Source organism: Streptomyces sp. NPDC043952, assembly GCF_056435325.1.
The window spans coordinates 1-56,327 of sequence record NZ_JBWKES010000018.1; the positions used below are offsets into that span (position 1 = coordinate 1).

The following is a 56,327-nucleotide window of genomic DNA, read 5'->3' on the forward strand; positions in this document are numbered from 1 at the left end:
GAGCCGTTCGCGTTCGTCCGCTCACCGATCGCCAGGTACGAGGTGTCCTGCCGGAACGGCACCGACTGGTACAGGGACGCCGCCCCCGGCTCCGGATGCGGGTCGCGCGCCGGCGGGATCAGGCCCCGGACACGCTCCACCACCTGACGCAGGTGCTCGGGGGTCGTACCGCAGCAGCCGCCGACCAGCGACAGGCCGTACTCGCGGACGAAGGTCTCCTGAGCGTCCGCCAGCTCGGGGGCGGTCAGCGGGTAGTGGGCGCCGTCCTTGCCGAGGACGGGCAGGCCCGCGTTGGGCATGCAGGACAGCGGGATGCGGGCGTTGCGGGCGAGGTAGCGCAGGTGCTCGCTCATCTCGGCCGGGCCGGTGGCGCAGTTCAGGCCGATCATGTCGATGCCCAGCGGCTCCAGCGCCGTCAGCGCCGCGCCGATCTCCGAGCCGAGGAGCATCGTGCCGGTGGTCTCGACGGTGACCGAGACGATCACCGGGAGGTCCAGGCCGAGGGCGTCCAGGGCGGTGCGGGCGCCGATGACGGAGGCCTTGGTCTGGAGGAGGTCCTGGGTGGTCTCCACCAGGAGGGCGTCGGCGCCGCCCTCGATCAGCCCCTCGGCGTTCGCCTGGTAGGCGTCGCGCAGGGTGCGGTAGGGGGCGTGGCCGAGGGTGGGCAGCTTGGTGCCGGGGCCCATGGAGCCGAGGACCCAGCGGGGGCGGCCGTCGCGGGCGGTGAACGCGTCGGCGCTCTCGCGGGCGACGCGGGCGCCGGCCTCGGAGAGTTCGTGGACGCGGTCGGAGATGTCGTACTCACCGAGGGCGGAGTGGTTGGCGCCGAAGGTGTTGGTCTCGACGCAGTCGACGCCGACGGCGAAGTAGGCCTCATGGACCGAGCGGACGATGTCGGGGCGGGTGAGATTGAGGATCTCGTTGCAGCCCTCGAGCTGCTGGAAGTCGTCCAGGGTCGGTTCCTGGGCCTGGAGCATGGTGCCCATGGCTCCGTCGGCGACCACCACGCGGGTGGCGAGCGCCTCTCGGAGCGCGGACGCACGGGCCCGGCTGTCGGCGGTAGGGGACGTTGGCAACGAGGCCATGTAAGGGCTCCCTGAAGGTGCGACGGCTGTCGGCTATGCGGTGCCCCCACGACGGGCGGAGGGCCGCACGGCGCCAGACTAGCCGGGAGTGGGCTTGGATGGGCACAGGCGTCCACGAGGCGGACGCGGATGGCCCCGGCGCCACGTGGGGGCCACGTGTGAGGTAACAGGTGTCGACCGACCATTAGCGGGAGGTCGGCATGGACCGGTAGTGTTCGACATTGCCGAACGGTGGTAGCGAAGCGCAGGAAGTCGGCGGCGCTCCGCCCACAGATGTGTTTCGGCAGTCGAAGGGGACGGAGGCAGGACGGCGATGGCACGGAACATCCAGTCGCTCGAACGCGCGGCCGCGATGCTGCGGCTGCTCGCTGGCGGCGAGCGACGGCTCGGGCTGTCGGACATCGCCTCCTCGCTCGGCCTCGCCAAGGGCACCGCGCACGGCATCCTGCGCACCCTCCAGCAGGAGGGGTTCGTGGAGCAGGACGACGCCTCGGGCCGCTATCAGCTGGGCGCGGAGCTGCTGCGCCTGGGCACCACCTATCTGGACGTCCACGAGCTGCGGGCGCGCGCCCTGGTGTGGACGGACGACCTGGCCCGCTCCAGCGGGGAGAGCGTGCACCTGGGGGTGCTGCACCAGCAGGGCGTGCTGATCGTCCACCACGTCTTCCGGCCCGACGACAGCCGGCAGGTGCTGGAGATCGGGGCGATGCAGCCGCTGCACTGCACGGCGCTGGGCAAGGTGCTGTCGGCGTACGACCCGGTGGCGCACAGCGAGGCGCTGGAGGCGGAGCGCAAGGCGTTCACGGACCGCACGGTGTGCGACGCGGGCGAGTTCGAGCAGATCCTCGACCTGACGCGCGCGCGGGGCTACGCGGCCGATGTGGAGGAGACGTGGGAGGGCGTGGCGTCGATCGCCGCGCCCGTCCACGACCGGCGCCGGATGCCCGTGGGCGCGGTGGGCATCACGGGGGCGGTGGAGCGGCTGTGCCGGGACGGCGAGCTGCGGCCCGAGCTGATCGCGGCGGTGCGCGACTGCGCTCGGGCGGTCTCCAGGGATCTGGGCGCCGGGCGGTTCTGAGGGTCCCTGAGGGATCACGCTCTGTCGTGGGTATGACCGGGACGCCGGGCGGCGTTCCGGCTCTCGGCCTACCCTGAAGTGGACAAAGTAGGGCTAAAACTGCATAGCGTGACGAAGAGTGATAGCCGGCAACGATCAATAACGATCCGGTTTTCGATAAGAGAACTCTTGACGCACGCGTAACACCGAAGCGAGACTCCCGTCCATCGGTCGGCATTGTCGAACACCTATCGGTAATACGCGTTAGAGTGTGACGACGCCAAGGGCCGGTATCGCTCTCACCCCCGAGGGCACCAGAACCCCCGGTGGGACCGGGGTTCGCTTACCCCTGGACGAAGGACAAAGGAGTCGCGGGTGTCCAGCTCCGACATCTTCATCGGCGAGACCCTCGGTACCGCCATACTCATCCTGCTCGGCGGCGGTGTGTGTGCCGCCGTCACGCTGAAGGCCTCCAAGGCCCGTAACGCCGGTTGGCTCGCCATCGCCTTCGGGTGGGGCTTCGCCGTCATGACGGCCGTCTACATCTCCGCACCGCTCTCAGGCGCGCAACTGAACCCGGCCGTCACCGTCGCCGTGGCCATCAAGAACAGCGACTGGAGCAACGTTCCGTACTACTTCGCCGGTCAGCTGCTCGGCGCCATGATCGGCGCGGCCCTGGTGTGGCTCGCCTACTACGGCCAGTTCCACGCGCACCTGACCGACAAGGAGATCGTCGGCGGTCCGGGTGCCCAGGCCACGTCGGCGAAGGCGGTCGAGGCCCAGGAGCAGGGCGCGGGGCCGGTCCTCGGCATCTTCTCCACCGGTCCGGAGATCCGGAACGTGGCACAGAACCTCGCCACGGAGATCATCGGCACCATGGTGCTGATCCTCGCGGTCCTCACGCAGGGCCTGAACAACAGTGGCAAGGGCCTCAGCGAGGTCGGCGGTCTGGTCACCGCGTTCGTGGTGGTGTCCATCGGCCTGTCCCTCGGCGGCCCGACGGGCTACGCGATCAACCCGGCCCGTGACCTCGGCCCGCGCATCGTGCACGCCCTGCTGCCGCTGCCCAACAAGGGCGGCTCCGACTGGAGCTACGCCTGGATCCCGGTGGTCGGCCCGCTGATCGGCGCGGCCATCGCGGCGGGTATCTACAACGTCGCCTTCTGACGAAACCCCCCACAAGGGTTCCGCGCACGCGCCGTACGTTCAGCCCCTCACACCACGGACCTTTCAGGAGCACACAGTGACCGACGCCCACACCGCAGGCCCCTTCATCGCGGCGATCGACCAGGGCACCACCTCCTCGCGCTGCATCATCTTCGACCGGGACGGCCGGATCGTCTCCGTCGACCAGAAGGAGCACGAGCAGATCTTCCCGAAGCCGGGCTGGGTCGAGCACAACGCCAACGAGATCTGGACCAACGTCCAGGAGGTCGTCGCCGGAGCCGTCGCCAAGGCCGGCATCTCCCGCGACGACATCAAGGCCATCGGCATCACCAACCAGCGCGAGACCACCGTGCTGTGGGACAAGAACACCGGTGAGCCCGTCCACAACGCCATCGTCTGGCAGGACACCCGCACCGACGCCCTGTGCCGGGAGCTGGGCCGCAACGTCGGCCAGGACCGCTTCCGCCGCGAGACCGGCCTGCCGCTGGCCTCCTACTTCGCCGGCCCCAAGGCCCGCTGGCTGCTCGACAACGTCGAGGGCCTCAAGGAGCGCGCCGCCGCCGGGGACATCCTCTTCGGCACCATGGACACCTGGGTCATCTGGAACCTGACCGGCGGTGTCAACGGCGGCAAGCACGTCACCGACGTCACCAACGCCTCGCGCACCATGCTCATGAACCTGCACACGATGCAGTGGGACGAGCGGATCGCCGAGTCGATCGGCGTGCCGCTGGGCATCCTGCCCGAGATCCGCTCCTCGGCCGAGGTCTACGGCGAGGTCACCGGCGGCAAGCTCGGCGACCTGCTGGGCGGCATCCCGGTCGCCTCCGCGCTCGGCGACCAGCAGGCGGCCCTGTTCGGCCAGACCTGTTTCTCCGAGGGCGAGACCAAGTCGACGTACGGCACCGGCACCTTCATGGTGATGAACACCGGCGACAAGATCATCAACTCGTACGCCGGTCTGCTGACCACCGTCGGCTACAAGATCGGCGACCAGCCCACGGTGTACGCGCTGGAGGGCTCGATCGCCGTCACCGGTTCGCTGGTGCAGTGGATGCGCGACCAGATGGGCCTCATCTCCACCGCCGCCGAGATCGAGACGCTCGCGCTCTCCGTCGAGGACAACGGCGGCGCCTACTTCGTGCCGGCCTTCTCCGGCCTGTTCGCCCCGCACTGGCGTTCCGACGCCCGCGGTGTGATCGCCGGCCTGACCCGGTACGTCACCAAGGCGCACCTCGCGCGCGCCGTCCTGGAGGCCACCGCCTGGCAGACCCGCGAGATCGCCGACGCCATGGTGAAGGACTCCGGCGACGAGCTGGTGGCCCTGAAGGTCGACGGCGGCATGACCTCCAACAACCTGCTGATGCAGACGCTCGCCGACGTCCTGGACGCGCCCGTGGTGCGCCCGATGGTCGCCGAGACCACCTGCCTCGGCGCCGCCTACGCCGCCGGCCTCGCCGTCGGCTTCTGGTCCAGCACCGACGAGCTGCGCGCCAACTGGCGCCGGGCCGCCGAGTGGACCCCCCAGATGGACGCGGAGACCCGCGACCGCGAGTACAAGAACTGGCTCAAGGCCGTCGACCGGACCATGGGCTGGATCGAGGACGAGAGCTGAGCGGCCTCTTTCGGCTCAAACGCTCTGACGAGGAGTAAGTACCCCACATGACCAGTCAGTCCACCCTGCAGTCCGTGCCTGCCCTGGGAACGCGCCCGGCCTCCGGCTCCAACCCGAGTCGCGCCGAGACCAGGGAGCAGCTCTCCAAGGCGTCGTACGACCTTCTTGTGATCGGCGGCGGCATCCTGGGCATCTCCACCGCCTGGCACGCCGCGCAGTCCGGGCTCAGGGTGGCGCTGGTCGACGCCGGCGACTTCGCCGGTGCCACGTCCTCCGCCTCCTCCAAGCTGCTCCACGGCGGTCTGCGCTACCTGCAGACCGGCGCGGTGAAGCTGGTGGCGGAGAACCACTTCGAGCGCCGTGCGGTGTCCCGTCAGGTGGCCCCCCACCTGGCGAACCCGCTGACCTTCTACCTCCCCGTGTACAAGGGCGGCCCGCACGGCGCGGCGAAGCTCGGCGCGGGCGTCTTCGCCTACTCGGCGCTGTCCGCGTTCGGCGACGGCGTCGGCCACCTGCTCTCCCCCGCCAAGGCGGCGCAGGACGTGCCGGAGCTGCGCACCGAGAACCTCAAGGCCGTGGCCGTGTACGGCGACGACCAGATGAACGACGCGCGCATGGCGCTGATGACGGTCCGCGCGGCCGTCGAGGCGGGCGCGGTCGTGCTGAACCACGCCGAGGTCACCGGCCTGCGCTTCACCCGTGGCCGGGTGACGGGCGCGGAGCTGAAGGACCGGATGTCCGGTGACGAGTTCGGGGTCGACGCCCGGCTGGTGCTGAACGCGACCGGCCCCTGGGTGGACCACCTGCGCACGATGGAGGACCCGAACGCGGCGCCGTCCATCCGGCTGTCCAAGGGCGCGCACCTGGTCCTGAAGCGGACCTCGCCCTGGAAGGCCGCGCTGGCCACCCCGATCGACAAGTACCGGATCACCTTCGCCCTCCCCTGGGAGGACATGCTGCTGCTCGGCACCACCGACGAGGAGTACGAGGGCGACCCGGCGGATGTTTCGGTCAACGACAAGGACATAGCGCAGATCCTGGACGAGGCGGCGTTCTCCGTCCGGGACCAGCAGCTGAAGAAGGACCTGATCACGTACGCGTTCGCCGGTCTGCGGGTGCTGCCGGGCGGTCCGGGTGACACCGCGAAGGCCAAGCGCGAGACGGTGGTGACCGAGGGCAAGGGCGGCATGCTGTCCGTCGCGGGCGGCAAGTGGACCACGTTCCGCCACATCGGTCGTACGATCATGAAGAAGCTGGAGGCGCTGCCGGGCCACCCGCTGGGCGACGACTTCGAGCCGATCTCCTCGCTGCCGAAGAAGCTGCCGCTGCCCGGTGTCGCCAACCCGCGCGCGGTCGCGCACCGGCTGCTGGTGGACGGCCCGGCGCCCGGCCCCCGGATGGGTGCCGACACCGCCAAGCACCTGGCCACCCACTACGGCTCGCTGGCGTTCGACATCGCCCGGCTGGCCAACGAGAACCCGGAGCTGGCGCGGCGGGTGCACCCGGACGCGCCGGAGATCTGGGCGCAGGTGGTGTGGGCCCGTGACCACGAGTGGGCCGAGACGGCGGACGACGTGCTGCGCCGCCGTACCACGCTGACCATCCGCGGCCTGGCCACGGACGAGATCCGCGCGCAGGTCCAGGGGCTGCTCGACGAGAAGTAGTACCGGCGGGAAGTAGGTCCGGCGGGAAGTAGGTCCGGCCGGGCACCGAGACCGGGGAAGGGGCGGCGCCGTGCGCACGGGCCGCCCCTTCCGCGCGCCCGCCGGTGCGGGCCCGGTCCGGGTTCGGGGTCCGGGGTTTATCAGGGGCGCGGGGGGTGTTCGAGCGGGGAGGGTGGGGCAGTGATCCGTTCACTGCCCCTGTACGGGGACTGCGGACGCCCTTGCCGGACGCCGTAAGGTTGGTGAGTCAAGCGAGGGCACGTCGGAAGGAGGCACTGGGTGATCGAGCTGGAGGGGGTTCCCGAGCTGATCGACCCAGTCATGGTGGCCGCGTTCGAGGGCTGGAACGATGCCGGTGACGCCGCCTCCACGGCGGTCGCGCATCTGGAACGCGAGTTCAAGGGCGAAGTGTTCGCGGCGCTGGACGCCGAGGACTACTACGACTTCCAGGTGAACCGGCCGACGGTGTTCATGGAGGGCGGGGTACGCAAGATCACCTGGCCGACGACCCGGCTCTCGGTGGTCCGCGTCGGCGGGGAGAAGCCGCGCGACCTGGTGCTGGTGCGGGGCATCGAGCCGTCCATGCGCTGGCGTTCGTTCTGCAACGAGCTGCTCGGTTTCGCGCACGAGCTGGGCGTGGAGCTGGTGGTCGTCATGGGCGCGCTGCTCGGGGACACCCCGCACACGCGTCCGGTACCGGTCAGCGGGGTCACCTCGGACACGGAGCTGGCCCAGCGGATGGACCTGGAGGAGACCAAGTACGAGGGCCCGACGGGCATCGTCGGCGTCCTCCAGGAGGCGTGCGCGCATGCCGGGGTGCCGGCGGTGTCGCTGTGGGCGGCTGTGCCGCACTACGTCTCCCAGCCGCCCAACCCCAAGGCCACGCTGGCGCTGCTCAACCGTCTGGAGGACCTGCTGGACCTGCGGATCCCGCAGGGCGAACTGCCGGAGGACGCGCGGGCCTGGCAGGTGGGCGTGGACCAGCTGGCCGCGGAGGACAGCGAAGTCGCGGAGTACGTCCAGACGCTGGAGGAGGCCCGCGACACCGCGGAGCTGCCGGAGGCGTCCGGGGAAGCGATCGCGCGGGAGTTCGAGCGGTATCTGCGACGGCGGGACACGCCGGGCGGCAAGGCCCGTCCGTCCAAGCCGGATGCGGATGCCTCCGGCGGTTCGGCCGGCGATGACGAGGGTGACGGGTCGGAGGACTGAGGTACGGCGAAGGGGCGGTCCCGGATCGGGGGCCGCCCCTTCTTCGTGTCGCCGAAGGCGCTACCGGCGGGCCGCTTGAGGTGGTCGGGCGGCTGCCGCGTCGTCGTGGGTTCTCGCGCGGTTCCCCGCGCCCCTCGTGGGGCGCGGGGGTCGGCGGTGCTTACAGGGCGACGCCCAGGAGGGCGTCCACCGCCCTGGTGACCAGGCCCGGAGCGCTCGTGTCCGGGCCGCCCTCGGTGTTCTGGCGGGCGGCCCAGCGGTCCACCGCGGCGAGCGCGGTGGGGGCGTCCAGGTCGTGGGAGAGGGCGTCGCGGATCTCCTCGACCAGGGCGTCGGCGGCGGGGCCGTCGGGGCGGGAGACCGCGGCGCGCCAGCGGTCGAGGCGGTCGAGGGCGTCCTGGAGGACCTGGTCGGTCCACTCCCAGTCGGCCCGGTAGTGGTGGGCGAGCAGGGCGAGGCGGATCGCGGCCGGGTCGACGCCGTCGCGGCGCAGCCGGGAGACGAAGACCAGGTTGCCCTTGGACTTGGACATCTTCTCGCCGTCGAGCGCGACCATGCCGGCGTGCACGAACGCCTTGGCCATCGGGAACTCGCCGGTGAGCACCTGGGCGTGCGAGGCGCCCATCTCATGGTGCGGGAAGGCCAGGTCGGAGCCGCCGCCCTGGACGTCGAAGCCCATGCCGAGGTGGTCGAGGGCGATGGCCACGCACTCGATGTGCCAGCCGGGCCGGCCGGGGCCGAGGGAGGCGCCGTCCCAGCTGGGCTCGCCCTCGCGGGCCGCCATCCACAGCATCGGGTCGACCGGGTTCTTCTTGCCCGGACGGTCCGGGTCGCCGCCGCGCTCGGCGGACAGCAGCCGCATGGCGGCCGCGTCGAGGTGCGAGACCGAGCCGAAGTGCGGGTCGGACTCGACGGAGAAGTAGATGTCGCCGTCCAGTTCGTAGGCCGCGCCGAGGTCGCGCAGCCGCTCCACGAGCGGGACGATGCCGGGTATCGCCTCGACGGCGCCTATGTAGTGCCGCGGCGGGAGCATCCGCAGGGCGGTCATGTCCTCGCGGAAGAGGGAGGTCTCCTTCTCGGCGAGGGCGACCCAGTCGACGCCGTCGCGCTCCGCGCGCTCCAGGAGCGGGTCGTCGACGTCGGTGACGTTCTGGACGTAGTGGACCTGCCGCTTGGTGTCGAGCCACACGCGCTGAACGAGGTCGAACGCGTTGTAGGTCGCCGCGTGACCCATGTGGGTCGCGTCGTACGGGGTGATGCCGCAGACGTAGATGCGGGCGACGGGACCGGGCTGGAGGGTGACCAGGCCGCCGGTCGCGGTGTCGTGGATCCTCAGGTCGCGGCCCTGACCAGGCAGGGCGGGGACCTCGGAAGCGGGCCAGGCATGCATGTACATGAGCCTAACCGGCCGCGCGTCGGGCACACGACCGGGATCGGGTCGGATGGCCGGTTGGGCGCTCTTGCAACTTCGGCCGGGTTGTGATCACACGGGCGGCCAGGGGATCGCCGGCCACTCCCCGCCGGGCTCCGGGTGGACTCCGGAGGTGAGGAGGGCGGCGACGCGGGCGCGGGTGGCGTCCAGTTCCGCGGCGGTGATCAGCGGGGCGAGGCGCCCGCCCAGGTCGCCGTCCAGGGCGTCGTGGAGCCGCTTGAGGACCTCGACGGCCTCGGCGGTGAGGGGTTCGCCGGCCCAGCCCCACAGCAGGGTGCGGAGCTTGTCCTCGATGTGGAAGGTGACGCCGTGGTCGATGCCGTAGAGCCGGCCGTCGGCGGTGGGCAGCAGGTGGCCGCCCTTGCGGTCGGCGTTGTTGAGCACGGCGTCGAGGACGGCGAGCCGGCGCAGCCGCTCGTCGTCGGCGTGCACGAGCAACGCGGTGCGGCCCTCGCCGACCTCGGCGAAGCCGATGGCCTTCCAGCCGGGCTCGGGCTCCTCGCCGTCGACCAGGGCGAGCAGTTCGGGCTCCGGGGACACCTCGATCCACAGCTGGCACATGCCCTCGCCGTAGGGGCCGTCGCGCAGCACGGTGGGCGGGACGAGGCCCCAGCCGGTGGCCTCGGAGACCTCGTAGGCGGCGACCTCGCGGGCGGCGAGGGTGCCGTCGGGAAAGTCCCACAGGGGGCGCTCGCCGGCCACCGGCTTGTAGACGCAGGCGGCTTCCCGGCCGTCGTGGGCGACGGTGCAGAACAGGGCGGCGTTCGAGGCGTCGCGGATGCGGCCGCGCACGGTCAGCTCACCGCGGGCGAGCAGTTCGGCGGCGCCCGGATCGGCGGCCGTCACGCCCCGCGGCGGTATCCGTTCTGGCGCGGGCATACGTGTCCTTCCGGATCGAGCGGGAGGCTGCACAGCGGGCACGGCGGCCGCCCGGCGTTGACGACGTCGAGGGCGCGCTTGGCGAAGGCACGGGCCTGCGCGCCGGTCAGCCGGACCCGCAGCATCGGGGGCCCGTTCTCCTCGTCCTGGAGCAGCCGTTCCTCGGCCTCGGCGAGGTCCTCCTCGGTGTCGGCGTCCAGCTCCACCAGGGCCTGCGCCTCCACGACCATGCGCTGTTCCTCGGCGTCCCAGGCCAGGGCCATGGTGCCGACCCGGAACTCCTCCTCGACGGGGGTCTCCAGCGGGGCGGTGTCGGCGATCTCGTTGGGCGCCATGGCCGGGACGGGGGCACTGCCGCCGCTGCGGCGCACGACTTCGTCCAGGAGTTCGTCCATGCGCTCGGCGAGCGCGGCGACCTGGGTCTTCTCCAGGACCACGCTGGTCACCCGTGGGCCGGCGATGGCCTGGAGGAAGAACGTACGGCGTCCGGGCAGTCCGACCGTGCCGGCCACGAAGCGGTCCGGCGGATCGTAGAGGAACACCTGACGGGACACGTCCTGTCTCCATGGGGTCGAGAGTTTCGGCGGTGCGGGTGCGGGCCGCTGCGGATACGCGACGGCGCGGATCGCTTCACCCTACTGCGGGCGACGATCACGGTGCGCCCGCACCACCACCGACCGGTGCGTCGCCGTCGGGGTGCTCCTCGCGAGGGGCGAGCGAGGCGAGATCGCCGGTGTCGCCGAGGCGGACGAGGAAGGGGCGCAGGCGGGTGTAGCGGATCGCGGTGATGGAACACGGCTCCACGGAGATCCGCTGGAAGAGGTCGAGATGGAGGCCGAGGGCGTCGGCGACCAGGGATTTGATGATGTCACCGTGCGAGCACATGAGGTAGACGGCGTCGGCGCCGTGGTCGCGTTCGACGCGCGCGTTCCACTCGCGTACGGCTTCGGCGGCGCGGGTCTGCATGGCGCGCATGGACTCCCCGCCGGGGAAGGCGGCGGCGGAGGGGTGGGCCTGGACGACCTCCATCAGCGGCTCGTCCTTGAGTTCGGCGAGCTTGCGGCCGGACCAGTCGCCATAGTGGCACTCCCCGATCCGGTCGTCGGTGTGCGCGGTCAGGCCGGGGCGGGCCGCGAGGAGGGGGGCCAGGGTCTCCTGGCAGCGCTGGAGCGGGCTGGTGACGACCTCGGCCAGGGGCAGGGCGGCGAGGCGGTCGGGCAGGGCGGCGGCCTGGGCGGTGCCCCGCTCGTCCAGGGAGACCCCCGGAGTCCAGCCGGCGAGCAGTCCGGAGGTGTTGGCGGTGGAACGTCCGTGCCTTACGAGGATCAGCGTGGGCATGCGGACCAGGGTAGGCGCATCAGGTGATGCGCCGGTGATCTGATGAGGGGAGAATGCGCTCCGTGATCGTCGACTGTGCCATCTACCGGCACGGACAGCGGACCGAGGGTCCGGAGGACCTGTCCGACGCGCTCGCCGAGGCGCGGGCGGCGGGCGGGTTCGTGTGGATCGGGCTGTACGAGCCGTCCGAGCGGGAGTTCGACCTGGTGACCCGCGAGTTCGGGCTGCACCCACTGGCGGTGGAGGACGCTCTCAAGGCGCATCAGCGTCCCAAACTCGAGGTGTACGAGGATTCGCTGTTCGTGGTGCTGAAACCGGTCGCCTACGAGGCGGAGAGCGACACGGTCTCGGCGGGCGAGCTGATGGTGTTCGTCGGTGACAGCTTCGTGGTGACGGTGCGGCACGGCGAGGCCTCGCCGCTCGCGGCGGTGCGGCACCGGCTCGAAGAGGAGCCGGAGATGCTCGACAAGGGGCCCACCTCGGTGCTGTACGCGATCGCCGACGCCATCGTGGACCGGTACCTGGAGGTGGCGACCGAGCTCCAGACGGATCTGGAGGAGGTGGAGGCGGAGGTGTTCCGGCCGGAGGTGGGCGGCGCGCGCAACACCGCCTCGCGGATCTACGGCTTCAAGCGGCAGATCGTGGAGTTCCGCCGGGCGACCGTGCCGCTGGCGGTGCCGCTGTCCCGGCTGGCGGGGACGGGGCCGCTCGGCTCGGGCGGCGGGGTGCCGTTCGTGCATGAGCGGGCGCGGCCGTTCTTCCGGGATGTGGGCGACCATCTGTCCCGTGTCAACGAGTCGGTGGAGGGCCTGGACCGGCTGGTGTCGGACGTGCTGTCGGCGCATCTCGCGCAGACGGGCGTGCGGCAGAACGACGACATGCGCAAGATCTCCGCCTGGGCGGCGATGGCGGCGGTGCCCACGATGATCGCCGGCATCTACGGCATGAACTTCGACCACATGCCCGAGTTGCACTGGTTGTGGTCGTACCCGGCGGTGATCCTGGTGATGGCGCTGCTGGAGGTGGTCCTGTACCGGATGTTCAAGCGGCGCGAGTGGCTGTGAGCCGCGTCGGCGGCCAGGGCGCCTTGGAAGAAGGCGCCGGGGAGTCGTAACCGCTCGTCGCCGGGCGCGTTGTTCCCGGTGACGGCCGTGGCGGGGAAGCCTCCCCCGAGCCCCCACCACGGCCGTGGAAGACCTCCCGGCTCAGGCGAGCCCGGCGCGCTCCAGGGCTTCGGTGCCGGCGCGCAGGGAGGCGAGCCGCTCCTCGAGGGTGAATCCGGCGGGGGCGAGGCTGAGGGTGGTGACACCGGCCTCGGCGTAGGCCTTCATCCGGTCGGCGATGCGGTCGACGGAGCCCAGCAGCGTGGTCTTGTCGATGAGGTCCTGCGGGATCGCGGCGGCCGCGCCCTGCTTGTCCCCGGACAGGTACTTCTGCTGGATCTCGGCGGCCTCCCGCTCGTAACCCATGCGCTGCGCGAGCTTGTTGTAGAAGTTCTGCTTGGCGCTGCCCATGCCGCCGACGTACAGCGCGGTGTAGGGGCGGAAGGTGTCGGCGAGCGCGGCCACGTCCTTGTCGTCGCCGACGGCGAGCGGCAGGGTCGGGCAGACGTCGAACCCGTCGAGGGTCTTGCCCGCCTTCTCCCGGCCCGCGCGCAGATGCGTGAGGGTGGTCTCCTCCAGGTGCTCGGCGGCGGGGAAGATCAGCAGGGCGCCGTCGGCGATCTCGCCGGTCTGCTCCAGGTTCTTCGGGCCGATCGCGGCGATGTAGAGCGGGATGTGCTCGCGCTGCGGGTGCACGGTCAGCTTGAGCGGCTTGCCCGGACCGCCCGGCAGCGGCAGCGTCCAGTGCTCGCCGTCGTACGACAGCCGCTCACGGGTCATCGCCTTGCGGACGATCTCCACGTACTCGCGGGTGCGGGCCAGCGGCTTGTCGAACGTGACGCCGTACCAGCCCTCGGAGACCTGCGGTCCGGAGACGCCGAGGCCGAGCCGGAAGCGGCCGCCGGAGAGGGTGTCCAGGGTGGCCGCGGTCATCGCGGTCATCGCGGGCTGGCGGGCCGGGATCTGGAAGATGGCGGAGCCCACGTCGATGCGCTCGGTCTGGGCGGCGACCCAGCTGAGCACGGTGGCCGCGTCGGAGCCGTACGCCTCGGCGGCCCAGCACACGGCATAGCCCAGCCGGTCGGCCTCCTGGGCCACGGCCAGATTGTCCCCGTCCATTCCGGCACCCCAGTAGCCGAGGTTGAGTCCGAGTTGCATGGCCGATTCCCCTTACCCGTGAGTAACGTCCCTGTGGCGCAGACCTTAGCGTGCGGGCGCGGGCGGTGCCCCGCGCGGGCCCGGACGAGTTGTCCACAGGCAACCCACCGCACTGGTTCCGGCCAGTAATCTCGCGGTCATGGAGCAGAGGCATCTCGGCCGCACCGGCCTGCGCGTGTCCCGGATCGGACTCGGCACCCTCACCTGGGGCCGGGACACCGAAGAACATGACGCCGCGGACATGCTCAAGGCGTTCTGGGAGGCCGGCGGCACCCTCGTGGACACCGCGGACGTGTACGGCGGTGGGGAGGCGGAGTATCTGCTCGGGCGGCTGATGGAGCGGCTCGTGCCCCGCCGTGACCTGGTCGTCTCCACGAAGGCGGGCAGCGTCCCGTACCCCGGCCGCCGCTTCGACGGCTCCCGCGGGCATCTGCTCGCCGCGCTGGACGCCTCCCTCGACCGCCTGGGCACGGACCATGTGGACCTCTGGCACATCCACGCGTGGGACGCCGAGACCCCGCTGGAGGAGACACTCCAGGCCCTGGACATAGCGGTGGCCAGCGGCCGGGCGCGGTACGCGGGGGTGTCCAACTTCTGCGGCTGGCAGCTCGCCAAGGCGGCCACCTGGCAGCTCGCGGCGCCGGGCACCCGCACCCGGCTGGCCAGCACGCAGATGGAGTACTCGCTGCTCCAGCGGGGCGTGGAGCGGGAGGTGCTGCCCGCCGCGCTGGACCTGGGCGTGGGCCTGCTGCCCTCCTCCCCGCTCGGGCGGGGGGTGCTGACCGGAAAGTACCGGCACGGCACGCCCGCCGACTCGCGCGGTGCCTCCGAGCAGCTGGCGCCCTTCGTGGAGCCGTATCTGGACGACACGGCGACGCGCATCGTGGACGCGGTGACGACGGCCGCCGACGGGCTCGCGGTCACCCCGCTCCAGGTGGCGCTCGCCTGGGTCCGCGACCGCCCCGGCGTCACCGCCCCGATCGTCGGCGCGCGCACCGCGCAGCAGCTCACGGCGGCGTTGTCAGTGGAGGCGCTTAGTCTTCCTGACGAGATCTGCCGGGCGCTGGACGATGTGTCGGCGCCCTTGCACCGCTATCCCGATCACGACTGGAGCACGCTGTGAGCACGGAACCGGAGACCACGGAGGACACCGCGCCGGGGACGCCGGAGATGCCGGAGGCGCCGGACGAGGTGGCCGGGAATGGTCTGACGGCGGACGGCGGTGACGGTGCGTCCGGGACGGCCGATGTGACGGACGACGACTCGGGCGAGGAGACGGCCGAGGGGGCTTCGGAGGTTTCGGGTCCGGAGCCGGCGGCCGATGGTGCCGCCGGGGGGCCGGAGCTGTCCGAGGCGGCGGCGGAGCTGGCGGCGCAGCGACTCGAGCGGGAGCGGATCGAGCGGCGCAAGGCGGAGCGGAAGGCGCCCGTCGAGAGCGGCGCCAAGCTGAGCGGGAAGGCGGCCGATCTGCTGGCCGCCGTGCGCGCGGTGGAGGGCGGCAAGAAGCCGGCGACCGCGGTGTTCGCCGAGCCCGCGCGGCCCGCGCCCGAGCGGGCGGCCCAGCCGGGCCCCGCGGCCGCTCCGGCGCGTCCGGCACCCGAGCCGGCGCGGGTGCGCCAGGAGCGCCCTGCGCCTGCCCCGGCCTCCGCCCCTGCCTCCGCGCCCGCCCCGGTCTCCGTCTCCGCGCCGGTCGGCCCGTCGCCGCAGGCGGTGGACGCGGTGCGCCGGGTGCTCGCGGAGGGCGGGGCGCCGGAGGCGCTGGGCGGGCAGGCGGCCGTGGCGCTCGGCGAAGGCGCCGGGGACGTGCTGCGGGAGGATCCCTGGCAGTTGCTGCGCGTGCCGGGGGTGCGGCCCGAGCAGGCGGACGGGTTCGCGCGGGCGCTGCTCGGTGCCGGATGCGGTCCGGGGGACGAGCGGCGTGGGCGGGCGGTGACGGTCTGGCTGCTGGAGCAGGCGGCCCTCGCCGGGCACACCGCCCTGGAGCTGCCCGCGCTCACCGCGGCCCTGGCCCAGCGGGGCGTGCCGGACCCGGACGAGGCCGTGCAGTCGGCCCTGGCCGAGGGTGAGGCGCTGGTGTTCGAGGACGCCCTGGAGGAGGCGGGCGCCCCGGCCGTGCGGGCGGCGGACGACGAGGAGGATGTGGAGCGCCCGGTGCGGGTGCTCATCGCCCTGGAGCGGTACGCGCTGGCCGAGGAGAGCCTGGCCGATGGCCTGGCCCGGTTGGTCAACTCCCCGGTCCAGGAGACCTCTCAGGCGTGGGCGCCGGTCGTCGCGGCGACGTCGGGCGGCGCCGCCGAGCTGGCCCGCGCGGTCGCCGGGCACGGCCTGGTCCTGCACACCGGCGGCGAGGCCGCCCGCGCCGAACCGGCGGCCCTGCTCGCCGCCGCCCTGGAGGCGGGCCTGCGGGCCCTCGCCGTGTGCCACACCCCGGACGGCCGCGACCGTCTCGCCGCGCTGTCGCCGGCGGGGGGCGTGGGCGTGGGCACCGTCGCCGGGCTGCTGGCCGGTGCCGAGGGGCCCGGCCGGGACGCGGACGGAGCGCTGGAGCTGGACCTGCTGATCGTGCTGGACGCGCCCCAGCTGGACGTGGAGGGCGCGGCGATGCTGGTGGAGTCGCTGCCCGACGGGGCGCGGCTGGTGCTCAGCGGGGATCCGGCACTGCTGTGGTCGGCCGGTCCGGGGCGGGTCTTCGCCGATCTGCTCGCGGCCCGCGCCTGCCCCCAGATCGCCTCCCGGCTGCCCGACCCCGGTCCGATCGGCGAGCTGGTCTCCGGGATCGGCATCGGCGAGCTGAACCAGGTCGAGGCGCCCGGCAAGGAGGTCGTGATCGTGCCGGTGCGGGACGCGGGCGAGGCCGTGCACCGGACGGTGCAGCTGGTCGCGGAGTCGGTGCCGCGGGCCTTCCAGGTCCCCGTTGAAGAGATCGTGGTGATCACGCCGGGCCATGGCGGCGCGGCCGGCACCCGAGCCCTGAACGCCGCCCTGAAGGAGCGCCTCAACCCCGGCCCCGGCCGGTTCGGCGGCTTCGACCCCGGCGACCGGATCGCCTACTCCCCCGCGCCAGGCCGGACGCTGCCGGGCACGGTGGTGGGGGCCGACACCGAGGGGCTGCACCTGTCCTGCGCGGGCGCCCCCGTGGTCGTACCGCGTGAGCGGGTGGAGGGATGTGTGCGGCACGGATGGGCGCTGACCGCGCACCAGGCGGTGGGCGGGCGCTGGCCCGCGGCGGTCGTGGTGCTGCCCGGCGATGCCGCGGGGGCGCTCAGCAGGCCGTGGGTGTACACGGCGTTCGGCCGGGGCGAGCGGCATCTGTCCGTGGTGCACGGGGTGGAGGGCGCGCTGCCGCGGGCGGTCGCGGAGGTCCCGGCCAAGCCGCGTACGACCCGGCTGGCGACGCTGCTGCGCCCGCAGACACCGACCGGCTGAGGCGCGGCGCCGCCGGGGTGGCGATCACCTGTGGCGGGCGCCACGCGGCGGGGGCGTACCGGCTTCGCACCGGTACGGCCCCGCCGCCGGGGTCACCTGCCGGGGCCCCGGACGCCCACGCCGCCGGTCTCGCCGCCGTCGTGATCGTTCCCGATCTCGTCGTCGTGCTCGTCGTGCTCGTCGTCGGTCTCGTCCAGGTCCTCGTCGTCCACGAACTCGATGTCGTCGTCCTCGGCGTCCGGGTCGGTGTCGTCGTGGTCGTCGTCCTCGTCGTCGAAGACCGCGCTGACGTCGAACCTGCACACCACCGCCTGCGGATCCATGTGCTCGAAGGGGGCCTCCAGCCATTCCCCGGCCTCCGGGGGCTCCTCGGCCGCGGTGACCCAGAGCGTGGAGTCGCCCTCCTCCAGGCCGAACTCCTTGTGGCGGGAGGCGATCTCGTCGGGTTCGAACTCGCCGAACAGCAGGCTGAGCGCGCCGGGGACGGTGCCCGCGGCGTCCTCGTCCAGGCCGGCGAGGTCCTCGAAGTCGTCCGCGGCCTCGACCCGCTCGGCCTGGGCCAGCAGCCGCTGGGGCTCCGCCACGGTGTAGTCGCGGCGGATCAGCACGCTGATCGCATGGGGTTCCTCGGGGCCCGCGTACGGGGGCAGTGTCTCCTCGGCGCCGGGGATCTCGAAGGGAGTGACCTCGTCGTAGCGGTCGTAGAGCAGCTCGTCGTACACCTCGGCGGCCGCGGCCAGCTGGTTGAACGCCTCGAAAACGGCCGGGTCGTCGTCTCCTGACCTGCGTTCGACCGCCGCCAGGTGACGGTCGAGCGCGGTCTTGATCGCCTCGGCGGCGGCACGTACCTCGGCAGCGGTGGGCTGCGCAGCATCAGACATAGTGCAGACGCTATCCGTACCGGGCACCAGCCCGCACAATAGATGCGATGCCGGAATACGAATTTGTCGACGTGTATGTGCCTCGCGGGGTGTCCCGCAAGGAGACCACACGTCTGCTGACGGACCATGCCGAGTACGGACACTGGGAGTTGGACCGCCTGAGCCTGCTGCGCGACGGCAGCCGCAAGGTTCGGCTGCGGCGGCGGATCATCCGCCAGGTGCGGGCCACCTGGTGAGACAGGACGCTGAGGGCGAAGGGGGCGCGAACGACGCGGAGCGGGCCCGCCGGTCTGGCCGGACCCGCTCCCCGTTCGCCGTCCGTCGCGGGGTGATCGCCCGCGGCTAGGCCTTGGCGCGTGCCTTGCGGTAGAGCACGGCGCCCGCGATCAGGGCGCCCGCGCCGGCCGGCAGTGCCAGGCCCAGCGGCAGGTCACTGCCGGTGTGCGCGAGCTGTCCCGTGGTCAGGGACGCCGAGGGGACCTGCGGAACGTGCACCTGGTGGGCGGGCGGGGTCGCCGGGGTGCCCGGCTGGTGCGGGGTGCCCGGCTTGCTCGGCGTACCCGGCTGGCTCGGCTTACCCGGCTGAGACGGCTTGCCCGGCTGGCTCGGGTGGCCAGGGTGACCGGGGTGGCTCGGGTGACCGGGGTGGCTCGGGTGGCCGGGGTTGCTCGGCGGGCTGGTGTGGCCGCCGCCCGGTGGACGGCCGTGCGTCCCGCCGCTGTTGGCGCAGTCGTTGCCCGTGGCGGGGTTGCCCACGCCGACGACGTCGACGCTGTTGCCGCACACGTTCACCGGGACGTCGATCGGCACCTGGACGGTGTTGCCCGATCCCACGCCCGGCGAGCCGGAGGTGTGGCCGCCGGCGGCCGAGCCTCCGGAGCCGCCGTGGCCCTGACCGCCGTGGCCGCCGCCGGAGTTGGCGCAGGCATTGCCCGCCGCCGGGTTGAGGAGCCCGACGACATTGACGGTGTTGCCGCACACGTTCACCGGCACGTGCACCGGCGCCTGGACGGTATTGCCCGACAGGACGCCGGGTGAGCCGGTGGCGGCACCGGACGCGCCCGCGTCCGCGTGTGCCATACCGGTCGCGGCGGCGAGTACCCCGGTCGCCGCCGCCATGGTCATCAGACCCTTACGGGTTCCTTGTCGCATTGCTGCGTACCCCCCTGCCTTCGCTTGCCTTCACTGTCTGGGAAAAGGCCGGTCGGCCTCGGAGCGCATGGCGCGCGCTCCGAGGCCGACGGCTGGTAGAAGACGCCCCTCGGGGTGGAAAGCCCCTACGGGGAACCGGCGTCAGCTGTTGACGCAGGTGTTGCCGAAGGCGGGGTTCAGGAGCCCGATCACGTTGATCGTGTCGCCGCACACGTTCACCGGAACGTGCACGGGCACCTGGATGACGTTGCCGGAGACGACACCCGGAGAGTGCAGGGCGGCACCCTGGGCACCGGAGTCGGCGACGGCCAGGCCCGCGCCCGCGAGAACCAGCCCACCGGTGGCAGCCGCGGCAGCGACGACCTTCTTGATCATTATTCCTCCTCGTTGGCAATGCGGCCCCAAGGTGCGGGGTCGCATCACCTGTAACGAGGAGGGAGTAATGGAGCTACGAGCTTATGGTCGCATTCACCCTTCTCAGTCGATCTCGAACGGGCGCCCGAAACCCCGGCGGTCCGGCTCGAACGCCCGGCAGCCGCTCAGGAGGCGTCGATGAACCGGTCGAGCACCCGCACGCCGAACTGGAGGCCGTCCACCGGCACCCGCTCGTCCACACCGTGGAACATGCCGGCGAAGTCCAGCTCCGGCGGCAGCTTCAGCGGGGCGAAGCCGAAGCCGCGGATGCCGAGATCGTCGAAGGACTTGGCGTCGGTGCCGCCGGAGAGCATGTACGGGACCGCCTTGGCGATGGGGTCCTCGGCGAGCAGCGCGGACTGCATGGCCTCGACCAGCGCCCCGTCGAAGCTGGTCTCCACGGCCTTGTCGGCGTGCACGTCCTCGCGGCGCACATGCGGGCCGAGCAGCCGGTCGAGGTCGCCGAGGAACTCCTCCTCGTATCCGGGCAGGAAGCGGCCGTCGATGTGCGCGGTGGCCTCGCCGGGGATGACGTTGACCTTGTAACCGGCGTTCAGCTGGGTCGGGTTGGCGGTGTTGCTCAGGGTCGCGCCGATCAGCTTGGCGATGCCGCCGAGCCTGGCGATGGTGGCCTCCATGTCCTCGGGGTCCAGCTCGGTGCCGAGCGCGTCGCCCAGCTCGTCGAGGAAGGCACGGGTGGTCTTGGTGACGCGTACCGGGAACTTATGCCGGCCGACGCGGGCGACCGCCTCGGACAGCTCGGTGATGGCGTTGTCCCGGTGGATCATGGAGCCGTGCCCGGCGGTGCCGGCCACGGTGAGCTTCATCCAGTGCATGCCCTTCTCGGCCGTCTGGATCAGGTAGAGCCGCCGCTGCTCGTTCACGGTGAAGGAGAAGCCGCCGACCTCGCTGATCGCCTCGGTGACGCCCTCGAACAGCTCGGGGTGGTGGTCGACCAGGTGGCGGGCGCCGAAGGTGCCGCCCGCCTCCTCGTCGGCGAGGAAGGCGACGACGATGTCGCGCGGGGGCCGCCGCCCGCTGCGCAGCCGGTCGCGCACCACCGCGAGGGTCATGGCGTCCATGTCCTTCATGTCGACCGCCCCGCGGCCCCATACGCATCCGTCGGCGATCTCGCCGGAGAAGGGGTGGTGGGTCCAGTCGTCGGCGTTGGCCGGTACGACGTCAAGGTGGCCGTGGATGAGCAGGGCGGGCCGGGAGGGGTCCTCCCCCTCGATGCGGGCCACGGTGGAGGCGCGGCCGGGGTGGGACTCGTAGATCTTCGGCTCCAGGCCGACCTCCGCCAGCTTCTCGGCGACCCACTCGGCGGCCTGGCGCTCGCCGGGTCCGGAGTGGTCGCCGTAGTTGCTGGTGTCGAACCGGATCAGGTCGCGGCAGAGGTCCACGACCTCGTCCTCACCGGTGACGCCCTGGGCCGTGTCCTTCTCGCTCACGCTGCTTCCTCCCGCTTACCTGCTGCTGGGTCCCCCTCATCCTCTCTCCGGGCCGGGTCCGGGCCCAAGACCGGTCCCGGCCCGTCACACGCCGTTCACGCCCGCCCGCCGCGGACCGGGGGGTGATCAGCCACCCCGGAAAGCCTGGTAATGTTTTCCCTGTCGCCGCGAGGGAAACCCCGCCGAGGGAACCGCGCACGACAGACACCTTGTCCGGGTGGCGGAATGGCAGACGCGCTAGCTTGAGGTGCTAGTGCCCTTTATCGGGCGTGGGGGTTCAAGTCCCCCCTCGGACACCAGCAGAGACCCCAGTTCACCTGGGGTTTTTCTGTTTCTCCGGCTGTGGCGCGACCAACCACGTGACCACCGGCCGAGGACAGCCGTCCTCAACCAGTCCGTCATCCTGACCGTGGTGCGGTCAGGCACCCACCTCGGAGTGCACCGGAACAGGCGGGCGCACTCCCGCCTCCGCTCGGGCAGCCAGGTGGAGTGCAAGATCGGGGTACCAGCCACGGGCTACGGCCTGCAGCATCTCCGCCAGGGCCGCGAGTTCCCCGATTCGGCCGGCGGGGGTGTCGAGGACCGCCGCGAACTCCTTGCGGATGCGGGCGGCTAGGTCGGGAACAAGCAGGCTGTTGGCGTGGAGGAGCCCCGCGTCATAGCCGAAGGGCACCTGTCCCCACCGCTCCCAGTCCAGCAGGCACAGGGGCGCGGCGGTGGGGTTGCCCCAGTGCAGGTCACCGTGACCGGTCACCCGCTCCACCTTGGCGGGGGCCGGGACGCCGAGGAACTGGGGGAAGGCCCGTTCGATCCAGCCGTCCCGGACCGTGACCTTCACCCCTTCCGCTTCAGCGAGCAAGGCAAGGGCTCGGCGAAGGTCCGCCCCCACTCGTCAGGCAAGCCGGGGTCGTGGTCGATGTCGGCTCGGTCCGGGGACACGATGGGTTGCGTGAGGTAGTCCAGGACTTCCGACTGGAAGGCCCACTCGCCGTCAGTCCAGTCATGCACCGCGTACAGGTGGGGGTGGGGCACGCCGTCAGGCACCAGCTCCGAGGCGCCGACGATGCCTTCCCCCGCCTTCCTGCCCGCGTTCCTCTTCGCCGTCCGGCTGACCCGCAGCCACCGGTCCCCCGCTCGGCGTCCGAGCGTGACACCGAGGAAGCCCCACGCCGGCGGCCCCGTGCAGGTGAGGGCCAGTGCCTTGGCCGCCCGGTCGTGGGCGGCCTCCATCAGAGCCTGTACCTCCTCATTCCCCGGCGAGTTCATCCGTCACCCTCCTGAGTTCCCGGGCCGTCAGCGGCGCAGCCAGAGCCTTGGCCACATCGTCCCAGTGCTCGCGGGTACTCGCGGAGGTGAGGACGACATCGAGGCCAGGGCACGAGCCAGCGGCCAGCAGGGCAGCGGCTGCGGCCGACAGGCCGGGGCGGATGAGGTTCACCAGTTCGGGTGTCATGGCGTCGAGGAGTTCGCCCCCTTGCAGGGGCGCAGAGCCGAACGTGATCAGCCCCGCGTCCTTCGCCTGTACCAGTGGTCCGCCGCCGTTCAGGGCTTGTGTGATCGGGGCGTCCATGATCAGGCTGACGGGCATCTGCAAGCCCGTGAAGTGATGCTCGGCGGAACCGGCCGCCTGCCGGGCGAGCGTGAGCAACTCGGGGACGCTGAGCGCTCCGGAGGTAAGGCCGGACCAGGTGGCGACGCCGTATCCGCCGACCCTGCCCGCGTGGGCGAACTCTTCCAGCGCCGTGAAGGCTTCCCGTACACGCCGGTGCAGAGCAGCACGGTCAAGGCCGTGCCCGTGGTGCTCCGGGTTGTGTACGAACACCAGGTCCACACGCCCGAGCGTGGCCAACGAGCGCTCCGTCTGCCATCGGACGAAGCCCCGTTCAAGGCTGTGCCTGCTGGCCGTCTCGTACCAGGTGAGCACGCCTTCGGCCAGGGCCGTGCGGCCTTGCTCCGCCGTGAAGAACCCCGTCTTCGTGGCTACCCGCACGGTCGGGTACTCCCCGAGAACCGGGCGCAACTCCTCATGCGCCCGACCATGGGCGTAGTTGGGTGCCGTGTCCACCCACGGGCTACCGGCAGCCAGGGCGGTGCGTGCCGCCTGACTGACGGCACGCACGCGGTATGTCCCCAGGCAGAGCGCGGCGGTCACAGCGCGGTCCCCACGACTGCGACGGCATGGCCTTCGATGAGGGCGGAGACCAGTTCGGCCACGTCCTTGACCTCCAGTCCGGCGGAGTCGGCAAGCTCCCCGAGCGTGGTCGGCTGGTTGGTCAGCAGCGTTCCGAGCACGGGCGCTGCGGACTCGGCGAAGTCCCACGCGGTACCGGCCGCCGAGAAAGTGACTGTGCCCTCTGCTCGGTTCGGGGTCAGGCGACCCCTCGGAGCGGTGAGCTTGACCGTGATCTCCCTCCGGGCGGGGAGCCCGTCCACGTACGGCAGCGAGGGAACCGCGTGGCCCAGGTCGGTCGTGTCGATCGACTCCGCCCACCGCTCCACAAGGCGGGAGTCCGCCATCATGCCGGCCACCTCACCACGCACGGCTTCGATGAAGTCCGACTGTTCCGCCAGCGAGCAGAACCGTGGAATGTCCTTACGGAAGGCAAGGGACGCTCGAAGCTGATCGACGACCCACAGCATGAGGTCAGCGCCGGTATGCGTGACCATGCCGAAAGTCAGGTGGAGGGATTCCGTCCCTTGGTCAGCGGTGACCGAATGCCACCAGCCGCGCGGCAGGTAGAGCACGTCCCCCGGGGACAGAACGAGGTCCGCCACCGGGTCGCCCTCCGGCTTCTCCGGCGACTCCACGTCCCGGAAGGTGGGCGCCTCACGGGTCATCCCCCACAGGCGCCACCGCTTCGAGCCGTGCAGTTGGACCACCACCACATCGTGGTCATCCCAGTGCCGGCCGAAGCCCTCCCGCTCGGTCCACGAGGCGTACACGTTGGCCTGCACGGAAGTCCCGAGGAAGCGTTCCAGTCCCTCAGCAGCCGCCCCCACGGCGGGGTGGATCTGCTCCACCGCGTCGAGGACCAGCGACGCCCCGTCCCTGAGCTGGGCGTGGAAGTCGGACGGCTGGATGCGGGACCACGTGACCGACCGGCGGTTCGTGGTCGGGATCGCGTAGCGGTGGATCGGAACCATCTCACCGTCGACCGACAGGCGGAGCCGGGGCGGCTCCAACCTCTGCGTGGCGATGATCCGGTTCAGGTCGTCCCAGGAGAACAGCTCCGCCGTGTCGGGGGCTCCGGGGAAGTGCGCGTAGGAGCGGTGGTACGTCCGGGCGAGGAACTTGTCCCCGCCCAGACGCCCCGCCCACGAGGCTGCGTCAACCAACATGGGCGCTCCCGTCAGTCGTTGCCGTCGGAACGGCCACCGCTGACGTCCGACTCCTGCTCGGCACGGGTACGCGCGGCCACGATCTTGCGCTTCGCGACGAGCAGGCCACCGCCCTCGGGGGCGGCCGACGTGGTGTTCTCTTCCACCATCGGACTTACCTCTCTCTTCTCGGGGACTCCCACCGGGATTCCGGCAGGAAGCGAAGAGACAGCGACGAGCGCGGCGGACGCCGACCTCGGCGACGACGGGCGCCCCGTGCACCGAGGGCACCCGCACGGCGAGTACTCGGTGGGCGAACTCAAGATCACCGCGTTGTTGGGGTCCACCTGCACCGTGCGCACCGGGCCGTACGTCCGGCCCCCTTCATAGGACACCCGGAGAGTCATGCGCCCGGTCGTCATGAGCGCACACCAGCGTCAGAGCCGAAACTCCGCCGATACCCCAGTCGCCACCCCACGCCGTAGCGGACCCACTTTTCGTTTCGCTCGGTCGCTGCCATGGGGAATATCATTGGCCTAGAAAGCGGCGGCTGTGTGGTTCTTTCCCGTCATGGACTAAAGATCATGAACGGCAGGCGGTGGCCCACTCCGTCAACAAGGCTCGCGCTTCGGCCCCGAACAGCGCGTACCCCTCCAGTGTCGAGAACAGTTCCACATGCATTTCGATGTCGCGTGGATCTCTCAGGATCACGACTCCGGTGGTGTTCTCCACAGTGGCCAGGGGCCGGTCAATCTGCATCGCCATCGCGGCCGGGGGCAGGAGTGGCCACCTCACGGCCTGTTCGGTGAGGATGAAGGTGAACCGCTTCTTCGTTTCGTAAAGAACCTCCTGCCGCTCCAGCTTCCTCGCGATCGTCTTAGTGACATCAGCCGGGGAATGGGCGAGGCTGGCCCGGATGTACTCAGGGGTGGACAGCAGTCCCGTAATCATCGAGAGCAGGAAGAAACGGAACTCGGTAGAGGAGGATTCGAGCGCGGCAAGTTCGGTCTGCTTCTTCTCCAGCCCCCTTCGCCGTAGCGAGCGCAGGTCTTGCGAGCGAGCCGGTCCCCAGTGAGGCCGGCTCGCTTGCGTAGTTCTTTCAACAGGGCGGCCAATTCTTGCTTCGGCTGCCCCAACTGTTCAGGGTCGAACGTCACCCGCTCACGTACTCCAGGAATGGAACCGACTCGGCAACGGCGATCCGCTTCCACTGCCGGTACGGCTCGGGATCACCCTCGTACAGTTCCCGGTTTATCTGAGTCCCGTCCGCCCGGTAGTTCATCAGGACCACCTTGGACTCATCGAACATCCAGAAATCCTGATCCGGAAGTCCCGGATTCTCCCGGTCCGTGAGGTCGAGGATGCGGATATCCTCGCCTGCCTTCACGTGGTGCCGGTAGTAGTACTCGAACTCGAACCGGAGATAGTCCGAGAGCGGGCGGGTCACGACGTGGACCCTGCCGACACTCTTTCCTTCCAAGCCCCATTGCCGGAGCTCGTCCATCCAGGCCGACGCGTAATCGTCGGGGGACTTCTCCCCGGCGAGGAAGCGCTTCAGCTTCTCCGCTTCCTGGGGCATGGTGTAGACGGGCAGCGTTTCCAGCCGCCACGCCTCACGCTCCATGGAATCGAAGCAGTCATTCCACGCGTCACCATCCAAGTGCACGAAACGCCTCCCTGAGAACCGACTCCGGGATTTCCACGAGCCCTTCCCCGGCGGCCGGGGTGAAGGCGTCGGACACGTCGCCCTGCACGACGAACGATCCCGTGGCCGTGCGGTACACGTTCGGGCAGTCCTTCTCTCCGCACTCGCCGTTGCCGTTGCCCGTGAGCCGGGTGAGTGCCGAACGTTCGGACATGCCAAACCCCCTTGCTCCAGCCCCGTCTGGGCCGCCTGGCCAACGACAGTAGAGAGGGGCGGCATCACGCGTCTACGCGTGAAAGCGACTATGCGCGTCCTTGCATAAACAGGGCCTGACCATGGCGGACCGCCTCGGAGGAGGCGTTTCTCTGGCTGTCGGGACGGTCGGCGCCCGGAATCTGAGGGACGCTTCACAAGCCCTCTCAGGTTCCGGGCGCCGTTGGTTTCAGGTGGTGGTCGCTGTGAGGCGCCACAGGGAGGTCACTTCCGCGCGGCGCGCGGCATGCAGTGGATCGTCGCGGTTGCCGGCGCGGGGGTGGCGTGGCCGGGTGTCGAGGCGGTCCAGCACGGTGAGGCCGGCCTCGGCGAAGAGGGTGGGCAGTTCCGTGCGGGGGCGCAGGCCGAGGTGTTCGGCGAGGTCGGAGATGATCAGCCAGCCCTCGCCGCCCGGCTCCAGGTGCGCCGGGAGTCCTTCGACGAAGCCGCGGAGCATACGGCTGCCGGGGTCGTAGACGGCGTGTTCGAGGGGGGTGCGGGCCCGGCCGGGGAGCCAGGGCGGGTTGCAGACGACGAGAAAGGCCCGGCCGGGCGGGAACAGGTCGGCCTGCCGGAGGTCCACGGTGGCGGACAGGCCGAGGCGGGCGATGTTCTCCCGTGCGCAGGCGAGGGCCCGCGCGTCGCAGTCCGTCGCCACCACCCGCCGGACACCGCGCCGGGCCAGCACGGCGGCGAGAACACCGGTGCCCGTGCCGATGTCGAAGGCCGTGGACCGCGCCGGCAGCGGCGCTTCGGCCACCAGGTCGACGTACTCGCCCCGCACCGGGGAGAACACGCCGTAGTGCGGGGTGATCGACTCGTCGAGCGCCGGGACGTGGACGCCCTTCCTGCGCCACTCCGCGGCCCCCATCACCCCGTGCAGCTCGCGCAGGGGCACGACATAGGGCTCGTCCGAGCCGCCGTACGCGCCCTCGCAAGCCAGTCGTACGTCGGGGGCCCTGCGCAGGGGGAGGACATGCCCGGCCCCGACCGGTACCAGCAGCATGCCGAGGATCCTCGCGCGACGTGACTGAGCCTGTCGGTAGAGGTGGAAGTCCTGCGTCGCGGAGGACCCCGGTCCCGGCCGTTTCCGGTCGGCGCGGCGGGCCATCGCGTCCAGTAACTGGCGCGCGTTGTGGAAGTCGCCCTGCCATAACAGCGCGGTGCCCTCGCACGCCAGGCGGAAGGCGCTGTCCGCCTTCGTGCCGTCATCGGCCACCACGACGCGTCCCGGCGGCGGCGCCCCGCTCACCGACCGCCACCGTGCGCGGCGCTCCTCCCCCGGACTCTCCAGCCAGCGAATGGTCTGTTCTGTACTCATCCTCCTCATCATCCCCGAGTTGGGGGACCGTCCGGCCGTTCACGGCGTTTGTGCGGGGCCGGTCGACGGGCCGGAGGCGTGGAAGGTGAGGTTCGTGAAGGTGTGCCCCTGGATCACCGGGCCGTGCTGTGTGCCGCCGGTGATGCTGTTGTGCACCGCGCCGGGCGGGCCGGCCTGCACGAGAGGGGCGAACTCCTCCACCAGGAGCCGGAGTTCCGCCGCCGCGTCGGGGTTCTGTTCCAGCAGGCGGCGCAGCCGGAGCCGTACCGACGCCGTCAGGTCGGAGGTGAGGTCCTGTTCGTCGGCGGTCCCGGCGGCCGTGGCCAGGGCGGTGCGGGACTCCTCCAGTTCCCCGGCCACCGCGTCGGCCTCGCCGCCGCGCGCGAAGATCCGCACCAGACGCCGCTTCGCCTGCTCCCACGCCTCGGTGGCCATGAGGCCGACCACCGTCGTCGCTCCGGTTCCGACCAGTGTCACCAGTTCCGCTTCCATGGAGCCCCCTCGTACGCGTCCTGTGGCCGGTTCGCCCAGGGTCGTCCACGATATGTCGCGGAGAACCGCGGCTGCCACGGGCGAGCGGCCTCGGAACAGCCGGTCAGGGGTAGTACGTTGACACTTCCGGCAGACGAGAAGGCGGAGGGCATCGGCGTGGACGACGAGCGCGAGGCGGGGGCGGCGGCGACCACGCACAACTCGGTCTCGGGGAATGCGGTGATCACCGGGCCGCTCGTGATGGCGGGCCGGGTGGAGTCACTGGTCATGGCGCCCGCCCCGCCGAGTGTGGCGCCGCGTCAGATTCCCCCGGCCACTTCGGCGTTCGTCAACCGGACGAAGGAGATCGACCGCCTGCGGTCGGTCGCGGACGCCCTGCGGGATTCGCGGGTGCCGGGGATCGTGGTCCTGTCCGGGCTCTCGGGGGTGGGCAAGACGCAGCTGGTGGCGCAGTGGGTGGCACGGGCACTCGAACCGTCGTACCCCGGCGGCCACCTCTACGTCGATCTGGATGAGGGCAGACGGGACGGTGCCGTCGACGTGAGCGGCGTGCTGGCCGGTTTCCTGCGCTCTCTCGGGGTGCACCCGGAGTTCGTCCCGGCGGGCCTGGGCGAGCGCACCGCCCTGTTCCGCAGTGTCACCTCCGAACGCCACACCCTCGTGGTCGTCGACAACGCCCGGCAGGCGGCGGAGGTCCGCCCGCTCGTTCCCGCTTCCGGTCTTCTCGTGGCCATCAGCCGCACCGGTCTGCCCGCGCTGACCATGGACGGCGCGGTGGCCATCGGGGTGGAACCGCTCGACGAACGGGCCGGGGTCGAGCTCGTGCACAGCTGGCGCGTCCCGGACGCGGACGACGCGGCGCGCACCCTGGTCCGACGCTGCAGCGGTCTGCCGCTGGCGCTTCGTGCCGTCGGTGAATGGCTGGCGCAGCGCCCGCAGTTGGGGCTGGCCGATGCGGTACGGGCCCTGGACACCACCGGATTACCGGCTCCACAGGACGGGACGGCATCGGTGACCACGGTCCTGGACATGACCTACGCGGGTCTTTCCGACCCCGCCAGGCAGCTCTACCTGCTTCTCGGCTGTCTGCCGGGTACGTCCGTCACGGCCGCTCTCGCGGCCGCCGCGGGCGTGCCGGCCGTCGAGGACGCGGTCGGTGAACTGCTCACGGGCCATCTGCTGGTCGTCGTCCGCTCCGCTGACAGGCCGCGCCGCTTCCGCCCGCACGAGGTCGTGCGGGCGCACGCCCGGCAGAAGGCGAGCGGCCTTCCCGTGGCGGAGCGCCGCGCCGTGCTGCGGTCCGCGGCCGAGTTCTACGTGGCGGCCGCGGCCCATGCCGACATTCTCGTGCTCGGTGCGGGGCGCTTCCGGCTCCAGGCGCCGCCGGCCCGTTCGCTGGCGGAACTCTCGCCTGGGGAGCGGCTGTTCACCGACAGCGCGGAGGCGCTGGAGTGGCTGGACGCCGAGCGCGGCAACCTGCTGGCCCTGCTGCGGGCCGCGGTGGACGAGCGGTGGGACGAGCCGGTGTGGCAGCTGTGCGAGTCCCTGTGGGCGCTGTACCACAGCCGCAAGCACCATCTGGACTCCATCGAGGCACATACGGCGGGGATCGAGGCGGCCCGGCGCTGCGGGCGGGTGGACGTCGAAGTCCGCATGCGCAACCAACTGGCGCGCGCTCACTACGAGTTGGGGGCGTACGAGGAGGCCGGCCGGGAACTGGACCGCGCGGCGGCGCTGCTCGACCGGGTCGAGGACGCCCGGCTGAGCGGCATGATCCATGAGACGCAGGGGCTCGTCGCCCTGGCCGCCGGACGGCCCGAGGACGCCCATGCCCTGTTCGGCCGGGCGCTGGAGGCCAACGCGTCCCGTGCCGACACGCACGGAGTCGTGGTGCAGTCGTACAACGTGGGCCAGGCGCTCGTCGCCGCCGGGCGCCCGCAGGACGCGCTCGATGTGCTGGACGAGGCCAGGGCGACGGCCGTCGGCAGCGGGGACGTCTCGATGCTGCCCCGCATCGACATCGTCCGGGCCAAGGCCCTGCGGGGGCTGAACCGGCTCGGGCCGGCGGCCGAAGCGGCGATGCGCGCGGCGGAGCAGGCGAGCGAGCGCAAGCAGTACGCCAAGCTGGACCAGGCGCTGGGGGTGCTGTCCCAACTGGCCGCCGACACCAGCGACCTGACGCTCCGCGCCGCCTGTGAGGCGAAGCTGCGTGAACTGCACAGGGGTGTGGGAGTGCCGTCCGAAGACGACTGAGCCGATCGAGGCGACTGAGCCGATCGACGCCACTGAGCCGATCGACGCGACCGAATCCGATCGACGCGACCGAGATGGCCGACCGGCCGGGCCATTCGTAGCGGCCGGGCCGTTCGTACCGGCCGGGGAGATCGACCGCCCTCGCGCACCCGTTCCGACCCCCATCATCTGAGCCCCGGAGGGACCGTTGCCCCTGATGCGTCGCTCGCGCAAGCCACGCGGCCACTCGCGTTGGAACACCTGGCCGCCGCCCAAGGCGGAGGTGCTGGGGGTCGCCCGCACCCTCACCTCGGCGACCCGTGTGCTCGACGTCATGGACCTGCTGCGCGTCGAGGACGGCATCGCCAAGTACTACACGGTCAATCCCGGTTCGGCCTTCGCCGACGGTCTGCACGAGTATCTGGCGTCCGTGGTGGGCCAGAACGTGCTGACCTGGGAGGAGGCCACGCGCCGCTCCTTCCATCTGGCGGTCGCCTGTGCCGTGCATCCGTCGATGCGCCGGCTGGACGCTCCCCTGATGGTGATGCCGCACGGCGCCGGCTACAACCGCCTGGTCAGCGAGTCCACCGGGGACGCCACCTCGCCCGCGGGCCTGTCCCGCAGGGAGCTGGTGCACCGCGGCAAGGTGGTGCCCGCCGCGATCGGCCTGTCGCACCACGACCAGCTCGCCAGGTTGTTCAGGACCTGCCCGGAGGCCGTGCCGCGGGCGGAGGTGATCGGCGACTGGTGCTTTCAGCGGATCAAGGACAGCGAGGGACAGCGCGACTGGTACCGCGCGCGGCTGGGGGTGGCCGACGGGCGCCGTCTGGTGGTGATCCACTCCACCTGGAGCGAGCACTCGCTGCTGGGGCGGCACCCGCGGCTGCCGCTCGACCTCGTCACCGCCCTGCCCGCCGACGAGTTCGCGGTGGCGGCCGTCTTCCACCCCAATGTGTGGGCCAGGCACTCCTGGTCGTCGGTGCTGGAGCGGCTGCGCGGGCCCATGGAGGCGGGGCTGATGGTGATACCCCCGCAGGAGGGGTGGCGGGCGGCGGTCGTGGCCAGCGACTGGGTCATCGGCGATCACGGAAGCACCACCTTCTACTCCGCCGCCGCCGAGCGTGTCACGCTCCTCGCCGCCGACGGGATGGAGGAACTCGACCCCGCCTCGCCCGCCGCCGCGTTCGGGCGGACCGCGCCCAGGCTCGATCCCGAGGGCGATCTGCACGCGCAGCTGCTGAAGGCCGAACGGGAGCACGACCCGGATGCGCTGCGGCCCGTCATCGACAGCCAGCTCGCGGACATCGACAAGTCCGGGGAACTGACCCAGCGCCGGATGTACGAGTTCCTGGCCCACCGCGGTGTACGGCTGCCCCGGCAGCCGCCCGAGCCGCGGCCGGTCCCGGACCCGGAGCCGGAGCGGCACCGCCCGCCCACCGCGTACGAGGCGACCGGGGCCGTGCGGCCCGACGGCTCGGTCGAGGTGCGGCGCTGGCCCCTGGTGGCGGGCGGCCAGGGGCAGGAGCGCGGGTTCTACGCCGTGGCCGCGGAGTCGCCCCACCCGCTGTGGTCGCAGAGCGCGGACGTGGTCGCGCGCACCGTCGCCGTCGCGGAGCCGGCACCGGCCGAGTGGTGCCTGCGCGAGGCGCCGAGGAGGCCCGGCGCCGCGGTGCTGGTCGCGCGGATCGACGAGACGTCCGCCGTCGTATGGCTGCGGGACATCCTGTTCGAGGCCCGCACGGTCCGTTCCTGGGGTGCGCCGCGACCGGAACTCGACCCCTTGCTGCTGGGCGCGGCCGTCAACCTGTGGCTGACGCAGGGCAGGAGCGGCGCGGAACTCGTCAACGGGCTGGTGGTGCGTACCGGCCGGCGCAGCATCCGGGTGGCCTTCACGAAGCCCGTCGCCGGAGAGTCCGGAATCTCCCCGAAGGGCGGTTCGTCCCTAGACTTGGAGGGTGGCCCGGATCAATGACGAGGTCGAGGCGGTGCTCAGGGAGTACGCCGATCTCATCGCGATCACCGGAGGCGACGCGTTCAAGGCGCGCGCCTACGAGAAGGCGGCGCGTGCCGTCGGGGGGTATCCGGCCGATGTCTCGAAGCTGGACGAACAGGGGCTGCGGGAGATCCCGAACGTGGGGCGGTCGATCGCCGAGAAGGTGATCGAGTACCTGCGCACCGGGAAGATGGCGGCCGTCGAGGAGCGGCGGGCCCGGATTCCCGCCGGGGTGCGGGAGTTGATCACCATCCCGACGCTCGGCCCGAAGAAGGCGCTGCGGCTGTACGAGGACCTGCACATCTCCTCGGTGAGCGAGCTTGCCGCGGCGATCGAGGCGGACCGGCTGGCCGATCTCAAGGGGTTCGGGGAGAAGACGCAGGGCAACATCCGGCACGGGATCGATCTGCTGCGGCAGGCGGGGGCGCGGGTGCCGCTGTCGCTCGCGCTGGACACCGCCGAGGAGATCGTGGGCGCGCTGGGCGGGGTGACCGGGTGCCGGCGGTGCGGGTACGCGGGGTCGCTGCGGCGGATGCGGGAGACCGTCGGGGATCTGGACATCCTGGTGGCGGCGGGGAAGTCGGCGCCGTTCATGGCGGCGCTGTGCGAGCTGCCGGGCACGGCCGAGGTGATCGCGCGGGGCACGAAGAAGACGTCGGTGCGCACCGGCAAGGGGCTCCAGGTGGATCTGCGGGTGCTGCCGCCGAAGTCGTGGGGCGCGGGGCTCCAGTACTTCACGGGTTCGAAGGCGCACAACATCCGTACCCGCACGATCGCCGTGCACCGGGGGCTGAAGCTGTCGGAGTACGGCGTGTTCGACACGGAGAGCGGGGAGTCGGTGGCGTCGCGCACCGAGGAGGAGGTGTACGCGCGGCTGGGGCTGCCGTGGATCCCGCCGACGCTGCGGGAGGACCGCGGGGAGATCGAGGCGGCGCTGCGCGGGGAGCTGCCGCGGATGGTGACCGAGCGGGACATCCGCGGTGACCTGCACACCCATACGGATCTCACGGACGGTCTCGCGTCGCTGGACGCCATGGTGGAGGCGGCGGCGGGGCGCGGGTACGCGTACTACGCGGTGACCGATCACGCGCCGGACATGTCCATGCAGCGGATGACGGACGAGAAGGTGCTCGCCCAGCGGGAGCGGCTGCGGGAGCTGGACGGGGCGCACCGCCGGATGCGGCTGCTGCACGGTACGGAGCTGAACATCGGGCCGGACGGCGGGCTTGACTGGCCGGACGCGTTCCTGGCCGGTTTCGATCTGTGCGTGGCCTCGCTGCACTCGCACTTCGACCTGGGGCGCAAGGCGATGACACGGCGGCTGGTGCGGGCGGTGGAGAACCCGTACGTGAACGTCCTCGGGCATCCCACCACCCGGCTGATCGGCCGCCGGCCGGGGGTGGACGCGGACTGGGACGAGGTGTTCGCGGCCTGCGCGCGCACGGGGACCGCGCTGGAGGTCAACGCCCAGCCGGACCGGCTGGACCTCGGGGACGAGGACATCCTGCGGGCGCGGGCGCACGGGGTGCGGTTCGCGGTGAGCACCGACGCGCATTCGGTCCCGCAGCTGGCGCAGCTGCGGTACGGCATCGGCACCGCCCAGCGCGGCTGGCTGACCCCGGACGAGGTGATCAACACCTGGCCGCTGACCCGGCTGCGGCGGTTTCTGCGCAAGGGCGGGCGCTGAGCCTCAGGGAGCGGTGCGTACGGCGAGGGTGCGGAGGACCCTAGACGTGCGTGGGTGCCAGGTGGTCCGTGAACCAGTCGCGGGCCAGGTCGGTCACCCGTTCCAGCGTGCCCGGTTCCTCGAAGAGGTGGGTGGCGCCGGGGACGGTCTCCAGGCGGTTCTCGCAGCGCAGCCGGGCCTGTGCCGCCCGGTTGAGGTCGAGGACCAGCGGGTCGGCGCCGCCGACGATGAGCAGGGTGGGCGCGGTGACCTCGGGCAGCCGGGGTCCGGCGAGGTCGGGGCGGCCGCCGCGGGAGACGACGGCGGCGGGGTGCCCCTCGGCCGCGGCCCACAGGGCGGCTGCCGCGCCGGTACTGGCGCCGAAGTAGCCGACGGCGAGGCCGGAGGTCTCAGGCTCCGCGCGCAGCCAGCGGGTGGCGGCGAGCAGCCGGCCGGCCAGCAGCGGGATGTCGAACACGTTGTCCCGCTCCTGTGCCTCCGCGTCGGTGAGCAGGTCGAACAGCAGGGTGCCGAGCCCGGCACGGTGCAGGCCCTCGGCGACGTGCCGGTTGCGGGGGCTGTGCCGGCTGCTGCCGCTGCCGTGCGCGAAGGCGACGACGCCGGTGGCGCCCTCGGGCACGGTCAGGCTGCCGCCCAGCCGTACGGCACCGGTCGGCACGGTCACCTCCCGTGCGGCGCCGGCGAGTACGGCGGCCTCCGGTGCGGGGTCCGTACGGCGCCGCCGTGCCCGGCGCAGACACGCCGTGACCTCCGCGTCCTCGGTCTGCGCGAAGTCGTCGTAGAACTGCCCGACGGCGGCGAAGTCCCAGGGTGTGTGCAGGCTGACCAGGTCGTCGGCGTCGCCGCCGAGGCGGTGGGCGAAGTCGCGGGGGGCGACGGGGACCGCGAGCACGACGCGGGCGGCGCCGCGGGCGCGGGCCACCTGGCAGGCGGCGCGGGCGGTGGAGCCGGTGGCCACCCCGTCGTCCACGACCACGGCGGTGCGGCCGGCGAGCGGGACGGAGGGGCATGCGCCCCGGTAGCGTTCGGCGCGCTCGGCGAGGACCCGGCGCTCGCGCTCCCCGACCCGCGCGAGTTCCTCGTCGCGCACGCCGGTGCCGCGCAGCACGTCCGCGTTGAGCACCCGTACGCCGTCCTCGCCGATCGCGCCCATCGCCAGTTCGGGCTGGTACGGCACCCCGAGCTTGCGCACGAGGCACACGTCCAGCGGGGCGTCCAGGGCGGCGGCGACCTCGGCGGCCACCGGTACTCCCCCGCGCGGCAGTCCCAGCACCACCACGTCCTGGCCGCGCAGGTGCGCCAGGCGGGCGCCGAGCCTGCGCCCCGCCTCCAGCCGGTCGGGGAACCGCACGACGGGCCTCACTCCCCCGGCAGCCAGAGCGGCGCGGGATTCTCGTCGTCGGCCGCGCCCAGCGCCCGCATGTCGCCGTTGGCGGCGCGCACCAGCAGCCGGCCCATGGCGATCAGGGCGCGTCCGGCGGCGAGTTCGTCGCCGATCTCGGGTATGTCGCGGTCGTCGGGGCTGCGGCGGGCCTCGGCGTGGCTCTCCAGGACGTTGTCCCCGGTGTCCAGGACGATCCGGGCCGTGGTGTCCGGGTCGTGCTCGGACAGGTACAGGTTCAGCCGCCACTCCTTGACGGCCGGCGGGTGGTGGCTGCTCACGGGTCGGGTCATGGTCCGTCCCTCCTCCCTCGCGGCACGGGCCTCGGGCGTGTCGGGCCGGGCGTCCGCCGTGGGCCCGCCCGTCTGCGCTGCGTGGGTCCGCCCGTTCTCCACTGTGCACCCGCCCGGCGGCGGACGCCTCCCCTGCCCCGGACCCGGCACAATGGGGCGCATGACCACGCGCGCCACCTGCCCCTGCGGACTGCCGCAGTCCTACGACGCCTGCTGCGGCCGCTTCCACTCGGGCGCCGCGAGCGCGCCGACCGCCGAGCTGCTGATGCGCTCGCGGTACTGCGCCTTCGTCAAGGGCGACACAGCGTATCTGCTGCGCACCTGGCATCCGCGGACCCGGCCCGAGCGGCTCGACCTCGATCCCCGGATGCGGTGGACCGGCCTGGAGATCCTCGACGGCACCGATGGTTCCGCCTTCCACCCCACCGGGACGGTGACCTTCCGCGCCTCCTACCGGGGCGGCTCCCTGCATGAACGCAGCCGCTTCGAGCGGGTGGCCGGGGCATGGATGTACGTGGACGGGGACTTCCTGGAGTAGGACCCGTGTGTCCCGGCTAGGGCGCCAGGATGTCCAGTTCCTGGAGGGCGCCCGTGGTGATCTGGCGGGTGAGTTCCTCGGCGCGGGCCGCGTCGCGGGCACGTACCGCCTCGGCCACCTGGACATGCAGGGTGACGGCGGCCGGGTCGGGGTCCTCGAACATGACCTCGTGCCGGGTGCGGCCGGTCAGCACCTCGGCCACGACGTCGCCGAGGCGGGCGAACATCTCGTTGCCGGAGGCGGTGAGGATGACCCGGTGGAAGGCGACGTCGTGGAACAGGTACTCGGCGAGCCGGTGGCCGCGGGAGTGGGCGACCATGCCGAGCGCGCACTCGGTGAGTTCGGCGCACTGCTCGGCGGTGGCGTGCCGGGCCGCGAGCGCGGCGGCGGCCGGTTCGATCGCGGAGCGCAGCACGGTGAGCGAGCGCAGCTGGTGGGGGCGGTCGGCGCCGGCCAGCCGCCAGCGGATGACCTGCGGATCGTAGACGTTCCACTCGCACCTGGGGCGGACGGTGACGCCCACCCGGCGGCGGGACTCGACCAGGTGCATGGATTCCAGGACCCGCACCGCCTCGCGCATCACGGAGCGTGACACCTCGAAGTGCTGGGCGAGTTCGTCGGTGCGCAGAATGCTGCCCGGCGGGTACTCGCCCGCCGTGATCGCGGGGCCGAGGGAGTCCAGTACGCGGCCGTGCAGCCCCCGGCCCGGTGTGCTCATGCACTCAGCGTACGGCGTGGGTCACGGAAACAAAAAGTCAGACTTATACGTCACAGACTCTTGAATTCGTCGTACCTAATGGGTTTCAGTGTGGCAACGCCGTCGTGGCGTCGGATGTCGAGGAAGACAGCGAGGCAGTACATGCGAACCCCCCAGGTCGTCGTCGTGATGGGCGTCGCGGGGACGGGCAAGACCACGATCGGTCCCCTGCTCGCCGCGCGGCTGGGCGTCCCGTACGCCGAGGGCGACGACTTCCACCCCAAGGCCAACATCGACAAGATGACGGCCGGTATCCCGCTGGACGACGGTGACCGCGGGCCCTGGCTGGACGCCATCGGCCACTGGGCGCACGGGCGGGCGGGGCTCGGCGGGGTGGTCAGCAGTTCGGCGCTGAAGCGGGCGTACCGCGACCGGCTGCGGGCGGTGGCGCCCGGAGTGGTCTTCGTGCACCTGACGGGCGACCGGAAGCTGATCGAGGACCGGATGGCGCGGCGGCAGGGCCACTTCATGCCGACCGCGCTGCTGGACTCGCAGTTCGCCACGCTGGAGCCTCTCGGGCCGGACGAGGCCGGCGTCGCCGTGGATGTCGGCGGCGAACCCGAGGAGATCGCCGAACGCGCCGTACGGGCGCTGGACCGGCTGTCCACCGCATCCGCGCAGCAGTAGCGTCCCTCCCCAACTCCCCGTAACCGCAAGGAACCCCCGTGACCAGACTCAGCGTCGAGATGCTGGCAGCGGACACTCCTCCGCCGATCTCCACCGCAGGACACGCCCAGTTGGGCATCGCCGTCCTGGTGGGCATCGCGGTGATCGTCCTGCTCATCACCAAGTTCAAGCTGCATGCCTTCCTGGCGCTGACCATCGGGTCGCTGGCGCTCGGCGCGGCTGCCGGAGCGCCCCTGGACAAGGTGCTCACGAGCTTCACCACCGGGCTCGGCGCCACGGTCGCGAGCGTCGGTGTGCTGATCGCGCTGGGTGCCACGCTCGGCAAACTGCTCGCCGACTCCGGGGGCGCGGACCAGATCGTGGACACGATCCTGGCCAGGGCCGGAGGCCGAGCGATGCCGTGGGCGATGGTGCTGATCGCCTCCGTGATCGGGCTGCCGATCTTCTTCGAGGTCGGCATCGTGCTGCTGATCCCGGTGGTGCTGATGGTCGCCAAGCGCGGCAACTACTCCCTGATGCGCATCGGCATCCCGGCGCTCGCCGGTCTGTCCGTGATGCACGGCCTGATCCCGCCGCACCCCGGCCCGCTGGTCGCGATCTCCGCGCTGCACGCCAACCTGGGCGTGACGCTGGCGTTCGGCATCCTGGTGGCCATCCCGACCGTGATCGTCGGCGGTCCGCTGTTCTCGAAGGTCGCGGCCCGCTGGGTGGACGTCCCGGCGCCGGAGCGGATGCTGCCGCAGCGGCCCTCGCAGGAGCTGACGCGCCGGCCGAGCTTCGCCGCGACACTGGTCACCATCCTGCTGCCGGTGGCGCTGATGCTGCTCAAGGCACTGGTGGACATCGTCGTCGACGATCCCGCGAACACCACCCAGCGCGCCTTCGACGTCATCGGCGCCCCGCTGATCGCCCTGCTCGCCGCCGTGATCGTCGGCTTCTTCACGCTGGGCCGGCCCGCCGGGTTCAGCAAGGAGCGGCTCCAGGCCACGGTGGAGAAGGGCCTGATGCCCATCGCGGGCATCCTGCTGATCGTGGGCGCGGGCGGCGGCTTCAAGCAGACGCTGATCGACTGCGGCGTGGGCCAGATGATCCTGGACGTGTCCAGGAGCTGGTCGATCCCGGCGGTGCTGCTGGCCTGGCTGATCGCCGTGGTGATCCGGCTCGCCACCGGCTCGGCGACGGTGGCGACGGTCTCGGCGGCCGGTCTGGTCGCCCCGCTCGCGGCCGACATGTCGACCGCGCACACCGCGCTGCTGGTCCTGGCGATCGGCGCCGGCTCGCTGTTCTTCAGCTTCGTCAACGACGCCGGGTTCTGGCTGGTCAAGGAGTACTTCGGACTCACCGTCGGCCAGACCGTCAAGACGTGGTCGATCATGGAGACGATCCTGTCGGTGGTCGGCGGCGCGCTGGTGCTGCTGCTGTCGCTGGTGGTGTAGCGACGGCGGTACGAGGTTGCAGGCCCGCCCCCTGGAATGCGCTTCCGTGGGGCGGGCCTTCCCGTGGGCCGGGAGCGCTTGGCGTTTCCGTGGGCCGGGAGCGTTTACTCGTGCGGGCGCCACAAAGAGTGCCGGCGTTTCGCCCACTCCTGGCTGACCGTTCCCGTGCGCAGCCCCTTCCGTGCCTCCGGGTCGCCCAGTGCCATGCCGATGTGGCCGGCGAGGACGACGGCGATGGTGAGGGCGAGCCAGTCGTGCACGAAGGTGGCGGAGGTGCGCCAGACCAGCGGGGCGAGGTGGGTGAACCACATCAGCAGGCCGGTGCCGAGCATGACCAGGGTCGCCCCGGCGATCCAGGCGGCGTAGATCTTCTGCCCGGCGTTGAACTTGCCCGCCGGGCGCGCCTCGTGGCGCCGGTCGCGGCTCAGCGCGGCCCACAGCCAGACCTTGTCGTGCGGGCCGAACCGGTTGAGGAAGCGCAGGTCGGCGCGGAAGGCGCGGGAGGCCAGGCCCAGCAGGACGGGGACGGGCAGGGCGAGCCCGGCGCACTCGTGGACGCGGACGACCAGTTCGCGGCGGCCGGCCAGGACGGCGAGCTGGGGGATGTAGAGGACGGCCGCGGTCAGCACGCAGACGCCCATCAGCGCGGCCGTGGCCCGGTGCACCCAGCGTTCGGCGCGGGAGAAGCGGCGGATCCGGGCGGCGGGGCGGGCCGGGGTGTCAGCTCGTAGGCTCATCGGTGCGTCCGTTCGAACGGCCGACCCAGGCGTCGACGTCGTAGCCCAGGTTCTCCCAGTAGCCCGGCTCGACGCGGTCGGTGACGCTGATGCCGGAGAGCCACTTGGCGGACTTGTAGAAGTACATGGGCGCGACGTAGAGGCGGACGGGGCCGCCGTGGTCGTGGCCGATGTCCTTGTTCTGCATGCGCAGGGCGACCAGGACGTCCGGGCGGCGGGCCTGGTCCAGGGTGAGGCTCTCGGAGTACGTGCCGTCGAAGCAGGTGAAGCGGATCGCCCTGGCGGTGGGGTGGACCCCGGCGGCGTCGAGCAGATCGGCGAGGCGTACGCCCTCGAAGGGGGTGCCGGGGACCCGCCAGCCGGTGACGCACTGGACGTCCCTGACCAGCCGGGTCTGCGGCAGGGCGCGCAGGTCGGCGAGGGTGTAGGCGCGCGGGCGGTCGACCAGGCCGCCGACGGTCAGGCGGTAGTCACTGGCGTTCTTGTGCGGGACGGAGGCGGCGACCGAGTAGTAGCGGAAGCCGCCGCCGTTGGGCAGCAGCCCGGTCAGGCCGGTCGGGTCGTCGCCCGCGAGGCTCTCCAGGGCGCGTTGCAGGGTGGGCGCGGCGAGCACGCCGAGGGCGCCCAGGCCGAGGGTGCCGAGGAAGACGCGGCGGCCGACGGGGGTGCCGTCCCGCTCCTCGGGGGGTTCGGGGTTCACCTCCTCATTCGAACACCGGGGACGCGGGGTGACCAGGGAGGCGGGGCGCGGGTCAGGGATTCGTAAGGAATGCCGGGGTGAGGTCCGGAGGGGGCCGCGCGGACGCCGTCAGGAGGGCGGGGCCAGGGCGTGGGCGAGGGCGTGGGCGCGGCCCGTGCGGAAGGCGGTCCAGGGGTCGCGGTGCGGGTAGTACCAGGGGGCTCGGGTGGCGTGGGCGCCGATGCGCCGGAAGAGGACGGCGGCCTCGGCGGGGCGGCCGGCGCAGGAGAGCGCGAACGCGAGGTGGTTGAGGTCGACGTGCCGGCGCGGGTGTTCGTCGTGCTCCCACTCCAGCCACCAGTCGAAGCCGGCCCGCAGGATCCGGTGGGCGCGCGGCCCGGACCAGTGCGCCGAGGCGGCGGGGTCGGCCGGGGTGAGCCCGGTGGCGGCGAGCACCCGGTAGCGCTCGGCGAGGGCGACGACCGGCAGGACGGCCAGCGGGGAGTCGGCGGGGGCCTCGGCGGCGGCCAGCTCGGCGAGGTCGTACACCTCGTGGGACTCGTACCGCCCGCCCGAGGGCCGTTCGGCGAGGCGGGCGACGAGGAGGTGGTGGGCGTGGTGGTGCTCGGGGTGGCGGCGGCGCACCTCGGCGAACACGTCGAAGACCTCGCGTTCGGGCCCGAGGGTGCGGGCGAGGCGGAGCAGGCCGAGCCAGGGGGTGGGATCGGCGGGGGCGAGCGCGGCGGCACGCTCGCATGCCTCGCGGGCCCGTTCGGGGTTCTCCCGGCCGCGCAGGGCGCGCCGGACGCGGGCGAGGGCGAGCAGCGCGGCGGCGTCCGGGGAGCCGGGTTCGGTCTGGAGCCAGTCGAAGGCCCAGGCGGCGGCGTACGGTTCGCGGGCGAGCACGGTCAGCCGGTGGCCCCGGCGGTCCCAGTCCTCGCCGGTGTGCAGCAGCAGGGACCGGGCGGCCTGGCGGCGGCCCTGGACCAACGCGGCGCGGGCGGTGCGCAGTTCGGTGTCGCCGAGGGCGTCGTCGTAACCGCCGGATGGGTCTGGAGTGGTGGCGCCGGGGAGGTCCGGGGCGGTGGCACCGGAGGAGTCTGGAGCGGTAGCGCCGGGGAGAACCGGGGCGGTGGCACCGGAGCAGTCTGGAGCGGTAGCGCCGGGGAAAGCCGGGGCGGTGGCACCGGAAAGGTCCGGGAGGGTGGCGCCGGGGAGAACCGGGGCGGTGGCACCGGAGCAGTCTGGAGCGGTAGCGCCGGGGAGAACCGGGGCGGTGGCACCGGAGGGGCCCGGAGCGGTGGCGCCAGTGGGGTCCGTGCGGGCCCGGCGCACGACGAGCGGGGGCGGGAGTGGTGTCACCGCGGGTCTTCCTGTTTCTCGGGCTGCCATCGGCCGATCACACACAGCAAACCCGCAGGCCACGGTTTGCGTCAAGCGGAACGCTGATGTTAGTGGGTTCAACTACCGTTCCCCGCAGCGGAATTGGGGTATAGGCGCGTTACGTGACCGTCTGGAGCCGCGACCCGGAACCGGCGCGGGGCGCACCGCTGTGGCGTATGCCATGCCGTCGCGCCGGGAGGTGTGGCGTACACCATGGCGCCCCGCGCTCCCGGTGCCGACCATGGCCGGGCAACCGCCCCTTTCCGGGTTCTTCCGGGGCAATGCCGTGCCGGGGGCGCTACAGTCGGCCACTACGCGTCCGTGGTCCGGCCGGATGATCGAGGTACGCAGCGTGTCGGTTCTGGTTCTCCTCCTCGCCGTGAGCGCGGCCTGCTGTCTGGGCCTCGGCTTCGTGCTCCAGCAGAACGCCGCCCAACAGGCGCCGCTGAGCGACTTCCTGTCGTTCCGGCTGCTGCTGGACCTGATGCGGGTGCCACGCTGGCTGGGCGGTCTCGGGCTGATGGTGGCCGGCATGGTGCTGGGCGCGGTGGCCCTCGGCAAGGGTGAGATCTCCCTGGTGGAACCGCTGCTCGCGACCAATCTGCTGTTCGCGCTCGCGCTCTCCCGCCACCACACCAAACAGCCGCTGGGACGCCAGGGTTGGGCGGGGCTGCTGCTGCTCGCGGGCGGGGTGAGCGCGTTCATCACGGCGGGTGAACCGCGGGCCGGCCACGCCATCGCCGATCCGCTGCGGCACTGGTTGATCATCGGCGCGGTGGTGGGCGTGGCCCTGGCGCTGACGACGTACGCCAAACGCTCCCGGCTGAGCTGGTCCGCCGCGCTGCTGGCCCTGGCCGCCGGGCTGCTGTACGGGGTGCAGGACGCGCTGACGCGGGTGAGCGGCACCCTCTTCTCCGCCGGCGGCTTCGCGGAACTGTTCACCAGCTGGCAGCCGTACGGCGTGTTCGCGTGCGGGGTCACCGGCCTTGTGCTGGTGCAGAGCGCGTTCGAGACGGCGCCGCTGCGGATGTCGCTGCCCGCGCTCACCGCGGCCGAGCCGCTCGCCGGGATCCTGTGCGGGGTGGGCTTCCTCGGCGACCGGCTGCGCACCGACACCGGGGCGCTGACCTGGGAGGCGGCCGGGCTCGCGGCCGTGGTCGGGGGCATCGTGCTGCTCGGCATGCACCCGGCCATGCCCTGCGGCACAACGGACTCCGAACCCCCGGCCCACGAACTCCAGCGCCGCTGAGACCTCCGGCGGGTACGGGGGCCTCCGGCGGTACCGGGGGCCCCGGTACCGGGGGGTCCGCCGAGCGGGGGCGTCCACCGTGCCGGGACGTCCACCGTGCCGGGACGTCCACCGTGCCGGGGCGTCTCCTGCACCGGGAGCCTCCGCCGTAGCGGCAACGTCCCCCGCGCCGGGGCGCCCGCCGCACCAGGGGCATCCGCTGATGCCGGGGCATCCGCTGAATGCCGAGCGCATCCGCCACGCCAGGAGCCCCACCGCTCCGGGGGCCTCCGCCGCACCACGAGCCACCCCCCACCGGGGACCTCCGCCGCACCACGAGCCACCCCGCACCGGGGGCCTCCGCCGCCGTGCCAGAGCGTCCCCCGCGCGCTGAATGCCGAGCGCATCCGCCACGCCAGGAGCCCCACCGCTCCGGGGGCCTCCGCCGCACCACGAGCCACCCCCCACCAGGGACCTCCGCCGCACCACGAGCCACCCCGCACCGGGGGCCTCCGCCGCCGTGCCAGAGCGTCCCCCGCGCCAGAGGCGTCCGCCGCACCAGGGGCGTCCTCCCCGCAGGGCGGCGCGCACCCGCGGCACCGCGCGGTTCCTCACGCCCGCCCCCTCCCCAGCCGTCCCCGTGTTTGGATTGGGGCATGAATCCTGCTGACGAGATTCTCGACATCGTCGATGAACACGACCGCGTCGTCGGGCAGTTGCCGCGCGGTGAGGTGTACGAGCGCGGGCTGCGTCACCGCTGTGTCTTCATCCAGGCCAGGGACGCGGCCGGGCGGATCTTCGTGCACCGGCGCACCGCGACCAAGCTGGTGTTCCCCTCGCTGTACGACCCGTTCGTCGGCGGGGTCGTGGGCGCGGGCGAGTCCTACGACGAGGCGGCGCTGCGGGAGGCCGAGGAGGAGCTGGGCGTGTCCGGGCTGCCCCGGCCGACGCACCTGTTCACGTTCCTCTACGACGACGGCGCCGGGAAGTCCTGGTGGTCGGCGGTGTACGAGGTGCGCTGCGAACTGCCCGTGCACCCGCAGCCGGAGGAGGTCCAGTGGCACGCCTTCCTCACCGACGAGGAGGTCGAGGCGCGCCTCGGCGAGTGGGAATGGGTGCCGGACGGCCTGGCGGCGTACCGGAAGCTCGCGGAGTTCCGCGCCGGGAACTGAAGCCCACGCCCGGCCCCGCTCCCCCGTGGCGCCCGTCACGTTTCCCGTCCGGTTCGCCGTGCGCACTGGACGCCATACCGACCGGTCGGCATCATGAGTCGAGTCCCGTACGCGACACGCGACCCGCGACCCCACGACGCACGACCCGTTCGAGGAGTGACCCATGAGCGCCGACCACCCGCCCGGACTCGACCTGGACCGGCTGCGCGCCCTGCTGGAACGCGAGCGCCCCGGACTGGTGCGGGGGCCGCTCTCCGGACGGCTGATCGAGGGCGGCCGGTCGAACCTCACCTACGCGCTGACCGACGGCACCTCGAAGTGGGTCGTCCGCCGCCCGCCGCTCGGCCATGTCCTCGCCACCGCGCACGACATGAAGCGCGAGCACCGGGTGATCAGCGCCCTGCACCCCACCTCCGTGCCGGTCCCCGCGCCGGTGCTGCTGTGCGAGGACGAGGAGGTGCTCGGCGCGCCGTTCTACGTGATGGAGTTCGTGCCGGGCACGCCGTACCGCACCTGCGCGCAGCTCGCCCCGCTCGGTGAGGAGCGGGTGCGCAGCGCGGTGCTGTCCCTGGTGGACACGCTGGTCGAGCTGCACGCGGTGGACCCCGCCGGGGTGGGTCTCGGCGACTTCGGCCGCCCGGAGGGCTATCTGGACCGGCAGCTGCGCCGCTGGGGCAAGCAGCTGGACGCCTCCCGCAGCCGCGAACTGCCCGGCATCGACGAACTGCACGCCGAGCTGGGCCGCCGGCTCCCCGCCTCGCCCGCCGCCACCGTCGTACACGGCGACTACCGGCTGGACAACGTGCTGATCGGGGCCGACGACACGATCACCGCGGTCCTGGACTGGGAGATGTCCACGCTCGGCGACCCGCTGACCGACCTCGGCCTGCTGGTGATGTACAGCCGCACCCTGGACGTGCCGGACTCGCCCGTGTCCACCACCGCCGAGGCGCCGGGGCACCCCGCGCCCGAGGAGCTGATCGAGCGGTACGCGGCGCGCTCCGGGCGGGACGTGTCGGCCGTCTCCTGGTACGAGGCGTTCGCGTTCTTCAAGCTCGCCGTGATCCTGGAGGGCATCCACTACCGCTTCACGCTGGGCCAGACGGTCGGGCGCGGTTTCGACCGGATCGGCGAGTTGGTGCCCGTCTTCATCGACCACGGACTGACCACCCTTCAGGAAGGCTGATCCGCCATGGACTTCGCGTTCGACGCGCGCACCGAGGAGCTGCGGGCCAGGCTGCTCGCCTTCATGGACGAGTACGTCTACCCGGCCGAGCCGGTCGCCGAGGAGCAGCGGGCCGCGCTCGCCTCGCCGTGGGACACCCCGGCGGTGGTGGAGGAGCTGAAGGCCGAGGCCCGCAGGCAGGGGCTGTGGAACCTGTTCCTGCCCGACGCGCAGTACGGCGCGGGCCTGACGAACCTCCAGTACGCGCCGCTCGCCGAGATCACCGGCCGGTCCCCGCACCTGGCGCCCACCGCGACCAACTGCGCGGCGCCCGACACCGGGAACATGGAGGTGCTGGCGCAGTTCGGCGACGAGGCGCAGAAGAAGCAGTGGCTGGAGCCGCTGCTCGCCGGTGAGATCCGGTCCGCGTTCGCGATGACCGAGCCGGAGGTGGCCTCCTCGGACGCCACCAACATCACCACGCTCATCGAGCGGGACGGCGACGAATACGTCATCACCGGCCGCAAGTGGTACATCTCCGGGGCGATGAACCCGGACTGCAGGATCTTCATCGTGATGGGCAAGACGGACCCGGAGGGCGCGGACATCCGCCGCCAGCAGTCCATGGTCCTGGTCCCGCGCGACACGCCCGGCGTGACCGTCAAGCGGGCCATGCAGGTGTTCGGTTACGAGGATCACTCGCACGGCGGCCACGCCGAGGTGGTCTTCGACCGGGTGCGGGTGCCGGTCGCCCATCTGATCGGCGAGGAGGGCGGCGGCTTCGCCATCGCGCAGGCCCGGCTCGGTCCCGGCCGGATCCACCACTGCATGCGGCTGATCGGCATGGCCGAGCGGGCGATCGAGCTGATGTGCCGGCGCGCGGTCTCCCGTACGGCCTTCGGAAAGCCGCTGGCCCAGCAGGGCGTGGTGCAGAACTGGATCGCCGACGCGCGGGTGACGGTCGAGCAGCTGCGGCTGCTGGTGCTGAAGACGGCCTGGCTGATGGACACCGTCGGCAACCGGGGCGCGCACACCGAGATCCAGGCCATCAAGATCGCCACGCCGCGCGCGGTGGTCGGCATCCTGGACCGGGCGATCCAGCTGCACGGCGCGGGCGGGGTGAGCCAGGACTTCCCGCTGGCCGAGCTCTACGCCGCCGCCCGCACCCTGATGCTGGCCGACGGCCCGGACGAGGTGCACCAGCGGTCGCTGGCCCGGCACGAGCTGAAGAAATACCTGTAGTACCGCTAGGCGGACACGGTAAGGGGCGGCCCTCGGCGGGGCCGCCCTTGCCCGTCGGCCGGGGACGCGGCGCGCGCCGCTCAGGGGCGCAGCGCGCGCAGCAACAGGTCCGCGAGGTGGTCGGCCACCTGCTGGGGGCTCAGCGGGCCGTCCGGGCGGTACCAGGTGGACAGGTGGTGGACGGAGCCGAAGTGGTAGTCCACGACCAGGTCGGCCGGGGTCGCGGTGGAGAAGACGCCGGACTTCTGCCCCTCCTCGATGAGCGCGCGGAACCGTTCGTGGTAGCGGCGCCGTTCGGCCCGTACCTGCTTGTGCTTCTCCGGGCTGAGCTGGTGCATGGAGCGGAAGAAGATCGCGGCGTCGTCCAGGTTCTCGATGGTCGACACCACCACGTCCGCCGCCGCTCCCCGCAGCCGGGTCTCCACGGGCGCGTCCATGTCGGCGAAGTGGTCGAGCCGCTCCTGCTGGACGCGGAGCATGCGCGCGTACACCTCGTGCAGCAGATCGTCCTTGGAGCCGAAGTAGTGGTACAGCGCCCCCTTGGTGACGCCGGCCGCCTCCACGATCTCCTGGACGGAGGTCCGGTCGTAGCCCTGCTCGGCGAAGAGCCGGGTGGCGGCGGCCAGCAGCCGCTGCGGAACAGGTGCTCCGTCGCCGTCCGTCGTCCTGGGCACTGCCGCCACCTGCCTCTCCGTGTTGTCGCCAGTTGTGACGATGTAGCTAGTTCCGACGTTCGCCGTCGCCTCGGGAGCGCAGCTCCCGACGGAGGATCTTCCCACTCGAGGTCTTGGGCAGCTCGGGCAGGATCTCCACCTGGCGCGGATATTTGTAGGCGGCCAGTCTCTCCTTGCAGTACACCGCGAGTTCATCCGGGTCCGCCCCGGCGCCCGGACGCAGGCTGATGTACGCCTTGACAGTCTCCCCGCGATAGCCGTCCGGGACGCCGACGACGGCCGCCTCGCGCACCGCCGGATGGGTGTACAGGACGTCCTCGACCTCGCGCGGCCACACCTTGAACCCGGACGCGTTGATCATGTCCTTCTTGCGGTCCACGACGTAGAGCCAGCCCCGCGGGTCCATGAACCCGATGTCGCCGGTGTGCAGTTCGCCGCCGGGGAAGGTCTCGGCGGTGGCGTCCGGGCGGCGCCAGTAGCCGGGGATCACCTGCGGGCCGCGCACCACGATCTCGCCCTGCTCGCCGAACGGCACGTCCGCGCCGTGCTCGTCCACGATCCGCACGACCGTGTCCGGCCCCGGCAGCCCGACCGCGAGCGTCCCGGAGACCGGGTCGACCGGCGCCTCCAGATTGGAGGGCACGGAGGCGCAGGGGGCGGTGCACTCGGTGAGCCCGTACCCGTTGCGGATGTACACCCCGAACCGCTCCCGGAACCCCTCCACCAGCGCGGGCGGCAGCGGGGCGCCGCCGGAGGAGAGGTGCACGAAGGAGGAGAAGTGCCCGGGTCCGGCTCCGGGGTGGGCGGCGAGTGCCATGAAGGCGGTGGCGGGGCCGACCGTGAACACCGGGCGGTGCTCCGCGAACGCCTCCAGGACGACGCCCGGCTCGAACCGGTAGGCGAGCACCAGGGTGCCGGCGCTGTTCAGGCAGGCGGCGAACTGGCAGACCATGCCGGTGATGTGGAACAGCGGCGCGAGCCCGAAGTAGACCGGCCCCTCGGGCAGCGGGAGCCCGGTGCGCTGCCGTTCCGCGGTGTACATGATGTTGCCGTGGGTGTTGGTGGCGCCCTTGGGGGTGCCGCTGGTCCCGGAGGTGTAGCTGATCAGCGCGATGTCGCCGGGCCCCGCCGCCCGCCCCTCGGGCGCCCGCCCGCCCTGCCGGGCCACGGCGACCAGGTCCTCCGCGTCGGGGGCTTGCGGGAGCCGCTCGAAGGCCAGCACCCGCGCGTCGTCGCGCGTCTGGAAGTCCCGCTCGCACGCGGTGAGCACGATCCGCACCGGCGAACCGGCCGCCGTCTCGCGCAGGTACGACTCCCACGCCCGGTCGGAGCAGATCAGCGCGGTCACCTCGGCGTCCCGCAGCACATGGCCGACCTCGGCCGACTTGTACATCGGGTTGACCGGCACCACGATCGCGCCCGCCTTCCAGGCGCCGAGCACGGCCAGCACGAAGTGCGGGGAGTTCTGGAGGAGTACGGCCACCCGGTCGCCGCGCTCCAGTCCGCGCGCGGCGAGGTGGGCGGCGATGGAGTCGCTGAGCTCGTCCACCTCGCGGTAGCTCAGCCGGGCGTCGAAGTAGGCGAGGAAGGTGCGCTCGGGCGCCTCGGAGACGGCGGCGCGCAGGGCGTGCACCAGCGAGTCGGCGGGGTCGATGGGGGCCCGCTGGGCGTCGTCGAGCAGGGCGAGCCAGGGCCTGGACGCGTAGCCGGAGTCGCTCACGAGACCTCCTCCACCTTCCGCTGGATGTGGTTCATGCCGGCCAGCCAGCGCTCGGGGTCCGCCGCGCGCGCCCGGTAGCGGGCGCCGGTCTCGGGGTGCGGCAGGATCAGGAAGCGGTCCTCCTCGATGCCCTTGAACAGCGCGTCGGCCACGTCCTCCGGCTCGATCGCGGTCGGTACCAGCACCACCTCGCCCGCGGTGCCGGTGGCCGCGAGCATGTCGGTGCGCACGCCCTCCGGGCAGATCGCGTGCACCTTGAGACCCTGGTGGCGGTACGTCAGGGACAGCCATTCGGCGAACGCGTAGGCGCCGTGCTTGGTGACGCTGTAGGAGGGGGCGCCGACCATGGTGAGCAGTCCGGCGGCGGAGACGGTGGCGACGAACCGGCCGCCGCCCCGCTCCAGCCAGTGCGGCAGCAGGGCGTGGGCCGCGCGGACGTGCGCCATCACATTGACGTCCCAGGCCAGCGCCCAGGACCGCTCGTCCAGCGGCCCGCCGATGTCCCCGTCCGAGAAGCCGACTCCGGCGTTCGCGCAGTACACGTCGATGGTCCCGCCGAGCGCGTCCCGTGCGTCCTGGACGATCGCGGAGGCGTCGCCGGGCACGGCGGTCCCGCCGATCTCCGCGGCCACCGCCTCGGCCTTCGGCCCGTCCAGGTCGTTCACCACGACCCGCGCCCCGGCCCCGGCGAACCTGCGGGCCAGCGCGGCCCCGATCCCCCCACCGGCCCCGGTGACGACGACTCCCGCACCCTGCATGGCTTCCACCATCGGCTCCTCCGACACGACGCGACTCGGCACAGCGACGCCAGACTAACCGGTCGGTATGTGTGAAGGAAGGGTCATCGCACCAACCTCTAGAGGCCCGCACCTTCCGGACCAACGGAGGTCCCATGCCCCTGTCCCGAAGAAACCTCCTGGCCACGGCCACCCTGGCCGCCGTACCTGCCGCCTCCCCCGATCCGGACCCGCTCTCCGCACCGGCCGCCTCGCCCCACCACCGCGAGCCCTTCCACACCGGCTTCGAACGACTCGCGGCCGACGGCTACCGGCTCCTCCACGGCCGGCGCGTCGGCATCGTCACCAACCCCACCGGCATCACCCGCGACGCCCGGCACATCGTGGACGTCATGCACGAGGACGGCCGCGTCGAGCTGACGGCGGTCTTCGGCCCGGAGCACGGCTTCCGCGGCACCGCGCAGGCCGGCGGCTCCGAGGGCCGCTACGACGATCCGGAGACGGGCCTGCCGGTCTACGACACGTACCTCAAGAGCGGCCGGCCACTGGCCGACATCTTCACCGCGTCCGGCGTCGACACGGTCGTCTTCGACATCCAGGACGTCGGCGCGCGCTTCTACACGTACATCTGGACGCTGTACGACTGCATGGAGGCCGCCCGGCTCGCCGGCAAGCGCTTCGTGGTGCTCGACCGCCCGAACCCGGTCACCGGACGGGAGGCCCGAGGGCCGGTGCTGCACAAGGAGTTCGCCACGTTCGTCGGGCGGCAGCCGATCGCGCAGGCGCACGGGATGACCGTCGCGGAACTGGCCCGGCTGTTCGACAAGGAGTTCCTCGGCGCGCCGGTGCCCCTGGAGACCGTCCTGATGACGGGCTGGCGGCGCACCGACTTCTACGACGCCTCGGGCCTGCCCTGGGTGCCGCCGAGCCCCAACATGCCGACCCCGGACACGGCGCTGGTGTACTCCGGCACCTGCATGTTCGAGGGCACGAACCTCTCCGAGGGCCGCGGCACCACCCGCCCGTTCGAACTCCTCGGCGCCGAGGGCATCGACGGCCGCTGGGCGGCGGCCGCGAACGGGCTGGGGCTGCCGGGCGTGCGGTTCCGGGAGGCGTACTTCGCGCCCACGTTCTCCAAGTTCGAGGGCACGACGGTGGGCGGGGTGCAGGTCCATGTGACGGACCGGGCGGCCTTCGACCCCGTGCGCACCGGGATCGCCCTGCTGGTGACCGCGCGCAAGGTCTGGGACGGCTTCGCCTGGCGGCCGGACGACTGGATCGACAAGCTGACCGGTTCGGACCGGGTGCGCACGATGATCGACGCGGGCGCGGACACCGACGAGGTGGTGGGCGCCTGGCAGCAGGAACTGGCCGCGTTCCGGCGGATCCGGAAGGAATACCTGCTGTACACGTGACGCGCGGGGACCGGTTTCAACTCCGCTGTGTCGCGGGACAATTACAGTAGGTAACGCGTCGTTCTCCGCGGGGCGAGGGAGCCTGACATGGCGGATTCCGGGATGAGCGTGTCTCCCTACTGGGAGCTGACCTTCGACACGAGCGGGGACGTCGACCCGCCCGAACGCGACCGCCTGCTGGCGCAGGTCACCGAGCACGGCGTGCGCGACCTGGTCGTCTTCGCGCACGGCTGGAACGACGACCGCTCGGCCGCGACCCGCCTGTACCGCCGCTTCTTCGCCCCCTTCCCGTCGCTCGCCCCCAAGGCGCGCCTCGGGTACGCCGGGGTGATCTGGCCGTCGATGCGGTTCAGCGACGAGCCCATCCCCGACTTCCCGAAGTCGGTGGTGGCCACGGAGGCGGAGGCGGCGCCGGGACCGGCGCTGGACAAGGACACCCGGCGCGCGCTGCTCGGGGTCTTCCCGGACCGGGCGAGCACCGTCGGCCAGCTCGCCCGGCTGCTCGACCAGCACCCGGAGGGCCAGGCGGGGCTGACGGAGTTCGGGCGGCTGGTGCGGCTGCTGCTGGACGGGGCGGGTCCGGCGGCGGCGGACACCGACGAGGACGGCGAGCCGACCGTGTTCACCGAGGAACCCGCCACCGCCTGCGCCGAGTTCGCCGACGCGCTGGCCGCGGTCGCGGCGCCGGGCGGCAGCGAGGGGTTCAGCCTGCCGAACCCCTGGGAGGGCGCGAAGGAGCTGCTGCGGCAGGCGGCGTACTACCGGATGAAGGGGCGGGCCGGGACCGTCGGCGAGCATGGACTCGGGCCGCTGCTGGGCCAGCTGGCGGCCAGGGCGCCGGGGGTGCGGGTGCATCTGGTGGGGCACAGCTTCGGCGCGCGCCTGGTGTCGTTCGCGCTGCGGGGGCTGCCCGGCGCGGCGCGTCCGGTGAAGTCCGTGACGCTGCTCGAAGGGGCCTTCTCGCACCACGCGTTCGCCGAGCGGCTGCCCGACGACCCGCACAAGTCGGGCGCGTTGAAGGATCAGCAGCGGCGGATCGACGGCCCGCTGGTGTGCTGCTACTCCCACTTCGACGCGGCACTCGGCACGTTCTACCCGCTGGCCTCCCGGCTCTCCGGGGACGACCGGTCCTGCCTGGGCACCGAGATCGCGGCCGTGCTCGGTCCCCGGTGGGGCGCGCTCGGCCATGACGGGGTGCAGGCGGTGCCGGGCACCGTACAGCTGGATCTGGCCGGAGCCCTGGCGGGCCGGCTGCCCGCGTCCGGGTGCGCGAACGTGGACGCGGCGGCGGTGGTCCGCCGGGGCGGCCCGCCGGCCGGGGCGCACGGCGACATCCTGCACCCCGAACTGGCGCGGGTGGTGCTGGCGGCGGGCCGGATCGGCTGACCCGCCGCCAGTCACCGCTCGCCCGGCGCGGAGCTCACCGGTGCGAGGTGTACTCCACGACCTGCTGGAAGGTCGGCCGGTTCTGCCAGCTGATGTTGCCGTGCTTGATGCCGCCCAGCGTGCGCTGGACGATCGAGTCGGCACACCACTGGTCGCCGGCGGAGCAGAGGCTGTCGCCCGGATAGACCTGGGCGGCGGTCATCCCGGCGGCCTGCTTCAGGGTGCTGATCAGGGCGTCCCGGCAGGAGCCGAGGTTCCCGCCGCCGCAGTACTTCTCGGCGAGGGGGCCCTGCACGTTCTGCCCGAGCACCGAGCGGATGTCCTTGTCGACATAGCTCCACCAGCCGTACTGGAAGGAGCTTCCGGCGTGCGAGCCGGTCGGGCCGTGTCCGGCGGACGGCGCCTCGTCCACGGTCAGGTTGCCGGTCAGCGCGTTGTACAGATCGTCGCCGAGACCCGGCTGGAACTCCGCCTTGACCAGCAGCGGCCACCAGGCGTCCAGGATGCGGATCGCGTCGGCGTTCGCGTAGGTCTTGGAGCCGGCGGAGGTCTCGGTGCGCTGGGCGCCCGCGCTCACCCATGCCTGGAGCTTGTTCACCGCGTCGGCCGCCGCGGGGTCGGTCACCGGCGAGGAGTCGATCACCTGGAGCAGCTCGGGCAGCACGTCCTCGGCCCGCAGGTCGGTGACGCCCGCGGACGCCATGGCCTGCACCAGCTTGGCGCGGGTCACCCCGCCGGCCGCGACCAGCTTCTTCACCCGGTCGTCCAGCAGGTTGCCGCGGTGCACGGAGCCGTCGCCCCAGGAGGCGGTGGTGTAGTCCTTGGCCTGCTTGTTGTTCCAGGAGATGTAGTAGTCCTGGTCGATGGAGTTGGGGTGGGCGGAGGGCGGGGTGTAGTCGGCCGTGTTGGTGTCCGGGTTCCAGTTCTTCCACTCGTACGCGGGCTGCGCCCACACCGGGAACTCCGCGTCGACGCCGTCCGCGCGGACCGGGTTGTCACCGCTGTTGTAGTAGGCGGTGTGCTGGGAGTCGGCGTAGAACCAGTTGAAGGTGTAGTTGATGTGCTGCGCCGCGCTCTGGAAGTCCTGGGGCCCCTTGATGTAGCCGGGGTCGTTCAGCATCTGGAAGCCGACGATCGAGTCGACCTCGTGCAGATAGGAGGAGCGCAGACTGGTGTAGGCGACCTTCTTGCCGCCGACCGTCGCCCGGTACTCCACCGGACCGTACTTGGTGCGCCACACCCGCATGGTGTACGACCCGGCGGCGGTGCCGTCGGCCAGCGTGGGCGACCAGGAGTTCTTCTGCTCCACCTTGTCCATGGCGGTGCAGGTGCCGTGGTACAGGTAGTGGTAGTCGTCCTGGCACAGCTCGACGGCGTAGGTGTCGATGATGTCCTGGCCCGAGGTGGTCGCGCTCCAGGAGTAGTCCTGGCCACGGCCGAGTTCGACGTACATGCTCAGGCCCGCGAAGGAGGCGCCGCGGGCGCTGATGCCGGGGCCCTGGATCTCCTGGAGCATGAGCAGCTGCGGCGCGAAGTAGCCGGTCTGCGGTCCGAAGACGGCGATCGGATGGCCGCTCGCGGTGTGTTTGCCGCTCACCACCAGCGCGTTGGACATCCCGCGGTGGGCGGAGCTGAGGTCCGTCTTCGCGGCCGTGGTGGAGGCGCTCTTGGCGGCGGCGGTGGCCGCGCTGCCGGTGCGGTCGTAGACCAGCGGTTCCGGGGTCACCGAGCCGGCGTCGGGCAGCGCCTGCCCCTTGGCGGTGGCGGGCTTGGCGCCGTACGGGAAGCTCTGGCCGTCGTGGACGGTGAGGACGGCCTCGGGGTCGTTGCGCTCGCGGAAGGACTCCCAGACCTTGGTGCCCTGTTCGACGCCGTACTTGTCCTGCGCGGCCATCAGGGACAGGGCGTTGTTCACCTCTCCGCCGCCGCCGGAGCCGAACAGGGAGCCGATGACGGAGGCCAGCGCCACCAGGTCGGTGATCTTGAAGTGGTCGATGGTGCCGGCGTTGGTGATCGCGTCCTTGTGGCCGGTCAGGTCGTACTCGCCGGGGAAGTAGCGGCCGCTGTCGGAGGCGTCGATGTAGGAGTTGATGCCGTCCAGGTAGGCGTCGGCGTCGGCGAGGGCCTGCTGGCCGCGGGCGCCGTTGTCCGCCACGGCGCGGTCGATCTGCGCCTGGAGGTCGGCCTCGGTGTAGGGGGCGTTGCGGTAGAACTCCTGCTCCAGGCCCTGGTTGGCGGCGGCGCCGCCCGCGAAGGAGGTCAGCTGGCCGCGGCCCACGTGCCGGAAGACGTCCATCAGCCAGAGCCGGTCCTCGGCCGCGGCGTACCCGGCGCCGAACTCGGTGCCGTAGCGGGTGGTGCCGGTGATGTGCGGCACACCGGTCTTCTTGTCGCGCACGATCGTCACGTCACCGCGCCCGGCCGGCTTCTCGGTCGAGGCGACCTGGTCGGCGGGGACGCCGAAGGAGGCGTCGTTGAAGAAGTTGTTGATCGTCGCGTCGCTCAGGTTCTTGTAGCCGGTGGCCAGGCCGGCGTACGGGCCGAGCTGGTCCTCGGCGTGCGCGGGCTGGGTGCCGAAGCCCTGGTTGAGGAGGATCTGCGCGAGGGTGGCGTTGCCGTTCTCGCCGGGCGGCAGGATGTCCGAACACTGGCCGCCGCAGTAGTCGTTCGCGGCGGCCTTGGGGGCGGTGGGGGTGGCCGCGCTCGCGGTGCCCTGGGTAATGGGGGAGACAAGTCCGGCTATCAGAACGCATACCGACGCGGACTTCAGGAACCCGGGGAGTCGGCGGAACGTTCTCACTCTGTCAAGGGCGGTCCGTGGGGTGCGCCGTGGCATGGCAGCTCCTAGCGACTGGGGTGCGCGAACGTTACCGCCGGTATCCCCGGAGTTGAAGATGAACATGCGTCAACTTTTGGAGTTTGCGGGAAGGCCGAGCAGAACAAGCGCGAGAAGAGATGGAGCCGAAGCGCCGGTCGAAACGTCTATCAGGCGACGTCCGTACGACGACGCCGAAGTGGCCGCGGAACAGGTGCAGGTGTGACGGAGGTGCAGAGCGATGGCCGGTTTCCGGAGTCTGGCGAGACAGGTACGCGATCCGGGCTGCGATCTGGCGCTGCGGCGCTATTCGCTGCGCAAGTGCCTTGAGAAGTTCGCCCCTTACGGGCATCGGGCGACATGGGACCATCTGTGCGCGCGGGCCGGGTTCGATCCCGAGGACCGCTCCCCCGACCCGGCGCGGCTCGTGGCCGCGCTGGAGGAGCTGGAGGAGGCCCGCTCGGTCTGGCTCGCCTACGAGAGCGAGTTCACCGAGCGCCGCCGCCGGGAGAAGCACGACGGACTGCGCCGGCCGGGCAGCGTGGACGACTGGCACCGGCTGACCTGGGGCGGCTTCGGGGTCGCCTGGTGCGACGACCCGCGGGTGCATCCGTCCGATCCGCTGGCCGAGGTGCTGCGCAGGCTGATCGACGCGCTGGAGCGGGAGCCGGGGGCGAGCTGCCCGGTCTGCGGCGCCGACCGGCTGGTCTGGCGCTACGGCCTCGACCACGAGCCGTCCTCCGGACCGGTGTGCGGCGACTGCGGCATACTCGTCCCACGCCCGGTACTCTCTCCGCGCGCTCTGGCGGGCGCCCAGCGGGGACGACTGCTGATGACGGCCTGACCGAACCACCGAGGCCGGCGAAGGGCCGCCGAGGGTGAACCTTCCGAGGGCCACCGAGGGGCGCCGCCGGGGGAAGCTCCGGGGGCCACAGAGGGTCGCCGACGGGCAAGGTTACGGGGGCCTCCGA

The 56,327-nt window shown here is 72.1% G+C and carries 50 protein-coding genes, 1 tRNA gene and 2 pseudogenes; 23 read left to right on the forward strand and 30 right to left on the reverse strand.

Annotation, left to right across the window (positions count from 1 at the left end):
* Positions 1–1,085 (reverse strand): homocysteine S-methyltransferase family protein (locus AC069R_RS20975; RefSeq protein WP_478768333.1); only part of this gene is annotated, 1,085 nt, incomplete at its 3' end.
* Between the two features lie 313 nt (positions 1,086–1,398).
* Between AC069R_RS20975 and AC069R_RS20980 the strand changes: the two genes are divergently transcribed.
* From AC069R_RS20980 to AC069R_RS21000, 5 genes are all read left to right on the forward strand, one after another.
* Positions 1,399–2,163 carry an IclR family transcriptional regulator gene (locus AC069R_RS20980; protein ID WP_471068829.1) on the forward strand — a complete coding sequence of 255 codons (765 nt, stop codon included), beginning with the start codon at positions 1,399–1,401 and terminating at the stop codon, positions 2,161–2,163.
* Positions 2,164–2,517: 354 nt separating this feature from the next.
* On the forward strand, positions 2,518–3,309 hold the full coding sequence (locus AC069R_RS20985) for an MIP/aquaporin family protein (protein WP_478768334.1): 792 nt from the start codon (positions 2,518–2,520) through the stop codon (positions 3,307–3,309).
* A 76-nt stretch (positions 3,310–3,385) separates the two neighbouring features.
* Positions 3,386–4,924, forward strand: a complete 1,539-nt coding sequence (gene glpK, locus AC069R_RS20990; RefSeq protein ID WP_478768335.1) for a glycerol kinase GlpK — start codon at positions 3,386–3,388, stop codon at positions 4,922–4,924.
* Positions 4,925–4,971: 47 nt separating this feature from the next.
* Positions 4,972–6,588, forward strand: coding sequence for a glycerol-3-phosphate dehydrogenase/oxidase (locus AC069R_RS20995; RefSeq protein WP_478768336.1), 1,617 nt, complete (start codon positions 4,972–4,974; stop codon positions 6,586–6,588).
* Between the two features lie 279 nt (positions 6,589–6,867).
* A complete protein-coding gene (locus tag AC069R_RS21000; protein ID WP_478768337.1) occupies positions 6,868–7,797 on the forward strand; it encodes a PAC2 family protein in 930 nt (309 codons plus the stop codon).
* Positions 7,798–7,957: 160 nt separating this feature from the next.
* On the opposite strand, the gene mshC is transcribed toward AC069R_RS21000, so the two are convergent.
* The 4 genes from mshC to AC069R_RS21020 form a co-directional block, all read right to left on the reverse strand.
* Positions 7,958–9,187, reverse strand: coding sequence for a cysteine--1-D-myo-inosityl 2-amino-2-deoxy-alpha-D-glucopyranoside ligase (gene mshC, locus AC069R_RS21005; protein ID WP_478768338.1), 1,230 nt, complete (start codon positions 9,185–9,187; stop codon positions 7,958–7,960).
* Positions 9,188–9,280: 93 nt separating this feature from the next.
* A complete protein-coding gene (locus AC069R_RS21010; RefSeq protein ID WP_478768339.1) occupies positions 9,281–10,108 on the reverse strand; it encodes an SCO1664 family protein in 828 nt (275 codons plus the stop codon).
* Positions 10,072–10,662, reverse strand: coding sequence for a DUF3090 domain-containing protein (locus AC069R_RS21015; protein ID WP_478768340.1), 591 nt, complete (start codon positions 10,660–10,662; stop codon positions 10,072–10,074). Before AC069R_RS21015 ends, AC069R_RS21010 begins: the two co-directional genes overlap by 37 nt.
* A 97-nt stretch (positions 10,663–10,759) precedes the next feature.
* Positions 10,760–11,446, reverse strand: a complete 687-nt coding sequence (locus AC069R_RS21020; protein ID WP_478768341.1) for a histidine phosphatase family protein — start codon at positions 11,444–11,446, stop codon at positions 10,760–10,762.
* Positions 11,447–11,508: 62 nt separating this feature from the next.
* Between AC069R_RS21020 and corA the strand changes: the two genes are divergently transcribed.
* The gene (gene corA / locus AC069R_RS21025; RefSeq protein ID WP_478768342.1) at positions 11,509–12,510 is read left to right on the forward strand and encodes a magnesium/cobalt transporter CorA; all 1,002 of its coding nucleotides are present in this window, start codon (positions 11,509–11,511) and stop codon (positions 12,508–12,510) included.
* A gap of 141 nt (positions 12,511–12,651) precedes the next feature.
* On the opposite strand, the gene AC069R_RS21030 is transcribed toward corA, so the two are convergent.
* Positions 12,652–13,707 carry an LLM class F420-dependent oxidoreductase gene (locus AC069R_RS21030; RefSeq protein WP_478768343.1) on the reverse strand — a complete coding sequence of 352 codons (1,056 nt, stop codon included), beginning with the start codon at positions 13,705–13,707 and terminating at the stop codon, positions 12,652–12,654.
* Positions 13,708–13,846: 139 nt separating this feature from the next.
* Here AC069R_RS21030 and AC069R_RS21035 point away from each other — a divergent pair, with 139 nt between their 5' ends.
* Positions 13,847–14,830, forward strand: coding sequence for an aldo/keto reductase (locus AC069R_RS21035; RefSeq protein WP_478768344.1), 984 nt, complete (start codon positions 13,847–13,849; stop codon positions 14,828–14,830).
* Positions 14,827–17,133 (forward strand): helix-hairpin-helix domain-containing protein, encoded by a 2,307-nt coding sequence (locus AC069R_RS21040; RefSeq protein WP_478768345.1) that lies wholly within the window; start codon positions 14,827–14,829, stop codon positions 17,131–17,133. The genes AC069R_RS21035 and AC069R_RS21040 overlap by 4 nt, the downstream gene beginning before the upstream one ends.
* Positions 17,134–17,225: 92 nt before the next feature.
* On the opposite strand, the gene AC069R_RS21045 is transcribed toward AC069R_RS21040, so the two are convergent.
* Entirely contained in the window at positions 17,226–18,014 is a 789-nt protein-coding gene (locus AC069R_RS21045) for a hypothetical protein (protein ID WP_478768346.1), read from the reverse strand.
* A 47-nt stretch (positions 18,015–18,061) separates the two neighbouring features.
* On the opposite strand from AC069R_RS21045, the gene AC069R_RS21050 reads away from it, so the two are divergent.
* On the forward strand, positions 18,062–18,250 hold the full coding sequence (locus AC069R_RS21050) for a DUF5703 family protein (RefSeq protein ID WP_028801646.1): 189 nt from the start codon (positions 18,062–18,064) through the stop codon (positions 18,248–18,250).
* A 106-nt stretch (positions 18,251–18,356) separates the two neighbouring features.
* Here AC069R_RS21050 and AC069R_RS21055 read toward each other — a convergent pair whose 3' ends face one another.
* From AC069R_RS21055 to AC069R_RS21065, 3 genes are all read right to left on the reverse strand, one after another.
* The gene (locus AC069R_RS21055) at positions 18,357–19,166 is read right to left on the reverse strand and encodes a chaplin (protein ID WP_478768347.1); all 810 of its coding nucleotides are present in this window, start codon (positions 19,164–19,166) and stop codon (positions 18,357–18,359) included.
* Between the two features lie 141 nt (positions 19,167–19,307).
* Positions 19,308–19,541, reverse strand: a complete 234-nt coding sequence (gene chpH, locus AC069R_RS21060) for a chaplin ChpH (protein WP_085563988.1) — start codon at positions 19,539–19,541, stop codon at positions 19,308–19,310.
* A 164-nt stretch (positions 19,542–19,705) separates the two neighbouring features.
* The gene (locus AC069R_RS21065; RefSeq protein ID WP_397986753.1) at positions 19,706–21,031 is read right to left on the reverse strand and encodes a M20/M25/M40 family metallo-hydrolase; all 1,326 of its coding nucleotides are present in this window, start codon (positions 21,029–21,031) and stop codon (positions 19,706–19,708) included.
* A 211-nt stretch (positions 21,032–21,242) separates the two neighbouring features.
* Between AC069R_RS21065 and AC069R_RS21070 the strand changes: the two genes are divergently transcribed.
* Positions 21,243–21,330: transfer RNA gene (locus AC069R_RS21070), tRNA-Leu, on the forward strand.
* Between the two features lie 119 nt (positions 21,331–21,449).
* On the opposite strand, the gene AC069R_RS21075 is transcribed toward AC069R_RS21070, so the two are convergent.
* The 10 genes and pseudogenes from AC069R_RS21075 to AC069R_RS21120 all read right to left on the reverse strand — a co-directional run bounded on the left by AC069R_RS21075 (position 21,450) and on the right by AC069R_RS21120 (position 28,059).
* Positions 21,450–21,869 carry a hypothetical protein gene (locus tag AC069R_RS21075; RefSeq protein ID WP_478768348.1) on the reverse strand — a complete coding sequence of 140 codons (420 nt, stop codon included), beginning with the start codon at positions 21,867–21,869 and terminating at the stop codon, positions 21,450–21,452.
* On the reverse strand, positions 21,866–22,297 hold the full coding sequence (locus AC069R_RS21080) for a hypothetical protein (RefSeq protein WP_478768349.1): 432 nt from the start codon (positions 22,295–22,297) through the stop codon (positions 21,866–21,868). The genes AC069R_RS21075 and AC069R_RS21080 overlap by 4 nt, the downstream gene beginning before the upstream one ends.
* Positions 22,278–23,183, reverse strand: a complete 906-nt coding sequence (locus AC069R_RS21085; protein ID WP_478768350.1) for an aldo/keto reductase — start codon at positions 23,181–23,183, stop codon at positions 22,278–22,280. The genes AC069R_RS21080 and AC069R_RS21085 overlap by 20 nt, the downstream gene beginning before the upstream one ends.
* Entirely contained in the window at positions 23,180–24,367 is a 1,188-nt protein-coding gene (locus AC069R_RS21090) for a cupin domain-containing protein (protein WP_478768460.1), read from the reverse strand. Before AC069R_RS21090 ends, AC069R_RS21085 begins: the two co-directional genes overlap by 4 nt.
* 14 nt (positions 24,368–24,381) lie before the next feature.
* Complete coding sequence (locus AC069R_RS21095; protein ID WP_478768351.1) at positions 24,382–24,519, reverse strand: hypothetical protein; 138 nt, start codon at positions 24,517–24,519, stop codon at positions 24,382–24,384.
* A 412-nt stretch (positions 24,520–24,931) separates the two neighbouring features.
* Positions 24,932–25,506: pseudogene (locus AC069R_RS21100) on the reverse strand (Scr1 family TA system antitoxin-like transcriptional regulator).
* Positions 25,503–26,015, reverse strand: a complete 513-nt coding sequence (locus AC069R_RS21105) for a DUF6879 family protein (RefSeq protein ID WP_478768352.1) — start codon at positions 26,013–26,015, stop codon at positions 25,503–25,505. The pseudogene AC069R_RS21100 and the gene AC069R_RS21105 overlap by 4 nt, the downstream one beginning before the upstream one ends.
* Positions 25,999–26,208 carry a hypothetical protein gene (locus AC069R_RS21110; protein ID WP_478768353.1) on the reverse strand — a complete coding sequence of 70 codons (210 nt, stop codon included), beginning with the start codon at positions 26,206–26,208 and terminating at the stop codon, positions 25,999–26,001. Before AC069R_RS21110 ends, AC069R_RS21105 begins: the two co-directional genes overlap by 17 nt.
* 228 nt (positions 26,209–26,436) lie before the next feature.
* Positions 26,437–27,567, reverse strand: a complete 1,131-nt coding sequence (locus tag AC069R_RS21115; protein ID WP_478768354.1) for a methyltransferase — start codon at positions 27,565–27,567, stop codon at positions 26,437–26,439.
* 39 nt (positions 27,568–27,606) lie between these two features.
* Positions 27,607–28,059 carry a hypothetical protein gene (locus AC069R_RS21120; protein WP_478768355.1) on the reverse strand — a complete coding sequence of 151 codons (453 nt, stop codon included), beginning with the start codon at positions 28,057–28,059 and terminating at the stop codon, positions 27,607–27,609.
* A 117-nt stretch (positions 28,060–28,176) separates the two neighbouring features.
* On the opposite strand from AC069R_RS21120, the gene AC069R_RS21125 reads away from it, so the two are divergent.
* The 3 genes from AC069R_RS21125 to polX all read left to right on the forward strand — a co-directional run bounded on the left by AC069R_RS21125 (position 28,177) and on the right by polX (position 33,971).
* Positions 28,177–30,312, forward strand: a complete 2,136-nt coding sequence (locus AC069R_RS21125) for a hypothetical protein (protein ID WP_478768356.1) — start codon at positions 28,177–28,179, stop codon at positions 30,310–30,312.
* A gap of 196 nt (positions 30,313–30,508) precedes the next feature.
* Positions 30,509–32,263: a hypothetical protein gene (locus AC069R_RS21130; RefSeq protein ID WP_478768357.1), complete on the forward strand. Its 1,755-nt coding sequence runs from the start codon at positions 30,509–30,511 to the stop codon at positions 32,261–32,263.
* Positions 32,247–33,971, forward strand: a complete 1,725-nt coding sequence (polX, locus tag AC069R_RS21135; RefSeq protein ID WP_478768358.1) for a DNA polymerase/3'-5' exonuclease PolX — start codon at positions 32,247–32,249, stop codon at positions 33,969–33,971. Before AC069R_RS21130 ends, polX begins: the two co-directional genes overlap by 17 nt.
* A gap of 40 nt (positions 33,972–34,011) precedes the next feature.
* Here the strand turns inward: polX and AC069R_RS21140 are convergent, their stop codons facing one another.
* Both AC069R_RS21140 and AC069R_RS21145 read right to left on the reverse strand, forming a co-directional pair.
* Positions 34,012–35,322 (reverse strand): phosphoribosyltransferase family protein, encoded by a 1,311-nt coding sequence (locus AC069R_RS21140; RefSeq protein WP_478768359.1) that lies wholly within the window; start codon positions 35,320–35,322, stop codon positions 34,012–34,014.
* 8 nt (positions 35,323–35,330) lie between these two features.
* Positions 35,331–35,645, reverse strand: coding sequence for a dsRBD fold-containing protein (locus AC069R_RS21145; protein ID WP_478768360.1), 315 nt, complete (start codon positions 35,643–35,645; stop codon positions 35,331–35,333).
* Positions 35,646–35,805: 160 nt separating this feature from the next.
* Here AC069R_RS21145 and AC069R_RS21150 point away from each other — a divergent pair, with 160 nt between their 5' ends.
* Positions 35,806–36,183, forward strand: a complete 378-nt coding sequence (locus AC069R_RS21150; RefSeq protein ID WP_478768361.1) for a YchJ family protein — start codon at positions 35,806–35,808, stop codon at positions 36,181–36,183.
* A gap of 16 nt (positions 36,184–36,199) precedes the next feature.
* Here AC069R_RS21150 and AC069R_RS21155 read toward each other — a convergent pair whose 3' ends face one another.
* A complete protein-coding gene (locus tag AC069R_RS21155; protein WP_478768362.1) occupies positions 36,200–36,901 on the reverse strand; it encodes a FadR/GntR family transcriptional regulator in 702 nt (233 codons plus the stop codon).
* Between the two features lie 141 nt (positions 36,902–37,042).
* On the opposite strand from AC069R_RS21155, the gene AC069R_RS21160 reads away from it, so the two are divergent.
* Together AC069R_RS21160 and AC069R_RS21165 are read left to right on the forward strand one after the other, a co-directional pair.
* Positions 37,043–37,567 carry a gluconokinase gene (locus AC069R_RS21160; RefSeq protein WP_397986744.1) on the forward strand — a complete coding sequence of 175 codons (525 nt, stop codon included), beginning with the start codon at positions 37,043–37,045 and terminating at the stop codon, positions 37,565–37,567.
* A 38-nt stretch (positions 37,568–37,605) separates the two neighbouring features.
* The gene (locus AC069R_RS21165; RefSeq protein WP_478768363.1) at positions 37,606–39,003 is read left to right on the forward strand and encodes a GntT/GntP/DsdX family permease; all 1,398 of its coding nucleotides are present in this window, start codon (positions 37,606–37,608) and stop codon (positions 39,001–39,003) included.
* A gap of 104 nt (positions 39,004–39,107) precedes the next feature.
* On the opposite strand, the gene AC069R_RS21170 is transcribed toward AC069R_RS21165, so the two are convergent.
* The 3 genes and pseudogenes from AC069R_RS21170 to AC069R_RS21180 all read right to left on the reverse strand — a co-directional run.
* The gene (locus AC069R_RS21170; RefSeq protein WP_478768364.1) at positions 39,108–39,740 is read right to left on the reverse strand and encodes a cytochrome b/b6 domain-containing protein; all 633 of its coding nucleotides are present in this window, start codon (positions 39,738–39,740) and stop codon (positions 39,108–39,110) included.
* Positions 39,724–40,440 carry a molybdopterin-dependent oxidoreductase gene (locus AC069R_RS21175; protein WP_478768365.1) on the reverse strand — a complete coding sequence of 239 codons (717 nt, stop codon included), beginning with the start codon at positions 40,438–40,440 and terminating at the stop codon, positions 39,724–39,726. The genes AC069R_RS21170 and AC069R_RS21175 overlap by 17 nt, the downstream gene beginning before the upstream one ends.
* Positions 40,441–40,548: 108 nt before the next feature.
* Positions 40,549–41,457, reverse strand: a pseudogene (locus tag AC069R_RS21180) (hypothetical protein); the annotation flags it as partial.
* Between the two features lie 697 nt (positions 41,458–42,154).
* Between AC069R_RS21180 and AC069R_RS21185 the strand changes: the two are divergent.
* The 4 genes from AC069R_RS21185 (at position 42,155) to AC069R_RS21200 (ending at position 46,609) form a co-directional block, all read left to right on the forward strand.
* Positions 42,155–43,051, forward strand: coding sequence for a DMT family transporter (locus tag AC069R_RS21185; RefSeq protein ID WP_478768366.1), 897 nt, complete (start codon positions 42,155–42,157; stop codon positions 43,049–43,051).
* Positions 43,052–43,686: 635 nt separating this feature from the next.
* The gene (locus AC069R_RS21190) at positions 43,687–44,202 is read left to right on the forward strand and encodes an NUDIX hydrolase (RefSeq protein ID WP_478768367.1); all 516 of its coding nucleotides are present in this window, start codon (positions 43,687–43,689) and stop codon (positions 44,200–44,202) included.
* Positions 44,203–44,365: 163 nt separating this feature from the next.
* Positions 44,366–45,388, forward strand: a complete 1,023-nt coding sequence (locus AC069R_RS21195) for a phosphotransferase family protein (RefSeq protein WP_478768368.1) — start codon at positions 44,366–44,368, stop codon at positions 45,386–45,388.
* Between the two features lie 6 nt (positions 45,389–45,394).
* Entirely contained in the window at positions 45,395–46,609 is a 1,215-nt protein-coding gene (locus tag AC069R_RS21200; protein WP_478768369.1) for an acyl-CoA dehydrogenase family protein, read from the forward strand.
* Between the two features lie 80 nt (positions 46,610–46,689).
* Here AC069R_RS21200 and AC069R_RS21205 read toward each other — a convergent pair whose 3' ends face one another.
* The 3 genes from AC069R_RS21205 to AC069R_RS21215 are packed head-to-tail and all read right to left on the reverse strand — an operon-like array spanning position 46,690 to position 49,773.
* Positions 46,690–47,283: a TetR/AcrR family transcriptional regulator gene (locus AC069R_RS21205; RefSeq protein WP_397986735.1), complete on the reverse strand. Its 594-nt coding sequence runs from the start codon at positions 47,281–47,283 to the stop codon at positions 46,690–46,692.
* Positions 47,284–47,329: 46 nt separating this feature from the next.
* The gene (locus AC069R_RS21210) at positions 47,330–49,003 is read right to left on the reverse strand and encodes a class I adenylate-forming enzyme family protein (RefSeq protein ID WP_478768370.1); all 1,674 of its coding nucleotides are present in this window, start codon (positions 49,001–49,003) and stop codon (positions 47,330–47,332) included.
* Positions 49,000–49,773: an SDR family oxidoreductase gene (locus tag AC069R_RS21215; RefSeq protein ID WP_478768371.1), complete on the reverse strand. Its 774-nt coding sequence runs from the start codon at positions 49,771–49,773 to the stop codon at positions 49,000–49,002. Before AC069R_RS21215 ends, AC069R_RS21210 begins: the two co-directional genes overlap by 4 nt.
* Positions 49,774–49,895: 122 nt before the next feature.
* On the opposite strand from AC069R_RS21215, the gene AC069R_RS21220 reads away from it, so the two are divergent.
* Together AC069R_RS21220 and AC069R_RS21225 are read left to right on the forward strand one after the other, a co-directional pair.
* A complete protein-coding gene (locus AC069R_RS21220; RefSeq protein WP_478768372.1) occupies positions 49,896–51,155 on the forward strand; it encodes an exo-beta-N-acetylmuramidase NamZ family protein in 1,260 nt (419 codons plus the stop codon).
* Between the two features lie 87 nt (positions 51,156–51,242).
* On the forward strand, positions 51,243–52,541 hold the full coding sequence (locus AC069R_RS21225) for a serine-threonine protein kinase (RefSeq protein ID WP_478768373.1): 1,299 nt from the start codon (positions 51,243–51,245) through the stop codon (positions 52,539–52,541).
* Between the two features lie 34 nt (positions 52,542–52,575).
* On the opposite strand, the gene AC069R_RS21230 is transcribed toward AC069R_RS21225, so the two are convergent.
* On the reverse strand, positions 52,576–55,377 hold the full coding sequence (locus AC069R_RS21230; protein ID WP_478768374.1) for a penicillin acylase family protein: 2,802 nt from the start codon (positions 55,375–55,377) through the stop codon (positions 52,576–52,578).
* 220 nt (positions 55,378–55,597) lie between these two features.
* Between AC069R_RS21230 and AC069R_RS21235 the strand changes: the two genes are divergently transcribed.
* Positions 55,598–56,200 (forward strand): hypothetical protein, encoded by a 603-nt coding sequence (locus tag AC069R_RS21235; protein ID WP_478768375.1) that lies wholly within the window; start codon positions 55,598–55,600, stop codon positions 56,198–56,200.
* Positions 56,201–56,327: the final 127 nt, after the last annotated feature.

Excerpts from the sequence above, each read along its gene's own strand:
- AC069R_RS20980 (WP_471068829.1), top strand. The coding sequence starts at position 1,399 with ATGGCACGGAACATCCAGTCGCTCGAACGCGCGGCCGCGATGCTGCGG.
- AC069R_RS20995 (WP_478768336.1), top strand. The coding sequence starts at position 4,972 with ATGACCAGTCAGTCCACCCTGCAGTCCGTGCCTGCCCTGGGAACGCGC.
- mshC (WP_478768338.1), bottom strand. The coding sequence starts at position 9,187 with ATGCATGCCTGGCCCGCTTCCGAGGTCCCCGCCCTGCCTGGTCAGGGC.
- AC069R_RS21010 (WP_478768339.1), bottom strand. The coding sequence starts at position 10,108 with ATGCCCGCGCCAGAACGGATACCGCCGCGGGGCGTGACGGCCGCCGAT.
- AC069R_RS21020 (WP_478768341.1), bottom strand. The coding sequence starts at position 11,446 with ATGCCCACGCTGATCCTCGTAAGGCACGGACGTTCCACCGCCAACACC.
- AC069R_RS21030 (WP_478768343.1), bottom strand. The coding sequence starts at position 13,707 with ATGCAACTCGGACTCAACCTCGGCTACTGGGGTGCCGGAATGGACGGG.
- AC069R_RS21035 (WP_478768344.1), top strand. The coding sequence starts at position 13,847 with ATGGAGCAGAGGCATCTCGGCCGCACCGGCCTGCGCGTGTCCCGGATC.
- AC069R_RS21045 (WP_478768346.1), bottom strand. The coding sequence starts at position 18,014 with ATGTCTGATGCTGCGCAGCCCACCGCTGCCGAGGTACGTGCCGCCGCC.
- AC069R_RS21050 (WP_028801646.1), top strand. The coding sequence starts at position 18,062 with ATGCCGGAATACGAATTTGTCGACGTGTATGTGCCTCGCGGGGTGTCC.
- AC069R_RS21055 (WP_478768347.1), bottom strand. The coding sequence starts at position 19,166 with ATGCGACAAGGAACCCGTAAGGGTCTGATGACCATGGCGGCGGCGACC.
- chpH (WP_085563988.1), bottom strand. The coding sequence starts at position 19,541 with ATGATCAAGAAGGTCGTCGCTGCCGCGGCTGCCACCGGTGGGCTGGTT.
- AC069R_RS21080 (WP_478768349.1), bottom strand. The coding sequence starts at position 22,297 with ATGAACTCGCCGGGGAATGAGGAGGTACAGGCTCTGATGGAGGCCGCC.
- AC069R_RS21095 (WP_478768351.1), bottom strand. The coding sequence starts at position 24,519 with ATGGTGGAAGAGAACACCACGTCGGCCGCCCCCGAGGGCGGTGGCCTG.
- AC069R_RS21110 (WP_478768353.1), bottom strand. The coding sequence starts at position 26,208 with ATGTCCGAACGTTCGGCACTCACCCGGCTCACGGGCAACGGCAACGGC.
- AC069R_RS21115 (WP_478768354.1), bottom strand. The coding sequence starts at position 27,567 with ATGAGTACAGAACAGACCATTCGCTGGCTGGAGAGTCCGGGGGAGGAG.
- AC069R_RS21120 (WP_478768355.1), bottom strand. The coding sequence starts at position 28,059 with ATGGAAGCGGAACTGGTGACACTGGTCGGAACCGGAGCGACGACGGTG.
- AC069R_RS21130 (WP_478768357.1), top strand. The coding sequence starts at position 30,509 with ATGCGTCGCTCGCGCAAGCCACGCGGCCACTCGCGTTGGAACACCTGG.
- AC069R_RS21145 (WP_478768360.1), bottom strand. The coding sequence starts at position 35,645 with ATGACCCGACCCGTGAGCAGCCACCACCCGCCGGCCGTCAAGGAGTGG.
- AC069R_RS21150 (WP_478768361.1), top strand. The coding sequence starts at position 35,806 with ATGACCACGCGCGCCACCTGCCCCTGCGGACTGCCGCAGTCCTACGAC.
- AC069R_RS21155 (WP_478768362.1), bottom strand. The coding sequence starts at position 36,901 with ATGAGCACACCGGGCCGGGGGCTGCACGGCCGCGTACTGGACTCCCTC.
- AC069R_RS21160 (WP_397986744.1), top strand. The coding sequence starts at position 37,043 with ATGCGAACCCCCCAGGTCGTCGTCGTGATGGGCGTCGCGGGGACGGGC.
- AC069R_RS21170 (WP_478768364.1), bottom strand. The coding sequence starts at position 39,740 with ATGAGCCTACGAGCTGACACCCCGGCCCGCCCCGCCGCCCGGATCCGC.
- AC069R_RS21190 (WP_478768367.1), top strand. The coding sequence starts at position 43,687 with ATGAATCCTGCTGACGAGATTCTCGACATCGTCGATGAACACGACCGC.
- AC069R_RS21195 (WP_478768368.1), top strand. The coding sequence starts at position 44,366 with ATGAGCGCCGACCACCCGCCCGGACTCGACCTGGACCGGCTGCGCGCC.
- AC069R_RS21200 (WP_478768369.1), top strand. The coding sequence starts at position 45,395 with ATGGACTTCGCGTTCGACGCGCGCACCGAGGAGCTGCGGGCCAGGCTG.
- AC069R_RS21215 (WP_478768371.1), bottom strand. The coding sequence starts at position 49,773 with ATGGTGGAAGCCATGCAGGGTGCGGGAGTCGTCGTCACCGGGGCCGGT.
- AC069R_RS21220 (WP_478768372.1), top strand. The coding sequence starts at position 49,896 with ATGCCCCTGTCCCGAAGAAACCTCCTGGCCACGGCCACCCTGGCCGCC.
- AC069R_RS21225 (WP_478768373.1), top strand. The coding sequence starts at position 51,243 with ATGGCGGATTCCGGGATGAGCGTGTCTCCCTACTGGGAGCTGACCTTC.
- AC069R_RS21230 (WP_478768374.1), bottom strand. The coding sequence starts at position 55,377 with ATGCCACGGCGCACCCCACGGACCGCCCTTGACAGAGTGAGAACGTTC.
- AC069R_RS21235 (WP_478768375.1), top strand. The coding sequence starts at position 55,598 with ATGGCCGGTTTCCGGAGTCTGGCGAGACAGGTACGCGATCCGGGCTGC.